This is a genomic window from Terriglobia bacterium, assembly GCA_020073495.1.
Lineage (GTDB): Bacteria > Acidobacteriota > Terriglobia > Terriglobales > Acidobacteriaceae > JAIQFD01.
The window spans coordinates 1-57,154 of sequence record JAIQFD010000008.1 but is presented as its reverse complement, the minus strand read 5'-3'; the positions used below and the strand labels follow the sequence as shown (position 1 = coordinate 57,154).

At 63.2% G+C, this 57,154-nt stretch carries 51 protein-coding genes and 1 tRNA gene (1 of these 52 cut by a window edge); 22 read left to right on the top strand and 30 right to left on the bottom strand.

Features of this window, described 5'->3' with window-relative positions; translation table 11 throughout:
• Positions 1-944 carry the 5' portion of a DNA polymerase IV gene (dinB, locus tag LAN37_16500; GenBank protein ID MBZ5648811.1) on the bottom strand. Its footprint begins 265 nt before the window's first position, so the window shows 944 of its 1,209 coding nt (coding positions 1-944); it begins with the start codon at positions 942-944; the stop codon falls past the left edge of the window.
• A 120-nt stretch (positions 945-1,064) separates the two neighbouring features.
• Here dinB and LAN37_16495 point away from each other — a divergent pair, with 120 nt between their 5' ends.
• The 3 genes from LAN37_16495 to LAN37_16485 all read left to right on the top strand — a co-directional run bounded on the left by LAN37_16495 (position 1,065) and on the right by LAN37_16485 (position 4,038).
• On the top strand, positions 1,065-1,805 hold the full coding sequence (locus tag LAN37_16495) for a tryptophan 2,3-dioxygenase (protein MBZ5648810.1): 741 nt from the start codon (positions 1,065-1,067) through the stop codon (positions 1,803-1,805).
• Between the two features lie 168 nt (positions 1,806-1,973).
• Complete coding sequence (locus tag LAN37_16490) at positions 1,974-2,828, top strand: fumarylacetoacetate hydrolase family protein (protein MBZ5648809.1); 855 nt, start codon at positions 1,974-1,976, stop codon at positions 2,826-2,828.
• Position 2,829: 1 nt separating this feature from the next.
• A complete protein-coding gene (locus LAN37_16485) occupies positions 2,830-4,038 on the top strand; it encodes a hypothetical protein (GenBank protein ID MBZ5648808.1) in 1,209 nt (402 codons plus the stop codon).
• Between the two features lie 72 nt (positions 4,039-4,110).
• Here the strand turns inward: LAN37_16485 and LAN37_16480 are convergent, their stop codons facing one another.
• The 10 genes from LAN37_16480 to LAN37_16435 all read right to left on the bottom strand — a co-directional run bounded on the left by LAN37_16480 (position 4,111) and on the right by LAN37_16435 (position 15,244).
• The gene (locus tag LAN37_16480; protein MBZ5648807.1) at positions 4,111-5,211 is read right to left on the bottom strand and encodes an LLM class flavin-dependent oxidoreductase; all 1,101 of its coding nucleotides are present in this window, start codon (positions 5,209-5,211) and stop codon (positions 4,111-4,113) included.
• 72 nt (positions 5,212-5,283) lie between these two features.
• Positions 5,284-6,207: a 2-dehydropantoate 2-reductase gene (locus LAN37_16475; protein ID MBZ5648806.1), complete on the bottom strand. Its 924-nt coding sequence runs from the start codon at positions 6,205-6,207 to the stop codon at positions 5,284-5,286.
• A gap of 55 nt (positions 6,208-6,262) precedes the next feature.
• Entirely contained in the window at positions 6,263-7,429 is a 1,167-nt protein-coding gene (locus tag LAN37_16470; GenBank protein ID MBZ5648805.1) for a M24 family metallopeptidase, read from the bottom strand.
• A gap of 17 nt (positions 7,430-7,446) precedes the next feature.
• The gene (locus tag LAN37_16465; protein MBZ5648804.1) at positions 7,447-8,718 is read right to left on the bottom strand and encodes a M20/M25/M40 family metallo-hydrolase; all 1,272 of its coding nucleotides are present in this window, start codon (positions 8,716-8,718) and stop codon (positions 7,447-7,449) included.
• 8 nt (positions 8,719-8,726) lie between these two features.
• Positions 8,727-9,977, bottom strand: a complete 1,251-nt coding sequence (locus tag LAN37_16460; protein MBZ5648803.1) for a Xaa-Pro peptidase family protein — start codon at positions 9,975-9,977, stop codon at positions 8,727-8,729.
• Positions 9,977-10,957, bottom strand: a complete 981-nt coding sequence (locus tag LAN37_16455) for a 2-dehydropantoate 2-reductase (GenBank protein MBZ5648802.1) — start codon at positions 10,955-10,957, stop codon at positions 9,977-9,979. The genes LAN37_16460 and LAN37_16455 overlap by 1 nt, the downstream gene beginning before the upstream one ends.
• The gene (locus LAN37_16450) at positions 10,958-13,423 is read right to left on the bottom strand and encodes a xanthine dehydrogenase family protein molybdopterin-binding subunit (protein MBZ5648801.1); all 2,466 of its coding nucleotides are present in this window, start codon (positions 13,421-13,423) and stop codon (positions 10,958-10,960) included. It lies immediately after the preceding gene.
• Positions 13,424-13,430: 7 nt separating this feature from the next.
• Positions 13,431-13,871, bottom strand: coding sequence for an SRPBCC family protein (locus tag LAN37_16445; protein ID MBZ5648800.1), 441 nt, complete (start codon positions 13,869-13,871; stop codon positions 13,431-13,433).
• Positions 13,861-14,358: a (2Fe-2S)-binding protein gene (locus LAN37_16440; GenBank protein ID MBZ5648799.1), complete on the bottom strand. Its 498-nt coding sequence runs from the start codon at positions 14,356-14,358 to the stop codon at positions 13,861-13,863. The genes LAN37_16445 and LAN37_16440 overlap by 11 nt, the downstream gene beginning before the upstream one ends.
• Complete coding sequence (locus LAN37_16435; protein MBZ5648798.1) at positions 14,351-15,244, bottom strand: xanthine dehydrogenase family protein subunit M; 894 nt, start codon at positions 15,242-15,244, stop codon at positions 14,351-14,353. Before LAN37_16435 ends, LAN37_16440 begins: the two co-directional genes overlap by 8 nt.
• 130 nt (positions 15,245-15,374) lie before the next feature.
• Here LAN37_16435 and cofG point away from each other — a divergent pair, with 130 nt between their 5' ends.
• The 7 genes from cofG to LAN37_16400 are packed head-to-tail and all read left to right on the top strand — an operon-like array spanning position 15,375 to position 21,273.
• Positions 15,375-16,568: a 7,8-didemethyl-8-hydroxy-5-deazariboflavin synthase CofG gene (gene cofG, locus LAN37_16430; GenBank protein ID MBZ5648797.1), complete on the top strand. Its 1,194-nt coding sequence runs from the start codon at positions 15,375-15,377 to the stop codon at positions 16,566-16,568.
• Positions 16,565-17,530 (top strand): 2-phospho-L-lactate transferase, encoded by a 966-nt coding sequence (cofD, locus tag LAN37_16425; protein ID MBZ5648796.1) that lies wholly within the window; start codon positions 16,565-16,567, stop codon positions 17,528-17,530. Before cofG ends, cofD begins: the two co-directional genes overlap by 4 nt.
• Positions 17,527-18,183, top strand: coding sequence for a 2-phospho-L-lactate guanylyltransferase (gene cofC / locus LAN37_16420; protein MBZ5648795.1), 657 nt, complete (start codon positions 17,527-17,529; stop codon positions 18,181-18,183). Before cofD ends, cofC begins: the two co-directional genes overlap by 4 nt.
• On the top strand, positions 18,167-18,937 hold the full coding sequence (cofE, locus tag LAN37_16415; GenBank protein ID MBZ5648794.1) for a coenzyme F420-0:L-glutamate ligase: 771 nt from the start codon (positions 18,167-18,169) through the stop codon (positions 18,935-18,937). Before cofC ends, cofE begins: the two co-directional genes overlap by 17 nt.
• Positions 18,937-20,157, top strand: a complete 1,221-nt coding sequence (gene cofH, locus LAN37_16410; GenBank protein ID MBZ5648793.1) for a 5-amino-6-(D-ribitylamino)uracil--L-tyrosine 4-hydroxyphenyl transferase CofH — start codon at positions 18,937-18,939, stop codon at positions 20,155-20,157. Before cofE ends, cofH begins: the two co-directional genes overlap by 1 nt.
• Entirely contained in the window at positions 20,154-20,906 is a 753-nt protein-coding gene (gene npdG, locus LAN37_16405) for an NADPH-dependent F420 reductase (protein MBZ5648792.1), read from the top strand. Before cofH ends, npdG begins: the two co-directional genes overlap by 4 nt.
• A complete protein-coding gene (locus LAN37_16400) occupies positions 20,875-21,273 on the top strand; it encodes a PPOX class F420-dependent oxidoreductase (GenBank protein ID MBZ5648791.1) in 399 nt (132 codons plus the stop codon). The genes npdG and LAN37_16400 overlap by 32 nt, the downstream gene beginning before the upstream one ends.
• On the opposite strand, the gene LAN37_16395 is transcribed toward LAN37_16400, so the two are convergent.
• From LAN37_16395 to hisI, 8 genes are read right to left on the bottom strand one after another with little or no spacing between them, the layout of a single operon-like run.
• Positions 21,270-21,944, bottom strand: coding sequence for a 1-(5-phosphoribosyl)-5-[(5-phosphoribosylamino)methylideneamino] imidazole-4-carboxamide isomerase (locus tag LAN37_16395; protein ID MBZ5648790.1), 675 nt, complete (start codon positions 21,942-21,944; stop codon positions 21,270-21,272). The two genes, LAN37_16400 and LAN37_16395, sit on opposite strands and share 4 nt — an antisense overlap.
• Positions 21,938-22,717 carry an imidazole glycerol phosphate synthase subunit HisF gene (gene hisF, locus LAN37_16390; GenBank protein ID MBZ5648789.1) on the bottom strand — a complete coding sequence of 260 codons (780 nt, stop codon included), beginning with the start codon at positions 22,715-22,717 and terminating at the stop codon, positions 21,938-21,940. Before hisF ends, LAN37_16395 begins: the two co-directional genes overlap by 7 nt.
• Positions 22,711-23,295 carry an imidazole glycerol phosphate synthase subunit HisH gene (hisH, locus tag LAN37_16385; GenBank protein MBZ5648788.1) on the bottom strand — a complete coding sequence of 195 codons (585 nt, stop codon included), beginning with the start codon at positions 23,293-23,295 and terminating at the stop codon, positions 22,711-22,713. Before hisH ends, hisF begins: the two co-directional genes overlap by 7 nt.
• On the bottom strand, positions 23,292-23,879 hold the full coding sequence (gene hisB / locus LAN37_16380) for an imidazoleglycerol-phosphate dehydratase HisB (GenBank protein ID MBZ5648787.1): 588 nt from the start codon (positions 23,877-23,879) through the stop codon (positions 23,292-23,294). The genes hisH and hisB overlap by 4 nt, the downstream gene beginning before the upstream one ends.
• A complete protein-coding gene (hisC, locus tag LAN37_16375; GenBank protein ID MBZ5648786.1) occupies positions 23,876-24,949 on the bottom strand; it encodes a histidinol-phosphate transaminase in 1,074 nt (357 codons plus the stop codon). Before hisC ends, hisB begins: the two co-directional genes overlap by 4 nt.
• Positions 24,942-26,183, bottom strand: coding sequence for a histidinol dehydrogenase (hisD, locus tag LAN37_16370; GenBank protein ID MBZ5648785.1), 1,242 nt, complete (start codon positions 26,181-26,183; stop codon positions 24,942-24,944). Before hisD ends, hisC begins: the two co-directional genes overlap by 8 nt.
• Positions 26,184-26,185: 2 nt before the next feature.
• Positions 26,186-27,055, bottom strand: a complete 870-nt coding sequence (hisG, locus tag LAN37_16365) for an ATP phosphoribosyltransferase (protein MBZ5648784.1) — start codon at positions 27,053-27,055, stop codon at positions 26,186-26,188.
• Positions 27,052-27,390, bottom strand: coding sequence for a phosphoribosyl-AMP cyclohydrolase (hisI, locus tag LAN37_16360; GenBank protein MBZ5648783.1), 339 nt, complete (start codon positions 27,388-27,390; stop codon positions 27,052-27,054). The genes hisG and hisI overlap by 4 nt, the downstream gene beginning before the upstream one ends.
• 347 nt (positions 27,391-27,737) lie before the next feature.
• Between hisI and LAN37_16355 the strand changes: the two genes are divergently transcribed.
• On the top strand, positions 27,738-28,946 hold the full coding sequence (locus LAN37_16355; GenBank protein MBZ5648782.1) for a thiolase family protein: 1,209 nt from the start codon (positions 27,738-27,740) through the stop codon (positions 28,944-28,946).
• A 58-nt stretch (positions 28,947-29,004) separates the two neighbouring features.
• Positions 29,005-29,523: a hypothetical protein gene (locus tag LAN37_16350; protein MBZ5648781.1), complete on the top strand. Its 519-nt coding sequence runs from the start codon at positions 29,005-29,007 to the stop codon at positions 29,521-29,523.
• A gap of 3 nt (positions 29,524-29,526) precedes the next feature.
• On the opposite strand, the gene LAN37_16345 is transcribed toward LAN37_16350, so the two are convergent.
• Entirely contained in the window at positions 29,527-30,273 is a 747-nt protein-coding gene (locus LAN37_16345; GenBank protein MBZ5648780.1) for an ATP-binding protein, read from the bottom strand.
• A 136-nt stretch (positions 30,274-30,409) separates the two neighbouring features.
• Here LAN37_16345 and gap point away from each other — a divergent pair, with 136 nt between their 5' ends.
• The 7 genes from gap (at position 30,410) to LAN37_16310 (ending at position 35,443) form a co-directional block, all read left to right on the top strand.
• Complete coding sequence (gene gap, locus LAN37_16340) at positions 30,410-31,420, top strand: type I glyceraldehyde-3-phosphate dehydrogenase (GenBank protein ID MBZ5648779.1); 1,011 nt, start codon at positions 30,410-30,412, stop codon at positions 31,418-31,420.
• 79 nt (positions 31,421-31,499) lie between these two features.
• Positions 31,500-32,711, top strand: a complete 1,212-nt coding sequence (locus LAN37_16335; protein MBZ5648778.1) for a phosphoglycerate kinase — start codon at positions 31,500-31,502, stop codon at positions 32,709-32,711.
• A gap of 75 nt (positions 32,712-32,786) precedes the next feature.
• Complete coding sequence (locus tag LAN37_16330; protein ID MBZ5648777.1) at positions 32,787-33,344, top strand: O-acetyl-ADP-ribose deacetylase; 558 nt, start codon at positions 32,787-32,789, stop codon at positions 33,342-33,344.
• 8 nt (positions 33,345-33,352) lie between these two features.
• On the top strand, positions 33,353-34,105 hold the full coding sequence (tpiA, locus tag LAN37_16325) for a triose-phosphate isomerase (protein MBZ5648776.1): 753 nt from the start codon (positions 33,353-33,355) through the stop codon (positions 34,103-34,105).
• A gap of 67 nt (positions 34,106-34,172) precedes the next feature.
• Positions 34,173-34,257: transfer RNA gene (locus LAN37_16320), tRNA-Leu, on the top strand.
• A gap of 76 nt (positions 34,258-34,333) precedes the next feature.
• Positions 34,334-34,708 (top strand): preprotein translocase subunit SecG, encoded by a 375-nt coding sequence (gene secG / locus LAN37_16315; GenBank protein ID MBZ5648775.1) that lies wholly within the window; start codon positions 34,334-34,336, stop codon positions 34,706-34,708.
• A gap of 99 nt (positions 34,709-34,807) precedes the next feature.
• Positions 34,808-35,443, top strand: coding sequence for an MBL fold metallo-hydrolase (locus LAN37_16310; protein MBZ5648774.1), 636 nt, complete (start codon positions 34,808-34,810; stop codon positions 35,441-35,443).
• Between the two features lie 68 nt (positions 35,444-35,511).
• Here LAN37_16310 and LAN37_16305 read toward each other — a convergent pair whose 3' ends face one another.
• The 5 genes from LAN37_16305 to LAN37_16285 form a co-directional block, all read right to left on the bottom strand.
• Positions 35,512-37,080, bottom strand: coding sequence for a hypothetical protein (locus LAN37_16305; protein MBZ5648773.1), 1,569 nt, complete (start codon positions 37,078-37,080; stop codon positions 35,512-35,514).
• Positions 37,052-40,261, bottom strand: coding sequence for a protein kinase (locus tag LAN37_16300; protein MBZ5648772.1), 3,210 nt, complete (start codon positions 40,259-40,261; stop codon positions 37,052-37,054). Before LAN37_16300 ends, LAN37_16305 begins: the two co-directional genes overlap by 29 nt.
• Before the next feature lie 6 nt (positions 40,262-40,267).
• A complete protein-coding gene (locus tag LAN37_16295; protein MBZ5648771.1) occupies positions 40,268-41,566 on the bottom strand; it encodes an FHA domain-containing protein in 1,299 nt (432 codons plus the stop codon).
• A 379-nt stretch (positions 41,567-41,945) separates the two neighbouring features.
• Positions 41,946-43,100: a pyridoxal phosphate-dependent aminotransferase gene (locus LAN37_16290; protein ID MBZ5648770.1), complete on the bottom strand. Its 1,155-nt coding sequence runs from the start codon at positions 43,098-43,100 to the stop codon at positions 41,946-41,948.
• Between the two features lie 152 nt (positions 43,101-43,252).
• Positions 43,253-44,140 carry a zinc ribbon domain-containing protein gene (locus LAN37_16285; protein MBZ5648769.1) on the bottom strand — a complete coding sequence of 296 codons (888 nt, stop codon included), beginning with the start codon at positions 44,138-44,140 and terminating at the stop codon, positions 43,253-43,255.
• 191 nt (positions 44,141-44,331) lie between these two features.
• Here LAN37_16285 and LAN37_16280 point away from each other — a divergent pair, with 191 nt between their 5' ends.
• Positions 44,332-45,405: an SGNH/GDSL hydrolase family protein gene (locus LAN37_16280; GenBank protein MBZ5648768.1), complete on the top strand. Its 1,074-nt coding sequence runs from the start codon at positions 44,332-44,334 to the stop codon at positions 45,403-45,405.
• 1,023 nt (positions 45,406-46,428) lie between these two features.
• Here LAN37_16280 and aceA read toward each other — a convergent pair.
• The 5 genes from aceA to LAN37_16255 form a co-directional block, all read right to left on the bottom strand.
• On the bottom strand, positions 46,429-48,708 hold the full coding sequence (aceA, locus tag LAN37_16275) for an isocitrate lyase ICL2 (protein MBZ5648767.1): 2,280 nt from the start codon (positions 48,706-48,708) through the stop codon (positions 46,429-46,431).
• A gap of 260 nt (positions 48,709-48,968) precedes the next feature.
• Complete coding sequence (locus LAN37_16270) at positions 48,969-49,343, bottom strand: energy transducer TonB (protein ID MBZ5648766.1); 375 nt, start codon at positions 49,341-49,343, stop codon at positions 48,969-48,971.
• Entirely contained in the window at positions 49,330-49,638 is a 309-nt protein-coding gene (locus tag LAN37_16265) for a PilZ domain-containing protein (protein MBZ5648765.1), read from the bottom strand. Before LAN37_16265 ends, LAN37_16270 begins: the two co-directional genes overlap by 14 nt.
• A 597-nt stretch (positions 49,639-50,235) precedes the next feature.
• Positions 50,236-50,910, bottom strand: coding sequence for a VTT domain-containing protein (locus LAN37_16260; GenBank protein MBZ5648764.1), 675 nt, complete (start codon positions 50,908-50,910; stop codon positions 50,236-50,238).
• A gap of 507 nt (positions 50,911-51,417) precedes the next feature.
• A complete protein-coding gene (locus tag LAN37_16255; protein MBZ5648763.1) occupies positions 51,418-53,145 on the bottom strand; it encodes a tetratricopeptide repeat protein in 1,728 nt (575 codons plus the stop codon).
• Positions 53,146-53,764: 619 nt separating this feature from the next.
• Between LAN37_16255 and LAN37_16250 the strand changes: the two genes are divergently transcribed.
• Both LAN37_16250 and LAN37_16245 read left to right on the top strand, forming a co-directional pair.
• Positions 53,765-53,950: a hypothetical protein gene (locus tag LAN37_16250; protein MBZ5648762.1), complete on the top strand. Its 186-nt coding sequence runs from the start codon at positions 53,765-53,767 to the stop codon at positions 53,948-53,950.
• A 572-nt stretch (positions 53,951-54,522) separates the two neighbouring features.
• Positions 54,523-56,607: a hypothetical protein gene (locus LAN37_16245; protein ID MBZ5648761.1), complete on the top strand. Its 2,085-nt coding sequence runs from the start codon at positions 54,523-54,525 to the stop codon at positions 56,605-56,607.
• Positions 56,608-57,154 lie beyond the last annotated feature (547 nt).

Sequence of the window (57,154 nt, the reverse complement as noted above, 5' to 3'; positions counted from 1 at the left end):
GTGCGCACGTGCTCGAAGAGCTCGGTATCGAGCTGGGTGGCGGTGTCGACGGAATGGGCGCGGGTGATGGTCGAAAAATCCGCGTGGCGCAGCTTGAGCTGGATGGTGCGAGCGAACAGCTTGTGCTCGCGCAGGCGCCGGCCGACCAGCTCGCAGAGGTGCGCGAGGGTGGTTTCGAGCTGCTGCTGGTCGGCGGTGTCGTGGCTGAAGGTGTGCTCGTGGCTGATGGACTTGGGGCCCTCGCCCTCGCCGACTTCGGAGTCGAACCAACCGCCCGCATCCTCTCCGCGCGCCTTCCCTGCCAGCGCCATACCCCACTTGCCAAAGCGCTCTTCGAGAAAATCTTCCTCCAGCCTGGCCAGGTCGCCGACCTTGTGGATGCCGAGGTCGTGCAGGTGCTTCTCGGTGACCTTGCCGACACCGGGGACCTTGCGGACATCCAGAGGCGCCAGGAAACGCGCCTCCAGCCCGGGCAGGACCCAGAGCACGCCGTTCGGTTTGGCCTGGTCGGAGGAAACCTTGGCCACCAGCCGCGAGGCTGCGATGCCGATCGAGCAATTGAGCTGAGTGTCACTCTTGATGGCCTGGTGAAGCGCGTGCGCGGCGCGCAAGGGCGGGCCGTGCAGGCGCTCGGTGCCGGTCATGTCGAGGTAGGCTTCGTCGATGGAGGCCATCTCGACCTTGGGCGAGAAGCGACCGAGCACGTCGTACACCTTTTCCGAGTACTCGCGGTAGCGGTCGGGATGACCGTCCACGAAGACGGCGTGGGGACAATGCTTGTAGGCGGTCCGCAAAGGCATGGCGGAGTGTACGCCAAACTTGCGCGCCTCGTAGGAGGCGGCCGAAACCACGCCGCGCTCGTTGGGGCGTCCGCCGACCACCACTGCCTTCCCCTTCAGCGAAGGGTCGAACAATTCCTCGACTGAAACGAAGAAGGCGTCCATGTCCACGTGAAAGATCGTGCGCGGGGCAGGCACGAGCTGATTGTAAGCCGTCGTGCAATGGGAATCGCCGGTCTGTTCAGCTCTTTCCGCCAGCGTGTACCATAGTGCGATCGATCGGGGGTGCTATTGCACGAACAGGACCAGACCAAGCCCATTTTGCCCGGCAAGGGCGCATCGGATTATGAACGCTACCTGAGGACCGACGACCTGCTGGCGCTGCAAAAGCCGCCGGAGGAGATGCTTCATCCCGACGAACTGACATTCCAGGTCACCCACCAGAGTTCCGAGCTGTTGATGAAGGCGGCGGCGTGGGAGCTGGATCGGGCGCGCGAGTATGTCGAACAGGGCGATTACGCGAACGCAGGGCGGCTGATCCGGCGCGCCGATTTCGAGCTCGACTTCACTATCAACATGCTGCACATCCTGGAGACGATCACGCCCTACGACTACCACGTGATCCGTGCCGGCCTGGGGCACGGCAGCGGCCTGGATTCGCCGGGGTTTGTCGCCCTGCTGCACGTGGGGCCGCGCCTGGGGGAAGCTTTCTTCACGCAATTGGAAAAGGCCGGGCTGACTCCGGACGAGCTTTATCGGCGCCACGCGGAATTCTTCGGACTGCACGACGCGGCCGAGCAGATGCTCGAGTTCGATTCCCGCATGCAGCTGTTCCGCTACAAGCATCTGAAGTTGGCGCAGCGCATCATCGGCGGGCAGGTAGTCGGAACGATGGGAACGCCCGTCGAGATCCTCAAGCAGCGCATGGAACACGGTGTCCTGTACAAGCCACTGTGGGACGTGCGCAACGAGATCACCGCCAAGATGAATGCCGCGCTGGAAAAGCAAACCCAAGGACACAGCTAAACGATGAAACTCGTCACCTTCGAAGACCCGTCGAAACGCCGACGTATCGGAGCCCGCACGCCATCGGGCGAGATCGTGGACCTGACCGCCGCCTATGCGCTGTATCTCAAGGATGTCGAGGAGCAGAAAGACGAGCAGCGCGCGGCCGAGCGGCACGTCCCGCCGAACATGCGCAAGTTGTTCATGGAGGGCGCGGTCGAGGATGCCCGCAAGGCATTCGATTACGCCCTGAAGCGCGGCCCGCAGGCACAGAGCCCCGCGGGCGAACGCATCCTCTATGGCGCGAAGGAAGTGAAGATCAAAGCGCCCATCATCCCGCGAAAGTTCTTCCACACCGCGGGGAATTTCCGCGAGCACGACGAAGAGGCGCAGAAGGCAGGCTTCTCGCATCCCGTGCTGCCCTGGATCGTCTTTTTCCAGAACATCGACGCCATCATCGGCCCCGACGAGCCGGTGGTGTACCCGTCCCACCTGACCCAGGAACTGGATTACGAGCTCGAATTGGCGGTGGTGATCAAGAAGGCGGGCAAGCACTTCACGGAGAAGGAAGCGGCGGACTACATCGGTGGGTACGTGATCTTCAACGATGTGACCGCACGCGACATCCAGCGCCAGGAGATGAAGTCGGGGGTGTTCAGCTTCTGCAAGGGCATCGATACCTTCTGCCCGCTGGGGCCGCACATCGTGACGCCAGACGAGATCCCCGACCCGCACAACCTGGCCATGGAACTTCGTGTGAACGGCGAAGTGCGGCAGCGCTCGCACTCCAACAAGATGGCAGTGAAGATCCCGCAGATCCTGGCGCATTACTCGGCCATGGGCTACAGCGCCGGTGACGTGCTCTCGACCGGCACTGTCTCCGGTGTGGCCGCTTTCAGCAGCGATCCCAAGGCTTGGTACCTGAAACCGGGCGACGTGATGGAGTGCGAGATCGAGAAGATCGGCGTGCTGCGCAATCCCGTGATCTCCTGGGAGCAGGCACACGGCGGGCCTCCGCCGAAGGCCGCCAGGGCGGGCTCGTAACATGGCCAACGTGGGAGACAAGATCTGGACCAGCGAACTGAACCGCCGACCCGGCATCCGACCGGAGTTCGCCTACGGCGGCCCGGTGCGCTTCTACGACACCACGTTGCGCGATGGCGAGCAGACTGTTGGCGTTGTGCTCACACCGCAGCAGAAGCTGGAGATCGCGCGCAAGCTGGACGAACTGGGGGTCGGCCGCATCGAGGCCGGCTTCCCGCGCGTGTCGGCGGACGATGCCGAGGCCATCAAGCTGGTGTCGCACGCCGGCCTGAAGGCCGAGGTATGGGGCTTTGCGCGCGCCGTCGCCGCCGACATCGAGGAACTCATCAAGCTCGGGGTAAAGGCAACGGTGATCGAGGTCCCGACCAGCGACCTCAAGTTGAACGCATACGGGATCGGCCGCGAACAGGCCCTGCAGCGGCTGACCAACGCCATCAAGTTCGCCACGGAACACGGGATCCGGGTGGCCTTTTTCCCCGTGGATGGCACACGCGCCGATCTCGAATTCCTGCGCAAGGCGTATCTCACAGCGATCGAAGCCGGAGCGGCCGAGATCGTGGTGGTGGACACCATCGGTGTCTGCGGGCCGGAGGCGGTGTTCTACCTGGTCAGCCAGGTGCGGTCGTGGGTGGGGCCGGAGATGCCCATCCACTTCCACGGCCACAACGACTTCGGCATGGCGACGGCGAGCGCGGTGGCCGCGGTGCGCGCGGGCGCGTCCTGGATCCAGGGAACGATCAACGGCATGGGCGAGCGCGCCGGGAATGCGGACATTGCGGAGGTCGCGCTGGCCCTGAAGTGCGTGTACGGCGTGCCGGTGGCGCTGAACCTGGCCAAGGCGCGCGAGGTTTCGGAGACGGTGCGCAAGCTCTCCGGATACCAGCTCGAGCCGTGGAAGCCCGTGGTCGGCGAAACGCTGTTCATGCGCGAGAGCGGCGCGGTGGCCACGCAGTTCCACATCCCCGAGGCCATCGAGCCCTATTCGTCCGAGCTGGTGCAGGCCCGGCGCGAGCTGGTCCTGGGCAAGAAGAGCGGAATCGATTCGATCGACATCAAAGCCAAGGAACTGGACCTGCAGGTCCCGCAGGAACAACGGATGGCTGTGCTCGCCGCCGTCAAGCAACGCGGCATCGAGAAGCGCGGGCTGGTGACCGACGACGAATTTCGCGAGATCGTTCGCCGAACTTCCGCCAAGTCTGCAACGAAATGATCACCGCAGAGTCACAGAGGAAGTCATTCCATGATCTCGCTGTGTTCTGTGTATCTCTGTGGCGAGATTTTTTTATCTTCCCTGCCCAACGCCGTACCTGCGGAAGTGGGGCAGAACGGCCTCGCCGAACAGGCGCGCCTGCTGCTCGCGGTTGTCGCCCCAGATCTCGAGCATGATGTTGGTGCATCCGGCGGCGCGGTACTCCTCGATACGCTGGATGCACTCATCGGGCGTTCCCGCGATGGCGCAGGCCTTGGCCAGGATGGAATCGGTCACTGCCTGAGCGGCAGCTTTGCGCCCGCCGCGTTCCATGGCATCTGCGATCGGTTGCAGCTCCTCGAACGTGAGATTCGCGCTCTGCAGCAGCACGTCAGCCGAGCCCTTGATGTTCTGCACCTTGTTGGCCAGGTACATAGCCGCCATCTCGCGCGCGCCTTCCTTGCCTTTCTTCGAATCGCGGTCTACGCTGCCAACGATCACTGAACCAAGGTCGAGCGAACCAGGGTCGCGCCCGGCTTTCTTCGCGCCTTCGTCCAAGTTCTGCTTGGAGTAGCGGACGAATGCGGGAGTGGTGATGCTGGCGGTGAGCAGGCCGTCGGAAGCCGGGTGCGAGCCCGCCAGTTTCTGCAGGACAGGGCCGGTGCCTGCGATGTACATGGGGATGCGCTCGCGACGCACGTGCGCATCGGAGTGGAGCGGTGGCGCATAGGCCTGGAAGGCCTTGCCTTCGTACTTCACCTCCCCGCCGTCGAGCACGGCTTTCACGATATCGAGGCTCTCGCGCATGACGGTGGCGGGGCCGACTTCCTTGCCCTTCTCGCCCTCGCCGATCTCCTTCATGAAGATCTTCGACGCCCCGAGTCCGAGGATGAAGCGGTCCGGGCCGGCGGCGTCCTGGAGCACGCGCGCTTCCATGGCGATCTGCACGGGGTGGCGAGTGTAGGGCGAGATGATGCCCCAGCCGATGGCGAGTCTTTTGGTCTCATGCGCGATCACAGCGGTCATGGCGGTGGAGGAGCGCGCCTCCATGCCGTGCTTGCGCCACCAGGGATAGGCTTCGGCCAGCCAGAAGATGTCGAAGCCGGCTGCGTCGCAGGCCTTCGCCATGCGGACCGTCTGGTCCAGCGGCTCCATGCTCAGTTGCAGTACACCGATGCGGAATGGGACCGACATTGTTCCCTCAGGGGCTAAAGCCCCATTTTTGTGCTTGCCACTACGGCGCAGCTGAAGCTGCGCCCCTTCAAATCACGGGTTTGTGAACGAGCGCTCCAGGCCTTTCACCAGCTGCCAAACCATCTTATTCAACGGCGTCGGGACGCCGAACTTCTCTCCCCACTTCACGATGGCGCCGTTCATGAAATCCACTTCCGTCTGCCGTCCGGCTTCGACGTCCTGAAGCATGCTGGCCTTGTGCTCGCCCGGGGCCTGCGCGCCCTTCCGAACCATCTCGCGCGGATCTCCGTGCAGAGTGATGCCCTGCGCTTTCGCGACCGCCTCGCCTTCGCGGATCAGGGCCTCGAACAGATCGCCGGTCGGGCCGAAGCGCGTGGCCGCGCTGTGATGCAGGCGCGTAAGCGCGCCAACGGGATTTGTTGCGGCGTTGAAGATCAATTTTGTCCACTGCGCGCCGCGGGCGTCGGACAGCACGATGGTGTTCATGCCGGAGCGCGTCATCACCGCGCCGAGTTGCTCGACCATGTCCATGGGCGTGTTGGCGGGCTCGAAGGGGCCGATCCAGGTATCGCCCTTGATGTCGTAGCCGACGTGACCCGGCTCGACCAGGTGCCCGGCGGGGAATGTGGTGCCGCGGATGACGTACTTCACGTGCTCCGCGATGAGCTCCTCGTTACCCACGCCGTTCTGGACGGAACAGATCGCGCTCTTGTCGTCGAATACGCGGGCCGCCTGCCTTATGGCGCCGGCAGTGTGTATGGCCTTAGTGGCCACGATACCGAAGTCGCAACGGGGAATCTGTGCAGCGTCGTTAGAGGCGCGCAGCTTGGCGGTGAAGTCCTCCGCGCCGCTCAAACGCAGGCCGGCGCGGTTGATGGCGTCCACATGCGGCTTGCTGACGTCGTAAGCCCAGACTTCGACTCCCTCCAGCCGCGCCAGATGCGCGGCGAAGAGACTGCCTACGGCTCCGCAACCGATTACACAGATGCGTGTCATTTCCGCTCTCAAAACTGAAGTACTCAGTACTCGGTACTCGGTACTCGGTACTCAGTTAACTGCGCCTAGCGCGAGCAGCTGCCTTTTTCTGAGGGGCCTTCTCGCTCCCGTCGTAAAACTTCCACTCGATCTCCGAAAGATTTTCACCGACCTTTTTGCCGATGCGGAAGGTGTCCTGGGTGTAGAGGCAAACGGCGCCATCCTGGTCCACGACTTGTGGATGCAGCGAAAAGATCATGTTTTCCTTGAGCTCGATGTCGCTCTTGGCACCGACCGCCGGGTGCTCCAGCATGGTAAGGCCGATGGAATGCCCGGAGAGGTGCCCGAGGGAAAAACCGTGCCGGGCAAAGGTATCCGCCACCGCCTTGTGCACGGTGCTGGCAAGTTCTCCTTCGCGCATGAGCAAACGCGCAGCCTCCGTCGCTTCGGGGTATGCCGCCTTCATCTCCAGCGTGCGCTTGCTGGGCTTGCCTTGGATGAGCGCGCGAGAGAACTCGACCCAGTAGCCTTCTGAGCCGGTGATCTCCAGCGAGTAGAGCATGAGGTCGTCGCGCCCGACCACGCGGTGGCCGGGGACTTTGAACGCAGCTTCGGCCTCGCCGTTCGTGCCCGAGAGCAGTATGTTCATCATGCGCGATCCGGCGCCGCGGGCGAAGAAACGCTCGACCGCGGGGGCCATGATCTCGGCCTCGGTGCGGCCGAGCTTGTAGGCGGCGACCAGCGCCCAGAAACCGTCCTCGATGATGTCCATGGCGTCGCGTACCTGGACGAGTTCTTCGTCGCTCTTGACCGCGCGGGCCATGTCGAAATGGAAATCGAAACCCACCCACTCCGTACTTGCCTGCACCATCTCGCGAAAGTCACGCACCGTAAGGATGTGGTCGAGACCATACACGCCGACGCGCTTCCACTTCTTCTCTTCGGCTTTTTCGCGCAGCCAGCGGCCGGGGAGGTCGGGCCAAACCTGGTCGCGCACCCAGGGCTTCTTCTTGTCGCCGATCCAGCGGGCCTCGCGCGGGAAGATCAGCGTCGGCTCGCCTTCGAGGGGCAGCAGGACGTACGCGTAGCGGTGAACGATCTCGAACCCGGAAACGTAGCGCACCGCTCCTTCGAACCCGGCGTACTGGTTGCCGCAGACGAGCAGCGCGTCCACCTTCTGCGCCTGCATGGTCGCGCGCAGGTTCTTGTAGCGGCGGCCGATCTCAGCTTGCGATGGGAACATTCGGTTCGTTCAGGGCCTCAGGATGAATGCACTCCGCAGATCTCGGCCGCGGTGAGCGCGTAGACCTTGGTGATGTCCACCAGCGTTTTGATCGCGACCTTCTCCCCCTGGTGGTCGCGCGGGCCGCTCGATGGGCCGTAGTTCACCGTCGGGATGCCGAAGCGCGACATGACGGACGCGTCCGAGCACCACAGCACGGTGTCGCGCCCGGGCAGCTTGCCCAGCACGCGCTTGTGGCTGGCCTCGATGGCTTTCACCATCTCGTGGTCTTCGCTGATGGTCGCGCCGGGAACTGAGACGTAGGTCTCGAACTCGATGCCATAGTCGGAAAACTTCTTCTGCAACCCGCGGACAAGGTCCCGCACCTGGTGGCGCGCCTCCGTCATCGCCATGTGCGGCGGAACACGAACGTCAAGAAACAGGTCGGCGGACGAAGGGGTGCGGCTGGCGCGCCAGGGATCGCCAGCGCGCAGGCAGCCCAGGTTGATGATGCCCTTGTGGCCGCCGAATGCGGTCTTCTTCGCCCACTCCTGCGCGAACTTCTTGACGTCGCCCAGGACATCGTACATGCGGTTCAGCGCGTTCTGCTGCTCACGTCCCTCGGCGAAGGCGGTGTGGACGTAGATGCCCTTGGTCGAAATGCGCGCCCACATGGAGCCGCTGTGCTCCAGCACCAGCTTCATGTCCGTCGGCTCGCCCAGGATGCACATGTCCGGCAGGATGCCGTGGTTAACGAGATAATGCGTGCCGGCGCCGTAGCCGCGATATTGCCGGCCGGTGTATTCGCCCCATTGCGTCTTCTCGATCTCGCCGGCGACACAGCCGATGATGACATCGCCTGCGAGCTTCACGCCCGCCTTCATCAGCGCCTTCACCGCGTGGGTGTAGCAGACGAGCGCGCCCTTCATGTTGTAGATGCCGAGGCCGTAGATGAATCCGTCGCGCACGATGGCGTGCGGCTTGTATCCGATGCCCGTCAGGAAGGGCTCCTTGCCGGTGTTCGACGTGTCCATGTGGCCGTTGAACATCAGGTTCTTGCCGCGACCGTGGCCTTCCCAGCGAGCGACGACGTTGGCACGGCCCTCCTCCACTTCCTGCCAGGTGACGTTCAGGCCGAGATCGTTAAAGGTGCGGCGCATATACTCCGCCATCGCTAGCTCTTCGCCGGTTGGGCTGGGAATGTCCACAACATCGGACGACATTTGCACGATCTCGCTCTCGTCGATCTGGGCGAGGATGCGCGCCACCAGCGCAGGAGAGAGTGATCTTTGTTGTGCGGCCTTCTTCATTGAGTTTTTCACTTGCTCGGTTTCCTGCGCGGCTTCTGCGCGCTGCGCGCCCGAGGGGGCCGCGCCGCGCTGTACACCCGGAAATCGTCGGGATAGCGGCAAAGCTTCTCGTTGCCCTCTTTTTGGATCAGGAAATTGTCCTCCAGGCGCAGCCCGCCGCCGCCCGGCCAGTAGATGCCCGGCTCAATGGCGAGCACCATGCCCTTGCGGATGGTCCCCTTTCCCGCCTGGTGCGCGTACGGCGGTTCGTGCGCTCGCGCCCCGACCCCATGGCAGACCGGATGCGACGGCTGGCCGGGGTATCCACCTTCGGCGATGCGCGAGCGAATCATGCGGTCGAGCTCGGGGAAATCCGCGCCGTCCTTGGCGTAGGCGATGGCCTCGTGAAAGACCTTCAGCAGCAGATCGAGGAGCTGGTTGTACTCCTTCGTCAGCTCGCCAATGCAGACATTCTTGGTCAGATCGTTCCAGTAGCCGTCCACGCACACCCAGATCTCGAACAGCGTGGGTTCGTGCTCGACCACCGGGCGGTCGCGCGTCGCGGTAAAGGTCGCAATCCCCGGCCCCGACCACACCAGCGTGAACGCGCGCGCCATCTCCACCTTGCCCTTGTAACCGACGCCGACGCCGTGGACGTAGCCCTCGAACAGAGCGGCGACCTCGCTATCCTTCATGCCCGGCTTCATGCGCTCGCGGGTGTAATCCATCGCCTCGGCGGCCAGCTCGTTGGCCAGGCGCATGCGCTCGATCTCCTGGTCGGTCTTGATGGCGCGGGCTTCGATCAGCAGGGGCGTGGCGTCGGCGATCTGCCCCATCTTGGCGCGGAAGGTGTCGAAATAAGTCTGCGAGAAGACGGTCGGCTCGCCGACCATCCGGTCGGCGGCTTGTGTCCCCTGCGTCAACTCGATCCCGACCTTGTCGATCCACCCGTTCTTGCGCAGCACTTCGACGCACAGGTCCACGCAGCGGAAGTTGGGTGGACGCGGGTCCTTCTCGTCGTACCCCTTGAAGAGCTGGATGTTCTTGGTCCAGGCGGTGCGCTCGGCGTCGGCGAGCTGAGGCTCGATGACACACAGCACGGGATCGCCCTCGGCGGGAAATACGACAGCGTCATATCCCTTCATGCACCAATAGTTCGTCAGGTAGAGGATGTTGTCGGGCGCGCGGCAGACCAGCGCCGACAGGTCCTGCTGCTTCATCAACGAGTGGACGCGCTGGAGCTTGATGCGGTCGATGGGCCATCCGGCGGTGGTCGGCATCACTTGGCTATCCTGTACGATTCGAGTGCGTGTTTGGCCGTCGTCTTGCGCGTGTCCCCCTCCCAATCCCACGAGAGTTCCCGGCCCTTGATCAGCCGGTAGAGGGCCGTATTCAGCGGCGCGGGCACGTTGAGACGCTCGGCTTCACGAGCAATCGCGCCGCACAGAAAATCCACCTCGGTCGGCTGCCGATGGCGGACATCGTAGAGCATCGAGGTCGGATGGTCGGTCTGGCAGCCGATCTTGTTCATCTCCCAGGGGTCGTCGTGAAGCTGCACGCCGGCAGCCGCGGCGATCCGCTTCCCTTCCTCGATCAAGGCGCGCATCAGATGGCCGAGTGACGCAAGGTCCTTCTCGTCGCCGAACTCGCGGCAGTGCGGCAGATCGGTGAGCGCGGAGACCGCATTGACGGAGGCGTTGAAGATCAGCTTCGACCACTGCGCCGGCTTGCAGTCTTCGAGGGCCTCGGCCTTCAGACCACCGGCGATGATCAGCTCCGCCGCCTCCTTCACCATGGAGAACGGCGTCCCGGTCGGCTCGAATGGTCCGAGCCAGGTGGCGGTATCGAGCTCGTACTGCACGTGCGTGTCGCTGTGGCGGGTTCCGCTCATGAACGTGGTGCCGCGGATCACTTTGCCACTGGTGTGGGCGGCGATGATCTCTTCGCTGCCCAGCCCGTTCTGTGCTGAGATCACCGCGCCTTTGTCGAACAAGTGACCGACCGGATGAAACGCCTCGTCCGTCTGTGTCGCTTTGGTCGCCACGATGCCCAGGTCGAACTGGGGTAGGCGCTCCGGACGTGTCTCCGCCTTCACTTTCGCGGAAAATTCGTGTGTGCCGGAGACGCGCAATCCGCGCTCATTGAGCGCACGGGCATGATCCTCGCGGCGGACCAGGCACCACACCTCGGCCACACGCGCCAGGTGCGCGGCGTACAAGCTGCCGATGGCGCCCGCCCCGATGATGCATATCCTCTTCATTTATGCGGTCGCTCGTCTCGCGATCTTGACGTTTTGCGACTTTTGCCCTGCCCGCGCGCGCTGAAGCGCGTGATAGATGCTGGTGCCGGTGTTGTGCGAGTCGTCGACGATCACGCCGTGCTCGAACAGCGCGTCCTGGAGCGCGGCCGATAGGGCGTGGATCGGCGCCGCGCCGCCCTCGCCCATGCCTTTGGCGCCACTGTAGGTGTGCGGTGACGGCGTTTCGATGGAGCCGAACTTGATCGCCGGCATGTTCATCGCGGTGATGGGGGTGTAGTCGCTGAACGTCCCGGTCAGCAGGTTGCCGGACTCGTCGTACACGCAGGACTCCATCAGCGCGGCGCCGATGCCATGCGCCGTCGCTCCGTGCACCTGCCCCTCGACGATCAGCGGATTGATCATCTTGCCGCAGTCGTCGATGGCGACGTAGTCGAGGATCTTCTGCACGTACGTGTCGCGATCCACCTCGACGACAGCGATGTGCAGTTGCGCCGAATAGGTGAGCGTCAGGTTGCCGTACTTTTTCGCGATGTCGGGCAGCTTGAAGGGCGCGCGCCAGGTGTAGCGGCAGTTGAGCGTGAGTTCGTACAGCTCCTCGGGCAGGACCGCCGAATTCGTGTTCACGATGTTCGCCAGCCCGATGTACGGGATCATCTTCTCGGTGCCGCGCACGCGCACGAGGCCGCCCTGCTCGTTGTGACCGAGTTCCAGATCTTCTTCTTTCGCCTGCAGCGCGAACGCGGCCAACCTGAGTATCTCCTTCTTGACCTTCTGTGCTGCGCCGTGCACCGCCGAAAGTCCGGAAACAGCGAACTGGCTGGCGTAGGTGCCGGTAAAGCCGGTGTGAACATTGCGGTCGGTGTCGAAGCCCGCCCGGACGGTGACCTGGTTGGGATGAACGTTGAGCACGTCGGCGACGACTTGCGACGCGACCGTCTCATGGCCCTGGCCTTGCGGCACGGAGCCGACCGCGACCACCACCTCGCCAAACATGTCGAGCTTGACGTTCGCCGCCTGCGAGTTGCCGCTGAAGGGCGCGTCGGGATTGACGATGCGCGCCTGTCCGAAATTATTGGTGCCGGAATCGAGCGTGGTGCCGATCCCGATGCCGATCATCCGGCCTTCCCTGCGCGCCTCGGCCTGCTTCTTGCGCCAGCCGTCGTAGTCGATCAGCTTCTTCGCCAGCGCCAGCATCCCCGGATAATTCCCCGAGTCGTACACACAGCCATTGGGCGTGGTGTAGGGCATTTCGTTGGGCTGGATGTAATTGCGCAGGCGCATCTCGTCGGCGGGGATGCCGAGCTCATGCGCGCAGAGATCCACGCAGCGCTCCAGGAACCACAGGTGCTGCATGCGCGAGTAGCCGCGGTTCGGTCCCACCGGCGTCTTGTTCGTGACCACCTGGGTGAACTCGATGCGCGCGCTCTTGAAGCGGTAGGTCGCGGGAAACACCTGCGACCAGATCACCGCTCCCAGCGGCTCGTAGCGCGGGAAAGCGCCGCAATCGTCGAGATGGTTCGAAACCACGGCGGTGATCACGCCGTCCTTATCGAGGGCGATCTTGGTGTCGCGGAAAGTGCGCTCGTTGCCGTGCGCGCTCGAATTCATGTGCTCGGAGCGTGTCTCGGTCCACTTGATCCAGCGTCCGCCGGCCTTGCGCGAGGCCAGCGCCGCCACGGCCATCTGCGGGTAATTGTTGATCTTGATGCCGAAGCTGCCGCCGATGTCGAAGGTTTCTACCCGGATCTGGTCGATGTGCACGCCCAGCGAGGGCGCCAGAAGCTGAATACCGATCGTGGGAAAGGAGTTGTTGCACTGGAAGTAGATGCGGTCTTCCTTCAGGTCCCACTTGGCGATGATGACGTTGTTCTCCAGCGGCGTGGAGGAGAAGCGATGGAAGTGCATTCGGTCGATCTCGACCACGTGCGCCGCCTCGCGGAAGGCTTTCTCGACGTCGCCGAACTCCCACGTGCCATTCCAGATGACGTTCGAGCCTGCGCCTTCGTGGACGATGCTTTTATCGGTCGCGGCGAACTCAGCGTCGATGACCGGCTCGAGCGGCGTGTACTCCACCTGCACCAGTTCGGCCGCGTCTTCGGCGATGTAGCGCGACTCCGCGACGATGGCCGCGACCGGCTCGCCCTGGTAGCGGACCTTTTCGTGCGCCATGGGAAGGTCCTTGATCTTGCCGCAGACACCGGGACCAATCTCCATGAAAGGTGCGCACAGCCCCGCGAGCTGCTCACCGGTAAGCGTGCACACGACCCCAGGCAGCGTTGTGGCCGCCGAGACATCCACGCGATCGATGGTGGCGTGGGCGTAGGGCGAGCGCACCAGCCGCATGGAGAGACAGCGCTCCGGCTTCAGGTCGTCGATGAACTTCCCCCGGCCGCGCACCAGCCGCGCCTCTTCCTTGCGCTTGATGGGCTTGCCCACCCAGTTCCCGTTCTTTTTCTCGTCTGGCATGTGCTCCCTAGCTCAGCGCCGATTGCAGGCCGTCGATCAACTTTTGGACGTTCTTCTTCGCCAGCGGCTCCAGCAGTCCGCCGGCTAGCGAGGTCAAGCGGCCAAAGATCTGCGCCTCGCCAGCCCACGCCACTTTTGTGCCTTCCGGCGCCCCCGCCAGGTCGAAGCCCGCGACCAGAGTGGCGCCGCCGCCCGCGACATCGCCCTTGCCCTCGTATTTCGCGCGGCGCGGGCGCTCCGCCTCGGCCAGGTGCATCTTCACGTCGGCGGTGCCACGGATGTACGACACTCCGACGTTCACCTTGATCGTGAAGTGCTGCGGGTCCTGCACGCTCAGGCCCTGGAACTCGGGCATCAGCGGCCCAAACCGGTTTGGATCGGTGAGGAAGTCGTAGACCTCGTCGGGCGTTTTCTTGACCGTGAACTCCCCGCCAAACTTAATCGCCATGCGTGCTCGACCTCATGCGCTCGGCAGCGTCGCTGATCGCCTTGAAGATGTTCTGGTATCCGGTGCAACGGCAGGTGTTGCCGGCGATGCCCTTGCGGATCTCCTTCTCCGTCGGCTGCTGGTTCCTGGAAAGCAGGTACGCGCCGGAAACGAGCATGCCGGGCGTGCAGTATCCGCACTGCAGGCCGTGGTCGTCCACGAAGGTCTGCTGCAGCGGATGCAGTTCGCCGTTCTTGGCCAGACCTTCGACGGTCACGATCTCCGCCCCGTCGGCCTGCACCGCGAACATCGTGCAGGATTTGACGGTCGCGCCGTTGAATAAGACCGTGCACGCCCCGCAGTAGGTGGTATCGCAGCCCACGTGCGTGCCCGTCAGGTCGAGCTCGTCGCGTAACAACTCGACCAGCAGCAGCCGCGGCTCGACCTTCGCCGAGTATTCCTTGCCGTTGACCTTCAGCTTGATGGCGATGCGCTGCGCGTCAGGCATAGATGTGGCCTCCTTCGACGCGCTCGCCACGGCTGCGGCGCTCGGCGATCTGGATGGCGCGCCGGGTCAGTGCAGCCACGAGCTGGCGCTTGTATTCGGCCGTCCCGCGCATGTCCGGCTGAGGATCGGCGGCGGCGCGCGCGGCTTCGGCAGCGGCTTCGATGCTCTTCGCATTGACCGACTGGCCGCGCAGCGCGTTCTCCGCCTCGCGTGCGCGGATGGCGGTCAGCCCGACGGCGCTGAGCATGATGGCCGCGTCTTTACAGACGCCGTCTTCCAGCGCGAGCTGCACACCGACTGCGGCGCTGGGGTACACGGGTGCTGCTCGCTTGAACGCCAGGTAGCACCCGCCGCTGTTCTTCGTGGGGACCTTCACCACGATCTCGCTCACCACCTCATCCTTCGCCAGCACCGTGGTGTAGGCGTCGGTGATGAACTCCGCCAGGGGCACAGTGCGCTCGCCGCGAGGACTGACGCAGCGCACCTCGGTCGGCAGGGTCAGCAGGCATGCCGCCCAGTCACCGCTGGGATCGGCTTCAGCGATCGAGCCGCCGATGGTCCCGCGGTTCCGTACCTGCACGTCAGCGATGCCGGCGGCGCAGTCCTGAATGATGGGAACCACGGCCGCGACCGGAGAATCCTCGATCTCCGCGTGGCGCGTCATGGCCCCGAAGTGGAGGGCGCCGTTCTGCTGCTTGATGAAAGATGTGCCAGGAATGAAGTTCAGATCGATCAGGTGCGCGGGATTGGCGAACCGGAGCTTCATCAGCGGGATGAGGCTTTGCCCGCCGGCCAGCAGCTTGGCGTCTTCCCCCAGGCCGGCCAGCAAGCCGGCCGCTTCCGTCAGCGAAGCCGCACGGTGGTACTGGAATGTGCGTGGATACATGGTCCCCTTTTGGTACCGCCATCCTCTCCCAGTGGGCGAACATTCTAATTCAGAGGGAGGTCATCAGCACTCCGACCAATAATTAACACGCCGTGTAGAATGAACGTCCCCAACAACGAAAACAGGACAGATGAAATCAGCACCAGAGCGGACGCCGGCGCAGCTTGGGTCGTACCTGGATGAGGTGCGCCATGGCGTGCCCGTGAGCACAGAAATGGCCTGCCGCCTCATAGCTTGCAGCGACGAGGAGCTTCCCCTCCTGCTCAAGGCAGCCACCGCTCTGAAAGAACAGTTCCGGCCGGGGATCATCACTTATTCGCGGAAGGTCTTCCTCCCGCTGACCAACCTCTGCCGCGACTACTGCCGCTACTGCACTTTTCGCAAGGATCCTGGTCAGCCGGGAGCACATACGATGATCCCAGACGAAGTGCTGGAGGTAGCGCGCGCGGGCGAGAAGCTGGGCTGCCGCGAAGCGCTGTTCAGCCTTGGCGACAAGCCGGAGCTGCTCTTTCCCGAGATGCGAGGCTCCCTGAAGCGGCTCGGCTACAAGTCCACCCTGCACTACCTGGAAGCGATGTGCGAACTGGTCCTGCGCGAGACCGGACTTCTGCCCCACGCAAACCCCGGGCTGATGAGCGGCGAATGGATCGAGCGTCTCGCGCGGTATTGCCCCAGCCTCGGGCTGATGGTGGAGACGACCACCGACGCGTTGCTTCGTCCCGAAGCGGCACATGACAATGCGCCCGACAAGATCCCTGCCAAACGCTTCCAGGTCGCGGAGGAGGCCGGCAAGCGTGGCGTTCCCTTCACTACCGGACTGCTTATCGGCATCGGCGAGACGCTCGACGATCGAGTGGAAACGTTGTTCGCGATCCGCCGATTGCACGAGCGTCACGGTCACATCCAGGAAGTCATCGTGCAGAACTTTCGCAGCAAGCCGGACATTCCGATGGCCGCGTCGCCGGAACCCGGCCGCGGCGAGATGCTGCGCACCATTGCCGTGGCGCGCCTGGTGCTGCGCGACATGAATCTGCAGGCACCACCGAACCTCTCCTCGCCGGATTACTCCGATCTGCTGCGCGCCGGCATCAACGATTGGGGTGGCATCTCCCCGCTGACCCCGGACTACATCAATCCCGAGGCGCCCTGGCCGCACCTGAAAGACCTACAGGCCCGGACCGCAGCCGCCGGCTTCACGCTGCGTCACCGCCTGACCGTGTATCCTGAGTTTCTTTCCCGGGTTCTGTCCCGCGGCGGGATGCTCGCCGAACGCGTTTCCGCGGCGACGGACAGCGAGGGCTACGCGCAGGGGGCTGCTGCATGATCGTCGTCATTACCGGAGGCACGGGCGGCGCCAAATTCGTGCAGGGTATGCAGGCGTGCGTGCCCGCGGAAAACCTGGTCTGCATCGTCAACACCGGCGACGATCTCGAGTGGTGGGGGCTGCACGTGTCTCCCGATCTCGACTCCATCACCTACGCCCTTGCCGGGCTGCTCAGCCAGGAACGCGGCTGGGGCGTGGAGGGCGACACCTTCGAGTGCCTGGAGGTCATGAAGCGGCTGGGCGCCCCGTCCTGGTTCCAGCTCGGCGACCGCGATCTTGCGCTACACATCACGCGCACCGAGATGCTCGGCGAAGGCAAGACCCTTACCGAAGCCACGGCCGCCATCGCGTCGTCGTTCGGCATTCGCTCCCGCATCCTGCCCATGAGTGATGCGCATGTGGAGACGCGCATCGCCACCGACCACCGCGAGTTGAGCTTCCAGGAATATTTCGTGCGCGAGCGCTACCAGGTGCCGGCGCACGCGGTGCGCTTCGACGGCGCCGCAACCGCCAAGGCAGCGCCCGGCGTTGTGGATGCCATCCTGTCCGCGGATGCCGTCTTGTTCGCGCCCAGCAATCCCATAACCAGCATCGGCCCGATCCTTGCTGTCCCGGCCATCAAGCAAGCACTGCTGGCCACGGCAGCGCCGGTGGGCGCAGTGAGCCCCATTGTCGGCGGAGCGCCAGTATCCGGCCCGGCGGGCGATCTTATGGCCATCCGCGGGCTCGAAGTCTCACCCCTGGGGATTGTCCAGGCGTATCGAGACTTCCTTGACGTGTTAGTCATGGATGAGCGCGACGCCGCGCTTGCGCCCGACGTTCAGAAGCTGGGCGTGCGCGCGCTGTGCACGAACACGATCATGAAGAGCGCGGCAGACAAGGCGGCGCTCGCCTCTGCCACGCTCCAGGCGACCCTTGCAGCCAGCCACAAGCAAGAACCAGTGGGAGCGGAGCGGCGATGATCCTGGTCCCGGTAAAAGACCTGCGCGGCGCCAAGCAGCGCCTGGCCGACATCCTGCCTCAGGAACAGCGGACGCAGCTCGCCGAAACCATGCTCGACGACGTGCTGGCGGCGGTGGCCGGTTGGCGCGGGCATCCGCCGGTTGCGCTGGTGACCAGCTACCCCCGCGCCGTCGAACTGGCGCGGCGGCACCACTTCGAAGTCATCGAGGACCGTGACAATCCCGGCGAAACCGGGGCGATCGCCATGGGCACGCGGACCGCCGTGCAGCGCGGCGCCACCGAAACCCTCGTCATCCCCGGAGACATGCCGCTGGTAACGAGCGAGGAATTGAGCGCCGTCTATGCCGCCGCGCCGCGGGAAGGCATCGTGCTCGTGCCTTCCGCCGATGGCCGCGGCTCCAACGCCGTCCTGCGCCGGCCCGCAAGCCTCATGCCCCTGCGCTTCGGCAACGACAGCTTTGTTCCCCATCGCGACGCAGCGCTTGCCACCGGCAAGCCGGTGGTCGTCCTCGAACTTCCGGGCATCGGCCTGGACATCGACACGCCTTCCGACCTGGCCGCGCTCATGGCCGCTCCTGCGCGCTCGCGGACGCAGGCACTGCTGGCCCAGTGGGACATCGCGGACCGTCTGGCAGATGCGCAACGTGCCTGAACCTAGCGAAGTGCGCGCCATCCCCGTGCGGGGGATCCCGGAGATCCATCCGGACGTTCCCCTGCTCGACGAGATCCTCCTCGCGTGCGCCCGCCAGGGCACTCCGCTCGTGGGCAGCGACATTCTCGTGGTCACTCACAAGGTGGTCTCCAAGGCGGAAGGGAGATTGGTCGAACTGGCGAAAGTCAGGCCGTCTTCGCGTGCCCGTGCATGGGCCCGGCGCTATCCCGTGGACGCGCGCGTGGTCGAGCTCGCGCTCAAGGAAGCGCGCCGCGTGGTGCGCATGAAGAACGGAGTCCTGATCACCGAGACCGCGCACGGCCTGGTCTGCGCCAATAGCGGCGTGGACCTGTCCAATGTCGACGGCGGCGCACACGCCGTGTTGTTGCCCAAGGATTCGGACGGCAGCGCGCTGCGCCTGCATCGCGGAATCCGGAAAAGACTCGGCCTGTCCGTTCCCGTGATCATCACCGACACCTTCGGCCGCCCCTGGCGCGACGGCCTCACCGAGGTGGCGATCGGCGTGGCCGGGATGAAGGCGTATCGCGACTTCCGAAAGCAGCGCGATCCGCACGGCTACCTGCTGCGGGTGAGCCTGGAAGCGGTTGCCGATTCGCTGGCAGCATTTGCCGGAGTCGTCTGTGGGAAACTTTCCCGCTGCCCCGCGTGTATCATTCGGGGGTTCGCTTACGAGCCGGGACGCGGACACGCCCGCGACCTGGTCCGTCCCGCCAAGCGGGACCTGTTCCGATAATGATGAACGGATCGGCACAACTGGAGCGGTTCTACGAGGTCGCCTGGGAGCAGGCTGCGGCACGCGCTTCGGCGCCAGTGCGCTCCGTGCTGGAGACAGTCCTGGCGGCTGGGGATGGCGGCGCGCTCACCCGCGACGAATGCCTGCGCCTGGCGTCCTCCAGCGGCGATGATCTCGTCGCGCTGCTCGCGACCGCCGATCGCTTGCGGCACCGGATCGTCGGCGACGTCATCACCTACGTCGTCAACCGCAACATCAATTTCACCAACGTCTGTTTCGTGGGGTGCAAGTTCTGCGCCTTCAGCCGCGGACCTCGCTCCGAAGACGCTTACTTCCTCTCGCTTGACCATGTCGCGGTGAGAGCAGTGGAAGCATGGGAGCAAGGCGCGACCGAAGTTTGCATCCAGGGCGGGCTGCCGCGCGATCTCCCACCCTTCTACTACCGCGACATCCTGCGTGCGGTGAAACGCGCGGTGCCCGAGATGCACATCCACGCCTTCTCTCCCATGGAGATCGTCTACGGCGTGGAACTCACGGGCATGCCGCTGCGCGACTATCTCGCCATGCTGCGCGATAACGGGCTGGACACGCTGCCCGGCACTGCCGCCGAGATCCTCGACGACCAGGTCCGCCAGGTGCTGTCGGCGAACAAGCTCTCCACGGCGCAATGGCGCGAGGTCATCACCACGGCGCACCAACTCGGCATCCGCAGCACCTCGACCCTGATGTACGGGCACCGCGAGACGCCTGAGCACTGGGTGGACCAGCTTCGAATGATCCGCGGCATCCAGCGCGAGACCGGCGGCTTCACCGAGTTCGTGCCGCTGGGATTCATCCACCAGAACACGCTGCTTTTCCACCAGGATCTTTCGCGCCCCGGCCCGACGTTCGAGGAGCACCTGAAGATCCACGCGTTGGGCCGCGTGCTGCTGGCCGGCGCCATTCCCAATGTGCAGGTCTCGTGGGTGAAGCTCAGCCGGACGGTCGCGCAGCTTTGCCTGCGGGCGGGCGCCAACGACTACAGCGGAACGCTGATGGAAGAGAACATCTCGCGGCTTGCGGGCGCCACCTCCGGCCAATGTCTGAGCGTGGCGGAGATGCAGGAACGCATCCTGGAGCTGGGGCGCGTCCCCGCCGAACGCAATACAACGTATACGGAGATCCGGCGGATGGCAGGACCTGCGTCCGAGCCCCCGCCGGAGAGAGAACGCACCGCATGAAGGGACCGATCGCCATCGTCGGAGGCACCGGACCGGAGGGACGCGGGCTTGCGCTGCGCTGGGCGCGCGCCGGCAAGCACGTCATCATCGGCTCGCGCGACGCCGAACGCGCGCGCACCGTCGCCCAGGAGATCTCCACTCTCGCCGGCGACAAGGCGCACGTCGAGGGCATGGACAATGCCTCGGCGGTGAAGGCCGCCCGCATCGTGGTCCTGACCATCCCCTTCGTCGCCCACGCGGACACGCTGAAGCATTTGAGGGACTGCTTCGCGCCCGGCACCGTGGTGCTGGACACAACCGTCCCGCTAGCCGCGGGGATCGGCGGCAAGCCGACGCGGACGCTCGGCGTCTGGCAAGGCTCCGCGGTCCAGGCCACAGCGGAGTTGCTTCCGGAAGGGACCAAGCTCGCCGCCGCGTTCCAGAACATCGGCGCCAAGGCGCTGCTCTCCGATACGCCGGTCGAGTGCGACGTCATCGTGTGCAGCGACGATGCGCCCGCCAAAGAGGTGGCTTTCGAACTGGCGCGCTGCATCCCGGGCGTCCGCGCGGTGGATGGCGGCAAGCTGGAGAACTCCCGCACCGTCGAGCAGCTCACTGCCCTGCTCATCCAAATCAACATGCGTTACAAAAGCCATTCCGCAGGCCTGCGGATCACCGGGCTAGGCATTCCCGAGCCCTCGGTGGACCGCCCTGCGTCACACGCGAAAGGAATGTCCCATGGCGGCAAAGATCCCGCAAAAGTATCTTGACCTGTTCGACAAAAAGGCATTCGGCAGCCTGGGAACCTTGATGCCCGACGGCAGCCCGCAGGTCACGCCCGTCTGGGTGGACCGCGACGGAGACACCGTGATGGTGAACACCGCCCGCGGCCGCCAGAAGGACAAGAACATCAAGCGCGACCCGCGCGTGTCTATCACCCTTATCGATCCCGAAAATCCGTACCGGTACCTCGAGATCCGCGGCCGCGTGGTGGAGACGACGGAGCAGGGCGCGAAAAACCACATCGATAAGATGGCCAAGAAATATCTCGGCGTCGACAAGTACCCCTATGCGCAGCCCGGAGAGGTGCGCATGCTGCTGCGCATCCAGCCGGAGCACGTCAGCAGCATGGGCTAGACGTCGATCCGGCCGGTGTAGATGGCCATGCCCACGACCGCATCCACTCCCATGCGGTCGAGTTCCGAGACCTGGTCCAGGCTGTTGATGCCGCCGGCCGCCATCAGCTTTTTCTTGGTCGCCAGGCGCAGCTTTTTGATCATGTCGAGTGGGATGCCCTCCATCAGCCCTTCCGTGTCTACGTGCGTATAAAGGAAGGCGCTGCACCATGGATCGAGCTCCCGCATCATCTCCTCGGCGGTGAGCTCGGTCGCCCGGCGCCATCCGTGGGTGGCGACGTGCCCGCGCTTTGAGTCCACCGCGAAGACCAGCCGGTCGGCGCTGGCCTCACGGGCGAGCTGTTCGGCAAAGCCCGTGTTCACTGCCCCATCCTTCACCAGCGCCGATCCGATGATCACGGCGCGCACGCCCAGCTCGAGGATCCGCCGCGCCGTGGCAACGTCGCGGATACCGCCACCCACCTGGCAAGTCAGCCGGCGCGTGAACCGCTCCAGCAGCGCGCGGTTGCTGCCCGTACCGATGGCCGCGTCCAGGTCGATCAGTTGGACCAGCGGACACTTCTTGAAGCGCTCGATCCACGGGTCGAAATCGTCGAATTCGAGCGCCTTCTTTTCGCCCTGCACCAGCTGGACGATGCGCCCTCCCATCAGGTCGATCGAGGGGATCAGCATGGCAACCTCACCGGCACGCCTGCGGCGCGCAGTGCTTCTTTCAAGTCCGTGATGCGGTTCAACCCGAAGTGGAAGATGCTGGCGGCGAGCGCCGCGTCGGCCCTTCCCTGCCGGAACACTTCGACGAAGTGCTGCGGCCCGCCCGCGCCCCCGGAGGCGATGACGGGAATATTGACGGCCGCGGCGACGGCGGCGGTCAGCTCACAGTCAAAGCCCGCACCCGTGCCGTCGCGGTCCATCGAGGTCAGCAGGATCTCGCCTGCGCCACGAGCTTCCGCTTCCCTCGCCCACTCCACCGCCTTGCGTCCGGTCGGCTTGCGTCCGCCGCTGACGTAGACCTCGAAATCAGCGGCCGCCGAGGGCGGCTGTGGCGCACGTTTTGCGTCCACCGCCACGATCACCGCCTGCGATCCGAAGCGCTCGGCGATCCGCGTGATCAGCGCCGGCCCGGCCACGGCGGCGGAGTTGATCGAGATCTTGTCGGCGCCCGCTTCGATGATCGCCGCCGCATCCTCCAGCGAACGGATGCCGCCGCCCACGGTGAACGGGATGAACAACTCGCGCGCCGCGCGGCGCACCGCGTCGAGCAGCGTCTTGCGCCCCTCGTGGGTGGCCGAGATGTCGAGCAGCACGACCTCGTCGGCGCCCGCGTGGCTGTGCGCCGCCGCCAGCTCCGCCGGGTCGCCGGCATCGCGCAGCTCCTGGAATTGCACGCCCTTGACCACGCGGCCGCGGTCCACGTCCAGGCAGGCGATGATGCGCTTGCTCAGCATGTGACGAAGTTCCTCAGGATCTCCAGGCCCACGTCGCCCGATTTCTCCGGGTGGAATTGCACTCCGAAAAGATTCTCGCGCTCGATCGCCGCGGCGAACCTCCCGCCGTACTCGCACTCGGCGGAGGTTCCGGCGCACACCGGCGCGCGGTAGTTGTGCGTGAAGTACACGAAAGGGTCCGCAGCGACCCCGCGCAGCAATCGCGAGCCGTCGCCGATGGCGAGCTGGTTCCAGCCCACGTGCGGTGACTTCACGTTTCCGGGAAAGCGCGTCACCTCGCCGGGAAACAGGCCCAGGCCGGCGACGCCCGGCGCCTCCGTGCTGCTCTCGAACATCCACTGCATGCCCACGCAGATGCCCAGGAAGGGCGTGCCGCGCCCGATCGTTTCGGCGATCGTGTCGCGCAGTGGATCGAGCGCCCGGGTGGCGGCGAAGTGTCCCACGCCCGGCAACACGATGCGCCCGGCGCGCGCGATCGCCCGCGCGTCCGATGTGATGACCGACTCGCAGCCCAGGCGGTCCAACGCTTTCTTCACCGAGGCGATGTTGCCCGCGCGGTAATCGACGATCGCGATCACAGCAATCCTTTTGTGCTGGGCAGTACCTGGCGCATGCGGCGGTCCTGCCAGCAGGCCCCGCGCAACGCCCGCGCGAAGGCTTTGAACAGCGCTTCGATCTTGTGGTGGCTGGAGCGCCCGTACTGTACGCGCGCATGGACGTTGGCGCGAGCGCCGCGGGCGAAGCCGTCGAAGAAATCGTGCACCAGTTCCGCCTGGAGGTCTCCCACCAGCCGGCTGCGGACTTTTGTCTCCACCACCGCGGTGGCGCGCCCGCCGAAATCCACTGCCGCCAAACTCAGCGTTTCGTCCATCGGCATCAGGAAGTAGCCGGCGCGCAGGATACCCTTCTTTTGCCCGAGGGCGCGGTCGAAGGCTTCGCCCAGCGCGATGCCCACATCCTCGACCGTGTGGTGCTGGTCCACGTCGAGATCGCCGTCGGCCTTCAGCGTGAGATCGAACCCGCCGTGTCGCGCGAACAGCTCCAGCATGTGATCGAAGAAGCGAATGCCGGTCGAGACATCGTAACGGCCCCGGCCATCCACGTTCAGCGCGATGCTGACGTCGGTCTCATTCGTCTTGCGGCGCAGCGACGCTTTCCTCATGCCGACACCCCCGGGTTCTTGAGCTCGCCGACCACCGCGCGCAGCACCTCGATGAGCCGCTCCGTCTGTTCAGTCGAGCCAAGCGTCATGCGCACGCAGCCCTGGCATCCCGGGTCGGTAGAGCGGTCGCGCACCAGGATGCCGCGCTCCCGCATGGCGCGCACGAAGCGGCCGCTCTCCGCGCCGATGCGCGCCAGCACGAAATTCGCCAGGCTGGGCCAGTACCTCAAGTTCAGGGCTGCCAACTCTTTCTCCAGGCTCTCGCGCCCGCGGCGTACCTCGGCCACGTAACTCTGGACGTACTGCGCGTCGGCGAGCGCCGCGGGCAGGCAGGCCAGCGCCACGCCGTTCACGTTATAAGGCGAGCTGACGCGCCGCACCATCTTCATCTGGTCACCGGCGCCGACCAGCACACCGGTCCGCAGCCCTGCCAGCCCATACGCCTTGGAGAAGGTCCGCGCCACGAAGAGGTTCGGTGCGGTACGGACCGCGTCCAGCACCGTCTGGCCGTAGAACTCGAAGTACGCCTCGTCCACCAGCAGGGCCGCATCCGGCGCAGCCGCGGCGATCTTCAGCAGGTCTTCCCGGCTCGCCACCGTGCCGGTGGGATTGTTCGGGTTGGCGACCGCGATCAACCGCGTGCGCTCGCTGATCCGCGACAGCACGTCAGTCGTGGGAAAACTGAAATCGTCCTTGGCCTGCACGGCGACCACGCGCGCCCCGGTCGCCGCGGCGTAGATCTCATACAGGGAGAAGGTCGGAACGACGACGAGCACTTCTTCGCCCGCTTCCAGGTACGTTTCGCACAACAGGTGGATGCCTTCGTCCACTCCGTTTGTGAGCAGAACTTCCGATGCATCGCGGCTGAGAAAGCTCGCGACCGCGCGCTCCACCGGCTCACGTTCGGGATATCGTGCGAGCTGTTCGTAGTCTATCTTTCGCAGCGCGTCGAGCACTCGCGGCGAGCAGCCGACCGTGTTCTCGTTGAAGTCCAGCCGCAGGCCGGCGCGGCCGCCCAACGGCGGGTGATATTCCTTGAGATTGCGCACAGCCGCGCGGGCGCTAAGCATTGGCGCACCTCACGCGAATGGATTCCGCATGCGCCCGCAGGCCTTCCGCCTCGGCTAGCGGCACCACCACGGGCGCGATCCGGCGCATTCCTTGCGCCGTCAGTTCCTGGAAGGTGATCAGCTTCACGAAGTCGAAGACGCTAAGGCCCCCGCGATAGCGCGCCGCTCCGGCTGTCGGCAGCACGTGGTTCGGGCCGGATGCGTAGTCGCCGGCAGCTTGTGGCGAATAGTCCCCCACGAAGATCGAACCAGCACTCGTCACGTACGGCACATTCTCGCGGCTGACCGTGATGTGCTCCGGCGCCAGCCGATTCGCCCACTCCATCGCCTGCTGCCGTGAAGACGCAAGCAGCACGGCGCCATTGGCGCGCAGCGACACCTGCGCCGTCGCGTTTCCAGCCGCAGCTTTCTCCACTTTTTCGCGGACCTCCTTGGCCAGCGCGCGGCTGCTGGTGATGAACACCGCGATCGCCTCGGGATCGTGCTCGGCCTGCGCTACCAGGTCGGCGGCGATGAACCGCGCCTCGCCGGTGTCGCTGACTATTGCCACCTCGGTCGGTCCCGCCAGCATGTCGATTGCGCAATCGAATGCGACCCTCTTCTTGGCCGCGGTCACATACAGGTTCCCCGGCCCGACGATCTTGTCCACGCGCGGCACGCTCCTGGTGCCGTAAGCCAGCGCCGCGACCGCCTGCGCACCGCCGATGCGGTAGAACTCCTTCACCCCGAGCATGGCCGCGGCTGCTAAGGTCTCCGGTCGCGGCTGCGGCGAGGCCACCTTGATGTTGCGCACGCCCGCGACCTGCGCGGGAATCACGGTCATCAGCACGGTCGACGGCAGCGGGTAGCGTCCGCCCGGCACATAGCAGCCGACCGAATCCAGCGGCCGGACGAGCTGGCCCACGGCGACACCGTCCGCCTCGCGCCGCCATTCCTGCGGCTTCTGCCACTCGCAGAAGCGCCGGATCCTGGCCGCAGCCTTCTCCAGCGCGCTGCGGAATTCCTGCGACACCGCGTCTTGCGCTGCCTGCATCTCCTTCTCCGCGACGCGCAGCGCCTGCTTCGGCTTCAGGCCGTCCCAGCGCTCGGCGTAGCGCCGTAGCGCGCGGTCGCCGTTCTTGCGCACATCTTCGACGATCCGCCTCACCGCGGGCTCCACTTGGTCCAGCCTGCTGCCTCGGCGGGCCAGTGCCGCCACGCGCTTTTCAGCTGCGCCGCCGGCGACGATGCGCATCATCACAGCACCACCTTGTTCAGCGGATACTCGACTATCCCCGTCGCGTTCGCCGCCTTCAGCCGGGGGATCAGCTCCCACGCCAGCGACTCCTCGATGATGGTGTTCACCGCCACCCATTCGGGATCGCTGAGGGTCGCGATGGTCGGACTGTTCAGCGCCGGCAGGACGGCGATCACGCCCGGCAGATCGGCCTTGCGCACGTTCAGCATCAGGCCGACGCGCCCTTGTGCGTCGATCGCCCCACGCAGCATCAGCGCCAGGTTCTCGATCTTCTGCCGTTTGCCCGGCTCCGCCCATGCCTTCCGGTTGGCGATGATCTGCGTGTTGGATTCCAGCACGGTGTCGATGATGCGCAGGCGGTTGGCTTTCAGGGATGATCCGGTCTCCGTGACCTCGACGATGGCGTCCGCCAGCACCGGCGGCTTGACCTCGGTGGCGCCCCAACTGAATTCCACCTCCACCGGCACCTTCTTCTTGGCGAAGTAGTCCTTCGTGACGCTCACCAGCTCGGTGGCGATGATGCATCCCTTGAGATCCTCCGCGCGTTTGAACGGCGAATCCTCCGGGACGGCCAGAACCCAGCGCACTTTGCCCCGGCTCTGCTTGGCATAGATGAGGTCGGCGACCGGCACCACTTCCAGTCCGCTCTCCTGCACCCAGTCGAAGCCGGTCAGTCCGGCATCGAGCGCGCCGTGCTCCACGTAGCGTGCCATCTCTTGCGCCCGGATCAGCATGCACTCGACCTCCGGATCGTCGGTGGTCGCCGAGTACGACCGCCCGTTCGTGTAAACCTTTAAACCTGCTGCTGCAAATAGCTGTAGTGTGGCCTCTTGCAGACTTCCTTTCGGGATGCCGAGGCGCAGCTTCATCGCCCACCTCCGGCCAGCGGAAGCGGCTTGGTGAAGCAGGACCGCGTGCCCTCGTGGCAGACCACTCCTTTGCCTTCCACGCGCACGCGCAGCAGCACCGTATCGCGGTCGCAGTCGGTCGTGGCCGAGGTCACCAGCAGGCGGTTGCCGCTGGTCTCGCCCTTGGTCCAGAGCCCGTTGCGGGTGCGGCTGAAGAATGTCGCGTAGCCGGTGCGCAGCGTCCGCTCGTAAGCCTCGCGGTTCATGAAGCCGAGCATGAGCACCTCGCCCGTCGCCTCATCCTGCACGATGGCCGGCGCCAGACCCTGCATTTTTTCGAAGTCGATGTTGGACATCACCGGTTCCTTTCCGCAAAAACACAAAACCCGCTGCGCTTTTCGCGTCAGCGGGTTCGTTTTATGAGTGCTCTTTACTCTACGAACGTACCTCCGCTGACACATTGGCCACGTGGTGATGGTGGTGGTGGCGATGGGTCAGCGTTCTCATTTCCCGTAAAGCGTAGCCGCGGGGGCGGCGCATGTCAAAGGGAATTTGTCACTTACCCCTGTGACGAAAATCACGTCAGGGTGAAGCCCACGGCGCCGCGCCCGGCCCGGCCTCGGAGTGACTTCCCCACCTGATGTTCTACAATACAGGGTTACATCGGCCCCGCCCAAGATTGCACTCTGAGAAGGAGATACTTATGGCCAAGCGCATTTATATCGCCGCCTACGATCAATCCAAGTTCGGCAAGCTGATGGCGCTCACCGTTCCTCAGATCCTGCGCAACGCCGTCGAAAGCGTCTGCCGCAAGATCAACGTCCAACCTTCCGCCATCGACGTCGGGTCCGTTGGCGCCGCCTGCGGCTTCACCCTCAACGAGCAGGGCCTGCTTTCCGGCCTGATGGCCATGGTCCCCGGCCTCGAAGGCAAGCCCATCGAGGCGGTGGAGAACGCTTGCGCTTCCGGCGGACAGGCCATCCTCTCCACCATCTACAAGATGCAGTTCGGCCTGGGCGACGTGGGCCTCGCTGTCGGCTACGAGAAGATGCGCGACAACGAAGGCAAGATGGACGGCAAGCTGGTCGGTAAGGTGCTCGGCTACTTCTCCCACCCGGACGAGCGCGAAGGCAAGGTCTTCGTTTTCCCTCACCTCTTCGCCGAGGTCATGCGTGACTACATGGCCAAGTGGGGAGCGACCGAAGCCGATCTGGCGCAGATCGCGGTCACCGAGTACGGGAACGCCAAGTACAACTCCTGCGCCCAGATGAGCAAGGTACAGATCACGCTCGACCAGGCGCTGAAGATCGAGGGCATCAACCGCTACTTGGTGGACGGCCTGCCGCTCAAGACCTATGACTGCTCCCAGATCACAGACGGTTACGCCGCCATGATCCTGGCCACCGAGGAAGGCCTCAGGAAGCTCGGCGTCCCCAAGGCCGAGTGTGTCGAGGTCGCCGGCTACGCCCAGGCCACCGATCCGCTGAAGAAAGAAGGACGCGACGTCCTGCACGCCGCTGGCGCTTACCGCGCCATGAACAAGGCCTACGAGATGGCCGGCGCCAAGCCCGCCGACGTGAATGTGGCTGAGGTCCATGACTGCTTTACCGTCATGGGCGCGATCGGGACCGAGGTCATCGGCAAGGCGCAACCCGGCAAGGGCGCGAAATACTGGGTGGAAGGCAAGGCCAATGTCGGCGGCGAGTGCGCCATCAACACCTCCGGCGGGCTGATCGCCAAGGGACATCCGGTGGGCGCCACCGGCGTCGCCATGGTCGGCTGGGCCGCGCAGCAGTTGCTGGGCCGCGCTCCCCAGGAACTGCAGCAGAAGAACCCGAAGCTGGCCGCGACGTTCAACATCGGCGGCCCGATCTGCGCCTCGGTGTGCACGGTGCTGCGCCGCGCGTCGTAATCGCTAAGAGAAGAAATGCGCCGCATTCCGCGGCGTATCTTTCTATGAAGGTGTACGTATGCGACTTGCTCTCCACATCAACGGAGTATCTCGCGTGGTCGCGGCGGTGTGCGGCCCCGGCTACCTCAGCACACATTTGAACCTAGCTGAGAGGCCGAAGGACGACGACTACTCAAAGTCCGTAAGAGTCTCCGGGATTGAGACGCTGGAAACTGAGACGGTGTACCTCGAATGGCCGAAGTTCGACTTAGAGGTCGGTGACAGAGTGGAGATCCGGGTGCTGAACGAGGGGGAAAGCGATGTTCCCAGCGCTGTACGAAAGTCGTCCGAATCGCCCCAGAACCTGTTCTCACATCCTGAGATGGCAAGAGAGTTGACCGAACTGGTTTCGGATTTCGAGTCACGTCTGCTGCGATTGATCGACACATCGAAAGAGCGCGAACCCGTGGACGAGCACAAGAAATTCACAACCGCTGTGGGTCATGTGCTCACCGAAATCGGGGACCACTTCCTGTACCCGATTTATCGAAGACACAAAGAGCTCGTACCCAACAAACTCAGAGGCGAACTTCTGTAGCTCTTACTGCGCCTCTTCGCCCTTCTGTTTCACCCGCACCACTACGATCTTGGAGAATCCTTCCGAAAAGCTAGGCGGGCGCAGCTTCGCCGCCATGCGGCGCATGACGTCTTCCGGGACCACGCGCTCGCGCTTGCGGTTGCGCTCCATGCACAGCTCCACCGGGACGTCGAAGAACACCGCTTGCACCTCGTAGCCAAAGCTGCGGGCCATGCCGATCCACTGCTTGCGTTCCTTGGGAGAAAGGTTGGTGGCGTCCACGTAATTCCACGGCATGCGGGCCACCAGGCGCGCGCGCAGCAGCGAGCGGAGGGTGGAGAACACCAGCCCCTGGTACCGCTGTTCTTCGATGTCGTCGAACAGCATGGTGCGTAGCAGGTCGCTGGAGAGCGGGGTCACGCCCCGCCGCTTGAACCAGGTGGTCTTGCCCGATCCGGGCAGCCCGATGGCCAGGATGACCACTCCCTGGGGCTTTTTCTTCGGCTGCGCGCCCATGGCGTCGGCGGGCGCTGCCGGCGGCACCGCCGGAGTCTCCGGCTGGGTTTCGACTTCGAATTTCTGCTCGCCCTGGCTGGTCGCGGCCGCGCGCCGCTCCTTCTCAAAGGCATCCAGGTACGACGGCTGAATCGGAGCCGGCTGTCCTGCTTCGGGCGCCTGCTTCTCCTGTCCCACCTTGCCGGTGGACTCTGATTCCGGGGACACGCCTTTGCGTTTCCGCCGGCGCAGGCGATCTTTCATCCACTTGCGCATGTTGCGCTTGTAACACAAGGGCGCATGACACGGCAATGAGGGAGTAGCTTCATTTGCGCCTGCCTTACCCCGGTGTTAGCATTTTGAGTTTCGACATCGGCCCATTATCCCGCTCTTACATTCCGCCGGAGGCAAAATGGCAATCAAAGTTGGCATCAATGGATTTGGCCGTATCGGGCGCAACATTCTGCGCACCGCCCTCAACGATAAGAACCTCGACTTCGTCGCGGTCAACGATCTGACCGACGCCAAAACGCTGGCCCACCTGCTGAAGTACGATTCCGTGCTCGGCAACCTGACCAACAAGGTCACGCACGGCGCGGACTACATCGAGGTCGACGGCAAGCGCATCCGCGTATTTGCCGAGAAGGACCCCGCCAAGCTGGACTGGAAGTCCGTGGGCGCCCAGGTCGTCGTCGAATCCACCGGGCGTTTCACGGAAGCGGACAAGGCCAAGGCCCACCTGCACGACACGGTCAAGAAGGTCATCATCTCTGCCCCGGCGAAAGGCGAGGATCTCACCATCGTGCTGGGCGTCAACGAAGACAAGTACGACCCGGCCAAGCACCACATCATCTCCAACGCCTCCTGTACGACGAACTGCCTGGCGCCGATCGCCAAGGTGATGAACGACAACTTCACTATCCAGTCGGGCACGATGACCACCATTCACTCTTATACGAATGACCAGGTCATCCTCGACTTCCCCCACAAGGACCTGCGTCGTGCCCGCGCTGCCGCACTTTCCATGATCCCGACCTCCACCGGCGCTGCCAAGGCCGTGCACCTCGTCATCCCCGAGCTGAAGGGCAAGCTCGACGGTTTTGCCATGCGCGTACCCACGCCAAACGTTTCGGTCGTCGACCTGGTGGTATTCGTGGAGAAGAAGACCACGGTCGAAGAGGTCAATGCGGCCATGAAGAAGGCCAGCGAGTCCGGCCGCCTCGCCAAGTACCTGGGCTACGAGGAGCAGGAGCTGGTCTCTATGGATTTCCGCCACGATTCCCGCTCGTCCATCGTGGACGCTCCGCTCACGCGTGTCGTGGCCGGCAACTGTGTGAAGGTCATCTCCTGGTACGACAACGAGTGGGGATACTCGTGCCGCGTGCGTGACCTCATCATTTTCCTGGGCAGTAAGGGCCTGTAGCTCATCACAAGGAGGGGAGACGCGGCGCACATCGTCCCGCGTCTCCCGCCATCCACAATCCTTCACGGATGGAGTCCTTATGGCGAAACTTTCGATCAAAGATCTCGACCTGAGCGGCAAGCGCGTCTTCATGCGCGTCGATTTCAATGTCCCGCTGGATGAATACGGCAACGTCACCGACGACACCCGCATCCGCGAGACCCTGCCTTCCATCGAGTATGCACTGAAGCACGGGTCGAGACTCATCCTGGCGTCGCACCTGGGCCGTCCCAAGGGCAAACCCAATCCCAAGATGAGCCTGAAGCCCGCCGGCGAGCGCCTGCGCATCCTCCTCGACGAGAAGCTGGGCCGGGGCTTCAACGTCGGCTTCTCTCCGGACTGTGTCGGCGAGCAGGCCAAGGAGCTGGCTTCGCGTCTCGAGAAGCACCAGACGCTTTTGCTGGAAAACCTTCGCTTCCATGCCGAAGAGGAAGCCAACGACGAGAACTTCTCCAAGCAGCTCGCCGAGCTCTGCGACCTCTACGTCAACGATGCATTCGGCTCGGCCCACCGCGCCCACGCCTCGACCGCCGGCATCACCAAGTTCGTCAAGAAATGCGCCGCCGGCCTGCTGATGGAGAAGGAGCTCACCTATCTGGGCAAGGCGCTGCATAATCCGGCGCAGCCCTTCGTCGCCATCCTCGGCGGCGCCAAGGTCAGCGACAAGATCGCCGTCATCCAGAACCTCCTGGGCAAGGTCAACACCCTGCTCATCGGCGGCGGCATGGCCTACACCTTCCTGAAGTCGCACGGGGCCAAGGTGGGCAAATCGCTGGTCGAGGATGACAAGCTCGACCTGGCCAAGCGCCTGCTCTCCGACGCCAAGGCCCGCGGGGTCAAGTTCCTGCTGCCGGTGGACCACGTCGTCGCCACCAGCATGTCCGCCGACGCCCATACCAAGATCGTTCCCGCGGACCACGCGCTCGCCGACGACCAGATGGCCCTCGACATCGGTCCCAAGACCGTGGCGCTTTTCGCGGCCGAGATCGACCGCGCCCGCACCATCGTGTGGAACGGCCCCATGGGCGTATTCGAGATGGCGCCCTTTGCCCAGGGCACGGTGAAGATCGCTCAGGCGGTGGCCGCGAACCGCGCTGCCACTTCCATCATCGGCGGCGGCGACTCGGTGGCTGCCGTGCAGCAGGCCGGCGTCGCCGACAAGATCACGCACATCTCCACCGGCGGCGGCGCCTCGCTGGAGTTCCTGGAAGGCAAGAAACTGCCGGGAGTGGAAGCATTGACCGACAAGTGAGTGATTCGCGATTGGTGATTCGTGACGGTCACCATCAGTTCCGTCTTTAATCACAAATCGCAAATTGTAAGTTGGATGAAGATTTCCCTGACCCCAACCCGTAGCATCGAATTCACCCAGGGCGACATCTCACGCGAGACCGTGGATGCGATCGTCAACGCGGCCAACTCCGAGCTTTTGCCCGGCGGCGGGGTCTGCGGCGCCATCCATCGCGCCGGGGGACCGTCGATCGCCGAAGAGTGCGGCACCCTGCGCCGCGAGCGCGGTCCGGTCCGGACCGGAGGCGCTGTCGCCACCACCGCCGGCAAACTTGCCGCGCGGCACGTCATTCACGCCGTGGGACCGATCTGGGAAGGAGGCCGCCGCGGCGAGCGTGATTCCCTGGCCAGTTGCTACCGCGAATCACTCCACGTCGCCGACGGCCTGCAGCTCAAGAGCATCGCCTTCCCCGCCATCTCCACCGGCATCTTCGGCTATCCCGTAGCCGAGGCTGCCGCGGTCGCTCTGAAGACCGTCGCCGAGATCCTGCCCAAGCTCCAGCACGTGGAGACTGTGCGCTTCGTCCTCTTCGACCAATCCACCTTCGACGCTTTTACTGATGCAGCGCGCCACGTCGTTCGCGCCGCCTCCTAGGAACACTCATGCCAAGAAAAAAACTCATCGCCGCTAACTGGAAGATGTACAAGACTCCCGACCAGGCCCGCGAGTTCGTGCGCGCCTTTCTCCCCATGGTCGCCGGCCACGACCGCGACGAGATCGTCGTCTGCCCGCCCTTCGTGGACATCGCCGCCGTGGTCGAAACCGCCAAGGGCTCCAACGTTGCCGTGGGCGCGCAAAACGTCGCCTGGGAAAAGGAAGGCGCCTTCACCGGCGAGATCTCTGCGGACATGCTGCTGGCCATCGGCTGCACCCACGCCATCATCGGCCACTCCGAGCGCCGCCAGTATTTCGCCGAGACCGACGACACGGTCAACGCCCGCCTCAAAACCGCCCTCGAAGCCGGCCTTACACCCATCGTCTGCGTCGGCGAGGTGCTGGAGGAGCGCGAGTCGGGCATGACCGAGGAAGTTCTGCGCCGCCAGTGTGCCCGCGCCTTCCGCAAGATCTCCGGCAAGAAGGCTGCCAGGCTGGTGGTCGCTTACGAGCCCGTTTGGGCCATCGGCACCGGCAAGACCGCGACCCCGCAGATGGCCGCCGAAGCCCACGCCCTCATCCGCGCCGAGGTCGCCAAGGCCATGGGACAGGAACTCGCCGACAACCTGCGCATCCTCTACGGCGGCAGCGTCAAGCCGGAGAACGCCAAGGCATTGATGTCGGAAGAGGAGATCGATGGCGCCCTGGTCGGCGGCGCCAGCCTCAAGCCCGACAGCTTCACCGCCATCGTCAAATACTGAGCGGGCCGAGGCAATAAGCTCTTCTGCTATAATTTGTTGGCCCTCTAGCAAGTGTCCGTCTGCGTGTGCGGAAGTGGTGGAATTGGCAGACACACCATCTTGAGGGGGTGGCGCCGAAAGGCATGCGGGTTCAAGTCCCGCCTTCCGCACCATCCGTCCCCTTACAACGGGCAAAGAAAGAGTTTTCAGAAAGGTCGAGGCGCGTTTGCGCCCGGGTTTGTACACAGCATGGTTGTCCTGCTCACCATTCTCCACGTCGTCGTCTGTTTCTTCCTGATCGTCGTCGTACTGCTGCAAAGCGGCAAGAGCGCCGACATCGCCGCCGCCTTCGGCGGCATGGGCAGCCAGACCGCCTTCGGCCCCCGCGGCGCAGCCACCGTGCTTACCAAGGCGACCACCTGGGCCACGGTGATCTTCATGATCACCTCCCTCTCGCTGGCCATCATCGCCTCCAAGAGGAAGGCCAGTTCCGTTCTCGGCGGCGCCAAGCCCGCGCAAACCCAGGGCCAGACGCAACCCTCCTCCCAGCCGCCGGCGCAAAACCCGGTGCAGGGACAGCCGCAGCAGAACCAGCCGGCCGCCCCTCCGCCGCCGTCGAAGTAAGTTCCAGCTTGAATCGTCGAAGGGCCTCGTTTTCACGCGGCCCTTTTCATTTATCCTGTCTTTGCTGGGTACTTAGTACCGAGTACTGGGTACTTCTTTATGATCCACGAGATCCTGGCCGTCGGCCCTCTCCAGTGCAACTGCTCCGTCATCGGGGACGAGGGCACACGCGAGGCCATCGTCATCGACCCCGGCGATGACGTAGACGACGTCATGGAGTTGGTGCGCCGCCACCGCCTCACCGTCAAGCAGATCGTCATCACCCACGCCCACATCGACCACGTGGGCGGGGCGATGAAGCTCAAGCGCCTGACCGGCGCGCCCATTTTGCTCAACCAGAACGACTATGCCCTTCTGAAGATGTTGGACGTGCAGGCCGCCTGGACGGGCATGCGCCCTCCCGGGCCGGTCGCCATCGACCAGCCCATCGCCGATGCCGATCCGGTCCGCGCCGGCATGCTCTCCGGCACGTTTCTGCACACGCCGGGGCACACCGAGGGCAGCGTCTGCCTCTATTTCCCCGCCGAGAAGATGCTCTTCGCCGGCGACACCCTGTTCGCCGGCAGCATCGGCCGCACCGACCTGCCCGGCGGCTCCTTCGACAAGATCATGGCCTCGCTGCACGGTCCCGTGCTGTCGCTGCCCGACGACACCATCGTCGTCCCGGGACACGGTCCGCTCACCACCATCGGTAATGAGCGCGAGACCAACCCCTTCCTCCTCCGCCGCCCCTGAGCGCAAACAAAAACCCCGGTCCGCCGTGCGGCTGGACCGGGGCATCGTTCTCCTGAGGCTGCTCCGGATCACATGCCGGCGTTGTTATACATGTCGAGGATCTTCGGCGAAATGTACTTCGTGGGAGGCTTGAAGTTAGGGGTCTTCTTGGCGACGCGGAATGCATTCGTCGCTGCGTCCAGCAAACTAGATTCGGTGGCGCCGCCCAGGTGGTACTGTGTCGCCTTCAATGCTCCCATGTAGAAGTTGGCGAGGCCGACTTTCTCGCCCTTGAACTTGAGGTAGTCCTTGAGGTCGCTGTAGGCGTCATCGAAATTCCCCGTGTAATACTCGGTGATGCCTTTGGCAAGCAACTGGTCAGAATCCGAGATCACGCCCGGCGTCTGCGGTTCCGGCGTCGGCTGGGCAGGAGTGGTTGCGGCCTGTTTGGAGAGTTCGTCCAGCGCCGCGATCGCCTCGGCGTTGGTCTTGTCCGCGGTCAGGACCTTCATGTACTTGCCGCGGGCCAAGCTGATGTTACCCTTGGCCTTTGCCGCCCTGGCTTCAGCAAGGGTTTGGGCGACGTCCACCTCGGGCGCGATCTGCTTGACTGCCGCTTCGATCACCCGCACCGTCTGGATCTGCGACACCTTGTTCCCGGCCTCATCCGTGACCCACGCCACCACGTCGTACGTGCCCGCGTTCTTGTACACGTGCGAACCAGTGGCATCGTTCGTGACCGATCCGTCTCCCCACTGGATCAGAGTGCCGATGAGCTTCGTACCGCCCTCGGTCGGGTTCGCCTTGGCATTGACCGTGAGCGCGGCCTGGCCGCTGTTCGGACTGACCTGCAATGCGAGCGTCGGCTTCTTGGCCCGGCGCTCGGCTTCCTTCCTTGTTTCCTCTTCCTTCCGCTTCTGTTCGTCCACTAGGGCGATCGAGACCTTTTCTGCATCCACCGCCTTCTGGATCTTGCCGGTCGGATCTCCGGGACCGTCGGCCTTCAGTTTCGCGGCTTCCTGATAACTATTTCGGGCAGCACCGTAATTCTTGCCGTTCAGGAGCCTGTCACCCTCGGCCATTGCCTGCTCGTACTGCTTGATCTTGTTCAGCAGATCCTGTGCTTCTCCGGCTTTGGAGCTCGATCCGGGAATCTGACTCAATGCAGCCTTCGCTCCCGTGAAGTCGTTCTTGGCGTAACCCTGCTTGGCTTCCTGTAGTTTTTGCGCCGCCAGTTTGTCCCGATCCCCTTCCGTCTTCATCTGGGGGATCTTCACTTTCACGTACTGTTGGGCTTCGTCGTATCGTTTGCAACCGGCTTTGACGTTCCTCAGCTTCTGCTCGGCATCATCGAACTTGCTCTGATTGATGTCCTGCATCGCATCGCTGAATCGACTCTCGCAGCGCGCCTGTTCCTTGTCCGCCTCCTTCGTCATGACGGAACACATCATCTTCGCCTGCGGGTAGTTCGGATCCAGATCGGCTAGCTCGCAGTAGGCGTTTTTCGCCTCGAAGACATTTCCCGCCGCGGCCGCGGCTTTCCCTTTCTGGTCTAGTTCGGATTTTTTGTCCGCATAGGCCGCCAGCGGCGCCATGGCCACCAGGACCAGCAGCATCCAGATTCGCCCTTTACTTCGCATTGACGATCTTCTCCACATCGAGTTGCTCGAACACTGGCGTGACCGATCCCGTCGACGTCTCCGAAATCTTGGTCTTCTCCATCTTCTCCTGACCGCCAGGACCCAAAACGACGATCTCGTACTCGCCCGGCGGGAGCCTTAACAGAATGGGGGTTTGGTTATTCGGTTCCTTTTCGTACGACTTCACGTATCCCGGTTTGCAGGCGCCGGGCGCCGCCTGGCTTGTACAGCGGGCTAACTTGACGGCACCCCAAGGAATGGCGTTGACTTTCACCGAAGCCGTACTGGGAGGGGGAGGCGCAATCCTGTCCCTGAGAAGATAGGCAAGCACCCCAATAACAGCCAGAACGACCACGCCAATGACGATCATCATCACCGGCGACTTCTTTGGCGGCGGCGGCACGACCACTGGCGCGCGATGGGGTGCCGCGGCGCCGCGCGCCGCTGCCGGGGCCGTTGCAGCATCGACCGACCCCGCCACCATGGTCTGCGACATGTCTACAGAGCCGGCGACCATGGTCTTGCCCATCAGTTCCTGTTCCTTCTGCAGGCGCGAGGCGCCCTTCTCCGCGTCCGCCTTCAGGGCGTTGTACTGCTGTTGCAGGTCGGCCGGCGCCGCCGGCACCAGCGGCCCGGCGGCATGCAGCGATCTCAGTGCCGCCCCGTATTGCCTCGAGAGCAGCAGGGTGCGCGCATCGCGCACCGCCTTGTCCACGACCTGCCGCGCCATGGAGACCTTTTTGCTTTCGATGTCGGCCAGCGCAGCCTTGATGTCGGGCGTCTCCCCGTAGGTCTTCTTGCAGGCGTCGATGATGTCGATGGCCCGGGCGAAGTCGCCCTTCTCGATCGCCCCTTTCGCCTGCTTCACCGCGCCGCCCACCGCGCGCACCATGTCCTGCTCGCTGCGCGCCTTCTCCAGCAGGTTGGTGAACTCAGGCGAGCGTGCGTAGGACTTCGGCAGCCCCTCCATGAAGGCAACCGCATCGTCCACCTTGCGCGTTTCCAGCAGCTTCTGCGCCTTGGCGATCGCTGTATGGATCTTCTTGCTGGATTCCTCCATGTGCCGCTTGGCGTCCGCCAGCAGCACCTTCAGCTCGTCGACCGGGGCCTCCTTGAGCGCCGCTTCCAGCACCACGACCGCCCGGTCGTACTCCTCCTCCGCCATCAGCCGTTGCGCTTCCGTCGTCGCCGTTTCTACCTTCCGGTTGCGCGCCTGCTGCACCGCTTCGTCCCGGGCGTACTGCAGCAGGTCGTTGATCTCGGCCGAGCCTTCGATCTGCGCCTGCGCCATCTCCAGCACCATCACGGCCCCGTCGTAATCCTTCTTGCGCAGGCACTCCTTGGCTTTGGCGATGAATTCGTCCTTGGTGCGATCGCTCTTCTCGCGCTCGGCGCTCTCGCGCACGATCGCCAGCAGCGACTGCAGCCGCGAGTCGCCCGCCGCTCTTTGCGCAGCGCCTTCCAGCAGCGACAGCGCCTCCGCCGCTTTCCCCGAATCCAACAGCTTGCGCGCCTTGACGATCTGTTCCTCGACGAACTTCTTCTTTTCGCTCGTTTCGCGCTGTTTGTCGGCGAGCGATTTCAGCTTCAGCAGGCCGGGATCGCTGGGGAAGCGCTGCAACGCTTCGTCCGCCTTGGCGCAGGCCAGGACGTGGTCATCCCGGTTGAGCGCGTCTTCGATCTCCGCGGCCGCCTTTTCCAGCTCCCGGCGGCGACTCTCCTGGTCCCGCCCCGAGGACGCCAGGCTCATCAGCGTGTGCAGCTCCGGGCTCGCCGGATCGATCTCTTCCGCTTGCTTCAGCACTTCGAACGCGGCCGTGTATTTGCGCGACGTGATGTCGCGGCGCGCCCCGTCCAACAGGCCCTGTAACTGCCTCTGCTTCGAGTGCTCGGCCAGTTCGCGTGTGATCGCCGCCTGCAGCGCCTTGGCCTGGGTGTTGTCGGGATCGACCGCGATGGCCTCTTCCACCGCCTTAATCGCCATTTCCAGGTCTCCGGCCTGCTGCGCCGCTTCCGCCTTGCGCAGCCCCGCCACCGCCTTGTCCCTCTTGTCCTTGGCGGACTTGACCAGCTCGCGCAGGTTGATCAGCTCGGTGTTGGTCTTGTCCAGCGAGAGCGCCTGTTCGACGTACGCCAGCGCGTCGTCGTACATTTTCTGCGCAAACGCGTCTTCCGCATTCGACCGGAGCTGCCGGATCTGCTCGCCGCGCACCTGCTTCTGCATGCGCTGCTGCACTTCGTGCATCAGCTCCTTGGCCACGGTGTGCTGCGTGTCCACGCGCAACACCTGTTGCAGCAGTTCCTTGGCCTTCTGCAGGTCCTGCCGCTCCATCATGTTGCGCGCCCGGTCCACGTACTCGCTCACCACCTGTTTCTTGAGCTGTTCCTGGACCCGGCCCAGGTCGAAAGCGAAGTCCTCCGCCGTCGCGTACCGCTCTTCGCGATCTTTGGCCAGCGCTCTCTGGATGACCTCGTCGAGGTCCGGCGGGTAGTTGGTGAGGAACTTGTTCAGCGAGGGCGGCTGCTCGTGGATGATCTTCAGCAGCGTCGACGCCATGTCGTTGCCTTCGAACGGCAGCGTGTAGGTCAGCAGTTCGAACAGCATCACTCCGGTCGACCAGATGTCCGTCCGCCCGTCCACCACCTGCGCGTTGATCTGCTCCGGAGACATGTAGTGGATCGTGCCCACCACCTGCCCGGTGCGCGTCAGGCTGGTGTCGCCCAGCCGGGCAATGCCGAAGTCCACCAGTTTGCAGGTGCCGTCCTTCAGCACCATCAGGTTCGCCGGCTTGATGTCGCGGTGCACCAGGCCGCGCTGGTGCGCGTAGTTCAGTCCGTTGCAGGCCTGGATGATGTATCCCAGCTTCTCCACCATGGAGAGTTCGCGCCGCTGCTGGATCATCTTGTCCAGCGGCTCGCCTTCCAGGTATTGCATCACCATGTACGGGTTGCCGTCCTGGTCGCCCAACTCGTACACGATCACGATGTTGGGGTGCTCCAGCATGCCCGTGGCCTGGGCCTCGCGGTAGAACCGTTTCAGCAGGTCGGGGTTATCGGCGAAGCCCCCCGTCATCATCTTGATGGCGACCAGGCGGCCGATGCGGTTGTCCATCGCCTTATAGACGACGCCCATGCCGCCCTTGCCCAGGACTTCGATGACGTCATACTTACCGATTTTGGTGACTGTTGGACCTGCCATGACTGCCTATTGGGCCACCTTCAGAAGTTGTCCCCCAACCAGAACCGTCGCTCCCGTAGGCACTGGGGCCTTGCCCCTCACCTTGATGAACGTTCCGTTCCGGCTTCCCACGTCCTCGAGAAAGAAATTCTCCCCCCGCTGGTACACCTTGGCGTGCGCCCGGCTCATGAATCCGTCCTCCGGGAAGATGTACGTCCCCCGGTTGCGCCCCCAGGTGATTTCCTGGTCCAGCAGCGGAAAACGGCTATTTTCGTCCACGCCTTGCGGTGTCACCGCCACGAACTCCGCCACCGGCTCCTTGATGATCGACGAGATCTCTGTGATGGCGGTGCCGGTCGCCGTCGCCGCGGCCAACGCTTCGGTCTTTTCGCGGAACTGGAATACCTGCCGGCCCATCATGATCACGTCGCTGTTCTGCATCATGTAGGTGGCGATCAGCCGCACGAAGATGCCCTTGCCCCCGCTCATATCCTCGACGTAGAGCTGTCCGCGCTCCACGAAAAACTTGGCGTGCGCCTCCGACATCTGCGGGTCCCCGGCAAACTTCAGGTCGCCTTCCACCCTTCCGATGGTCAGCTTGCCGTTCTTCAGATCGTGCTCCGAGCCCACCGAGCCGTCCTTGCGGATGTGCTGCAGCTTGAACTGCGGCATCACGACTTTGAACTTCGCGTCGCTGGTGACGACCGTGTGCGCCGACGCCGGCCGCGCCTTCCGCTTCTCGTCCCAGATGACCTCGAACAGGTCGCGGTCGCCTTCCTTGCCCTTCAGCGCGTAACGTCCCAGGTAGGCGATCTTGAACAGGTTCAGGGGGGCGACCTGCACGTTCAGTGTGTCGGAGATGACGATCTGTTCCGGCGATGCCACGCTTTCCACGCGCGACGCCACGTTCACCACGTCGCCGAACACATCGTTGGACTTCACCAACCCCGTCCCGTGATTGAGCCCGATCCGGATGAATACGTGGTCTTGTTCCGGCTTGGGCGCGTTGAACCCGATCAGCGACTTCTGCATCTCGATCGAGGCCCGCACCGATTCCGTGCAGTCGTCGAAGATCGCCATGATGGCGTCCCCGATCTCCTTGACTACGCGTCCCCCATGCTTCTCCACGATCTGGCGCAGATTGTCGTTGCACTGGTGCACCATCATCAGGCCGGCCACGTCACCGTATTTCTCGAAGTACGCCGTCGATCCCTTGATGTCGGTGAACATCACCACCACCGTGCGGCGGAACTTCTCCAGTTGCGCCTGCATCTCGGCTTGCGCCTTCGACGACTGGATGATCTGGGTGACGCTTTCCTGTGGCATGGTTCCGCTTCTACGCCCGGGGGACGGCGCTGTCGCTTGAATCACTACCTCGTTGAGCCCAAACACTTGTGCGCCGCGATGCTCCGGCATCGTGGGGACCCGCAGACTTCTCCCGCTGACCCCCGTGAATGCACAGCCGGAGGAGCGTCACGGCACTCACTTGTGTGGCCTAAAATACCATGGAAATATAGCACTTAAAAGCAATATTGCGCCCTTTCACCAGCCCTCGGACTTTCGTAACCATCCGGGTATCTCTCTTGTCTCCAACTGGTTACCCCGGGGAGCATGGGCCCCGCACAAGCCTTGGCAGCCCCCTCTCTTACACCCGGAATCGCCCTTGAGAGTTGTGTCTCGAAGCGTAACCCTCGGCCCCGGTTACTTAGAGATGAATCAACACTCTTCGCACTCCTTCCGCAAACAGCTCCACCCGCGGGATAAGGCTCAGAACAATGTATCCCTCAGAGGGAAAATCGTAGAAATGGCCAGGGTGCACCACCACGCCCTCCCGCTCCAGGATCTGGATCGCCAACTCCTCATCGGGACGAGTGGCTGGTACCCGCACCACGGCGTACCAGCCCGCCTCCATCTCCAGCCGCCGACACGCTTTTTGCCCTGCCAGTTGGCGATCCAACTCCGCCAGGTTGGTCCGCACGCGATCACCGATCTGTCCTTGCGCCTGCCGCCGATCTCGCAGCAGCTCGGGGAGAGCCAATTGCACCGCCGTGCTCACCGACAGGTAGGTATCCGCGATCACCTCCAGCCGTTGTAAAGCCTCGTCCCGTGCGGCTTTTGGGCCGCTTACCACGATCCATGATAGCTTGACCTGCGGCAGCGCTGCGACCTTCGACAACCCGCTCATGGTGAACGTGAGGGCGCCCAGGTTGGCCGCAAACGTGAAGGGGGCAGCGCCGGCGATGGCGTAATCCAGGAACACCTCGTCGGCAACCAGTGCTAACCCGCGCTCCGCGCTGATGTTGCTGAGACGGTCGCGCTCTGCCGGCTGCACGTACGAACCGGTCGGATTGTTCGGGTGCACCAGCATCAGCGCTCGCGTCCGCGTCCCCAGCCCTTGCTCCAGCGAATGGAAGTCGAGCTGCCAGCCGTGGTCATACAGCAGGGGATACAGAACCAGCCTCACATCCTGAATGGAGGCCAAATAGTCGAACAGCGGGTAGCTGGGCACTCCGACCAGCACTTCGTCGCCCGGATTGCAGAGCAGGCGGAAGAGAAACGAGTAGGCCTCGCTGGTGCTGGAAGTCAGAACGATCGTGTGTGGCGGGACGTTGGCGCCCATCTCGCCGTAGTACCCCGCCACCGCTTCCCGCGCCGCCGCCAGGCCCAGCGCCTCCGGCCGGTACTCCAGGCCGCGGGGGTCCGCCAGGCTCTGCAGTAGACCCCCCGGATACCGCAGCCCAACCCGCGTCGGGTTCGATTCGGTCAGATCGAGCAGCTCGCGTCCGGCGTTCCGCGCTCGCTCCAGCGCGGCGCTGAAGCGGTTGGGCGCGAGCTCCCATCCCGTGCGGTCGGCGAACATGGCGCAACCCGCACTGTACTCGTCAAGCGGCTCCCCCGGCAACCCTGGCCCAGGCTGCCGCGCCCCTCAACATCGTGCCGTTCTGTCGTTGTGTGTTGGGTCCGGCGATCGCCGGTGGCGATGACGAGCGACTCAGCGCCCGCCATCCGCGCTCACTGCTGGGGAGCGGGCGTGCTGGTCGAAGCAGGAGGCTGCGGGGGATTGTTGGGCGGAGGAACCAGGCTGGGCAGGAGATCGCTTGCGATCTTTTTCGCAACCGCTTCCGGCGGCGGTGGCGACTCCGTTTTTTGCGGCGCCCCCGCCGCTCGACGCTCCAGCGCCGCTGGCCGCGCCGCCGGCTTCGCCGCTCTCACGCCCGGACTCGCCGCTGCTTTTGCCGGGGCTGGCTGGGACGCATCCGAGACCGGCTTTGCCTCATTCACCGCCGGACTATGTGCCGGCTGCGCGCCCGGCTGCACCAGCGGTTGCGTGAAACGCGGGAGTGCTGTCGGCGCCGTCATTGCCCACTGATATTCTCGCCACTGCTGCCACGCGATCACTCCCAGCAGCAGCAGGATGGCCACCAGAAGGTACGGATTATTCTGGTAATGGTGATGGTGGTAGTGATGGTGGTGGTGCTTTACGTTAGTTTCCGTGGCCGTCATGGTCGCGGGCTGCGGCTCCGGGTCAGTCGAGCGCCGCTGCGGCACCACCGCATCTTCCTTCGCCGCGCCACACATACCGCAGAACTGGTTCTCGGGCGGATTCGTGTGCCCGCACTCGGCACACTCATAGCCCTCGCCAGCATAGCCCTCGCCAGCCTCCCCTTCCGGCGCTTCCGCACGCAGCACCGGCGTCCTGGGGAACGGCACGACCGCCGTGTCCTTCTCCGGACGGCGTGTCCGGTACATCTCCACCATCTTGTTGAAGGCGCGGTCCAGTTCGGGATTCTGGACGTCATCCTCCCCGCGAACCGTCTTTTCCCGCTGCTCAGGCGGCACGCTGCGGTACGCCGCCGCGATCTTTGAAGCCAGGTCCTTCCCTGGCGGGGGACCCGGCATCGGTTTCTTATCTTCCGCCACCGTCTTCCCTTGTGCCTTTCCTGCCTGCTCGATGTACCTTGTGGGAACGGGTTCTCCTGCCCACGCTGTGGATGCAGCAGGCCTATCGGTTGATACTGCGCCCCTCCACCAGGGGTGTCAACATTACCGGTACGCGAAAAGTAACCATCCTACCCCTATAATCGCTGGGGATGCGCTCCTCCACCTCGATCGAGCATGGCCCCCCAGCGGCTGCCTCTGTCCCGGGCCATGATGTGCCCTGGCGCGCGTTTGTTCGCCGCTTCCTGGGGACGCTGGCCGCAGCCCTGCTGTTTACCGCCGGTCTCAATTACCTGGTCAATCCGGAGTCCAACTACTCCATCGAGATTCTCCCACCGCTCACCTGGAACACCCGTCCCGCCAAGGCGCGCATGATGGAGCAGGCGCAGCCGCGCTCGCAGGCGCTGATCCTGGGATCGTCGCGCATCATGAAGATCGAGCCCGCCATGGTCGAGCGCCTCACCGGCCTGCCCGCCTTCAATGTCGGCGTCAACACCGCCATGACGGAGGACTACTACATCCTTTTGCGCTACGCCGTCGAGCGCGCCCACCTCCCGTTGAAGCTGGTGATCATCGGTGTGGATGTGGACGCCTTCCACAATCGCGAACCCCTCGACAACTACCTCCTCCAGCCCAATCCTCTCGCCAGCTACTTGCAGAAGGGTGAGGCCCGCCACGCCCAGTGGAAGCGTTTCACCACGCTGTTCAATGGCTATCAGACCAAGCTGTCTTTCGTTTCCCTGTGGGACTCGCTTATCCACAAGCGCAAGGCGGCCTACCACTTCGAGGCCGACGGATACCTGCATTTCGACCAGTACGAAGCCGAGCGGGCCACCGGCCATTACGATCTCGAGGGTAAGATCTCGGCCAACGTGGAGCAGTATCTCCGCCGTTACGAGGGCTTCGACAAGCTCTCGCCCGAGCGTCTCGACTACTTCGACCGGACGCTCCGCTACGGTCGCGATCACGGTTTCCGCATGATCGTCTTCCTCACCCCCACGCACCCGCGCCTCATCGCCGCCCTCCAGGCCCGCGACTATGCTCACCGCCAGGAGGAGGTCCTCGCCGCTGTCAAGAGTCGGTGCGCCCAGTACGGCGTGCCCTTCCACGACTTGAGCACGCTCGACACGTTCGGTGGACTTCCCCAGGACTTCTTCGACGGCATCCACCCCAATGAGGTCAACTCGGCCAAGATCACGAATGTCCTGCTCGCGCCGGGATCCTGAGCAACGCCCAAGGGCGTACAAGGAATCCCGAATCTTGAGCCACCATTCGGGGACCCAATCGTCCGCTCAAGCGAGTCAGCCTCTCCGAAGACGGTTGTATATCCGGATATGCGTAACCGGTGAGAAGGGCTGTTCTCAACAGTTATCGCACAATGGGCATCCTTTGGCGGATAATACGGTTGGAATGCCGTTCCGTCAGATGAAGCCCGCGACACTGGGGTCGCGTTATGCCGCGATGCTGCTGGTCGTTACGGCTGCGGTCATTGTCGGCTATCCAGCAGTCTTGCCATCAGCGCAAGAACGCGAAAACGTACCCACAGTGGACGTGAGCTACCCCGACTTTACATATCCGTCCGAGCCCTGCACGTTTACTCTCCGGCATTTCCGCAACATGCGTACTTACATATGGTACGGGCATCGAGTGAGAGATTCTGGGACTCTGCGGCACGGCAAGTATGAGCGCAAATGGACTCCTGCACGTGGCTACAGTGGTGCTGAGTTGGTATGGCTTCGCGTGCCAAGAAGCTCAAGACCGGATAGTGAACTTGCCGTTGTGTTGTACAGTTGGGACTGGGTAGGCGGCAGTTCGAGCCAATCGGATGTCGTTCAGGTGTTCGGATGTAGAGATGACCACCTAGTAGTCCTCCAGCAAATCTCAAACGACGCGCACGGCCTGCAGGGAGGTGTGAACTACGACGTACGTATTGGCGTTCTCACAATTAAGTCGGTGCGCTACGGCTCCGGGGCGCACTGCTGTCCGGAGAAGCTCGACATCGTCAGTTTCAGGTGGACTGGCGCCAAATTTCATCGCGTCGCATGGAAAACGGTGCCTATGCCCAAGTAGCACCCGTTGCGGTTTGGATACCAGAAAGAACGGTTCCCGCATTCGAAACTGTCGATAAATCCTCTTATCACCAGTTACGGGGCGAGACACGGGGTTGCCGGCCAAACCGGTGAGAAGGGCTGTTCTCAACAGTTATCAGCAAAATCGCGAAAGCTCTGTGCTCACTTTTCTCGTCGTATCTAAGCCTGGATTTGCAATGCTGGCGACGTCTTACGGATCATCTCTAGGAGAAGTACCCGGTCAGGCTTGAGCAGTTCGGCGACGCGTTCCTTGCTGACCTGCGCGACGATGATTTGTCCGATCTCGGTATGCACATCCGAGAAGATCCCCAAGCTCTTCATCTTTTGTGTCTGAAACTCGTTGTCCTCGGTCGGGGTGACGTAGTGCACCGCGCTGGCATTGTAGCGGTGGATCAGGAACAGTTGGACGACCGTCATCAGACGCTTTTTTCGGAGCGGCGGGAGCGTATTCTGGTCGCGGATCGAGAGCATTCTGCGGCCGCGACGATCTTGGAGGTGTGCGAAGATGATATTGGCGAGCCTCTCCCCGCTGGGCTCGTTCAGCACACTCAGCTCCAACAGCTCCAAACCGGCTGTGTGCGGACGTAGCTGGACGCGAATTCTTGCCGGATAGTCCCAGTGCTTGCTCCACTCCGCGAGCCACTCCTCCAGCAGCCTGGTCGGGACTTCGGTCTGAACCAGGTGCTGAAACTGCGTCGACCCCTTGCCCATCGCCTTCGTCGCCGCGGTGCGGCCCGACGAGGCCATCAACGCGGCGTCCAGCCGTGGTCCTCCGACTAGGGTCTGCGGCGTCCGATACGGTGACTCCAGCAGTCTGAACGTGCGCTGCAAGCGCGCCATCGCCAGCATCCCGTCCTGCTTCAATGCGGCCGCGAACTCCTCGGCAGCCAAGCCGTCGATCTGGTGGCCACCGTAGGTGATGAAGTTGAAGACGAAGCCGAGTTTCCCGAGTTCCTCGGGGAACCGCTTCATCTCCTCGTCGGTCATACCCGTGGTGTCCCAGTTGAACGACGGCGACAGGTTGTACGCCAGCATCTTGTCCGGGTACTCCGCGTGGATGGCGTGTGCGAACTTCGTGGCGTCCTCGAGATTCGCCGTCTTGGTCTCCATCCACAGCACGTCGGCGAAGGGCGCCACAGCCAGCGACTTGGCGATGGCGTAATCGATCCCGGCTTGAATCTGATAGAAGCCTTCGGGAGTCGTAGGCAGCTCGCAATCCCAGATCACCTGGATGCCCATCGACTTCGCTCGCTCGTGTACCTCGTAGAAAGAAGCCCGTTTCGAGAACGCCAGCCATTCCTCGACGGTCATGTCGAAACGCTCGCCCTCGTCCGTGCGGGACTCCATTACCTCGGCGACCGCCAGCCCATAGGTCTTCAGCCCGGCTTCCGCCTGCCAGAGCTCCACATAGCGCGTGTCTATCCTGTCCAGTGCTGCGTCGAATTCGGTCGCCGACCCAGTCCTGAGGACCTGGACACTCTCCGCGATCATCCCCATGAGCCCAACCCGCTCGAGCCAGGCAAAGGCCGCCAAGTATTCGGCCTCGGACACGGCAAACAGCAGGTGTCCGCGGGCCTCCTCGACCCCCAGTTCGAACAGCTTCCTCAAGATGGCTAGATAGCCGGCCTTGTAGCTGGGCAGCTCGACGTTGGTGGCGCCGAGGATGAAGGGCTGATCTCGCTCGTCGCTCCGATTCTCGAGGAACGTCGCTGATTCGGCATCCGTTCGGGCCACAAGGATGCCCGGGACCCGCATGATGTCAAGCTGCAGGCGGGCAGCGTTGAGGCGCTTGATCTGCTCGTCCTCGGCCACAAGCACCTTCCCGCCCTGGTGGCCGCACTTCTTCGCTCCAGGCTTCTGGTCTTCGAGGTGGTAGGCCGGCACCCCGACTTCGACCAGGCGGCGGATCAGATTGCGTACATGCGCGTCCCCGCCGTGACCGGTGTCGGCGTCGGCGAGTATGAAAGGCCGATAGTCGATGACCGGGGTCGCCTTGCGCTGTTCTTCGGTCATCCGCATGCGCGCGAAGTGTTGGTTCTTGTCGGCGGCAAGAAGTGCTCGCACCAGTCCGGCGGCCTCGTCCGGCACCTGGCTGAGCGGATAGCTGGCCAGGTCCGGACCCGGATCCTCTGACAACGATCCCCTGGCCGACGTCGCCCAGCCGCCCAGGTAAATGCCTTCCATCCCAATCCGCTTCATCATCACCGCCTGGCCAGGCGAATAGGGACCGAAAGTAGTGATCTGCCCGCGCTGTTCGAAGAGTTCGCGCAACCGCGCGTAGAACCCCTCGGCTGCCCGTCGCGCTACGGTGTAGTCGCCGGAAATCGTGCCCTGCTGCTCGGCCACCTGGCGCGGGGAGTAGAGACGGACGATGCCGGCGAACCGGGGGCTCGAGAACCATACCTTCGCAGCCGCGACCTGCTGGTCGAACATCGTCATAGTCGTTTCCTGGCTCTCGGTGCTGGTGACCGAGATTCGCTTCTTGACCTCGAAAACGGCAAAGATTGTACACCCAGTCCGCTCTCCTGCACGCTGGTCCCGACCAACCACCCAAATGAACGCGCGCCACGCATCCGAGGGGGACAGTCTCTGGTCGGGCTGAAAAGGGCTGTTCTCGACAGTCATCCGGCAGGAAAAGCCTTTGCCGCGCGGCGGGTTGCGACAGAGTGCAACACTTCTGCTCTACGACCACAGTGGGGTCACTTGAATACGAAGATTACGGAATTGATCGTTCCGGTTGAGGCGGGTTCATACTTCCAGGCCTTCACCGATTCCACGACTGCCTGAACCAGCAAGGGATGTCCGCGAGCGTCGATTCTCTTGATCGTCCCATTCGGTGCTATGAAGAGGTCAGCCTTGACTGTGCCGGTGATTTTCAGTTTCTTCGCCAGCGCGGGATAGGCTGGTCCCGTACCCGCCGTGAGCTTGCGATCTCTTGTTCCTCCCCAGCTCCATCCCGGGGACAAGACGATTACAACTAAAGTTGAAGCAAGCGCGAAATGAAGCCAGCGACGGACTGCAGGTCTCTCCCGAGTGCGCCGTCGGAGTTGATTCGCGATGCTACAAGCGTTCAATCTCACTCCTCTGTTCGGTTGTCAAGGTTGCGAACGCGAGACCGTACCTGTAGCTGTGCCGATTCCGCACGATGGCTTCCAGTTTAAGTTGCCGCCCCGATAGCAGTACGAACTCTATGACTACACGCTCGCCGACATTCAGATCTGTCGCGACAAAAATAGCCATTCCTCCGATGCTGATGTCTTCTCCCCGGCCAAAAATCACCGACCTCTTCTCGTCTGGAAGGGTGATCCGTACCCGGATATCGATTGGTTGTCGAACCGACGAACGCTTTTCGGCAATCATTTCAGCCATGGGCATTCCGATCAGCAGGGACTATGTTGAGGTCGCTGCATCTGTAAGCTGCAAGGGCCAACACAGCAGTCCCGTGCCACAGCCGCCGACGTTCACTGCTCTGGTCAATGTTCCCCACAGCCAAGATTGTCATATGGATGTGACCTCAGGGCAATGTACGAAGGTAACGAGAAACCCGGATCCTGCGACTTAGATTCGCGGGGATCTAAGTGCATGAATTCAGGAGGGTTGCGCTGCGTCGTCAGTGTCGGCCTATTTGGTTGGAGCAGCACAGATCGCCGTCATCTGAATCATGGTCAGCGTGGCCGAATGGCGCGCACGACGACTGACCCGAGATTCAGAGGGAACCAGCAGCAGTATGTGGCGAACGTGCAAGGCGTAAGGGGATAACTGTTGATAATGTATGGTCCGCCGCGCGACTGCAAGAAGAAGAAGGCGAAGAACGAAATTCAGTCTGCGCAAATGCATCCGGCCTCTTCGTGGAGATGGTCTCCGGGCCATGATGAGTTCCGCGCGTGCGTAGGGTCATCCGTCACGCAAAGCAGCCACCAGCAGGCGCCGATTCCGTTGTAACCATTGTCATGTGATTCTCAATGGCTACGATCCCGACCGCTGCTCCTCGAGCGGGGCGGCCTCGCGCACCCACCGCCACGTAAACAAGGCTGCGGCCACCATCGCGATGACAAGGCCTCCTATCAGAATCGACCAACCCAGGTAGCGCTCGGGATGGCGGACCAGCAGGACAAAGTGGCGTCCGTAGTGCTCCGCGGCCCAGGCCAGCAGGCTGTAGCGGAGGGCGCGCCCCGCCGCGATCGCGATGAGGTACCGCCGCGGGGGATAGTTCAGAATGCCCGCCGCAGCGAAGACCAGAGTGGCCGGGAACGGTGGGGGAAAAAGGGTGGCGATGATCAGGGTGCCTCCTCCCCACTGGCGGACGAAGTCGAGCAGGCGGCGGACCCCGCCTTGGCCTAAATGGCGCGTAAGGTAAGCCTCACCGGCTTTGCGCGCGATGGAATAGGTGATGAAGGACCCGATCAGCCCTCCGGCGGTGGCGATGAGCGCGTAGTAATACCAGGGCTCGCGGTGCCGCGCGGCCAGGACGACGGTCAGCAGATCGAGACCGCCGAGCGTCGGGACGGGTGAGCCGTCGAGGATGGCCAGCGCGAACAGGCCGAAGCCGCCCAGATGGCGCAGAGCGGCCTGCCAGCCGCTCGCACGCGGCGTGCGCGGTGCGGCCTGCCACAGCAAGCTAGCCAGCTGCCGCCAGGACATTCCCTTCTCCCTAAACCTCGTCGCCGCGTGTTGACGCGGATGAAAGCGGACAGCCCTGAAAACCGCCGGACGCAGAACACGCTAGGGCAAGAAAGTAATGATACTTGGCGTCCCCTGCGGTCGTCAGTAGCACCTGGCTGCACGCAGGAGCCGCCCGGCTGTAGGTGTTGTTCGACAGGGGGTCCAACTTGGAAGATGGGCCATTAGAACTGCCTCGGGGTGCTTGTGTTTATGCATCTCATTTGGGGGAGTCGCGGCTGTTCTGAGCGAACGAACGCCCCTTTTATAGAGTGCCCCAAAACCCATGGCGCAGGGACTTGTAGCAGCGCACGCGGCCGGGATTCTTGTGTTGTCAGCATTGGGCGGCATGAGTACCCCCGATCCCGATAGTGGTCGCTGAGATCGCCACCACAAGATGTGGGGGAGCAGTTCGTAACTGGCGAGAAGGTCTGTTATCTCCGGTTGTGCCGGGTGTAACGCACGCCGACATCTTGCTTGGTCAGGGTCTCATTTCTGGGTGGCTGGGGTAGTGAGCCGCTCGCGGCGGGCCATGAACTCGTCAGCTTCCTTGGGACGGCCGAGATTACGCATGACCTCGGCCAGGGTATACAGTACGCCATTCAACATCGGACTATTCGTCCCGAACCGTTTCTCCCACAACGCAAGGTCTCGACGGTAGTATGGCTCTGCTTTGTCGTACGCTCCCATTTGCGCGTATAGATAACCGAGACTCTCGACCGCCGAAACAATCGAGAAATTGTCGGCCCCTTGCGTTCGCTCCACTAGCTTCAGTGACTCGAGAAACAAGGGCTCAGCTTTCGTGTACTGCTTCCGCGTTAGGTAGAAGCGCCCAAGCGCTGTGAGCGCCCTTGGATAATGGAAATCGGCCTTATTCGGATACGGCTCCCAGATCTTTACGGAGAGTTTCAGCATCGATTCCAGCGCCGGATCGTTGTGGCGAGCGTCGTAGAGGAACGCCATGGCGTCGCAAGCCCGGCCGAATACATTCGGGTCATCGCTGAAGCCGCGCTTTGCTTCGTTGAAGGCTTGCTCTGCGGTACGGAGCGCCTCGTCAGGCCTCTTCATGCGTTCTAGAAAATAGGCCAGGTCCACTTCAGCCAAGACCGCACGGCCATCTCCCGGACCTAGACTGCGGGCGACCTCCACCTCCCGCCTGAGGCTCTTCTCCGCGTCATCGAATCTCCGGTCCTGTTCCGCCCGGAGCGCTTCGTCTCTTAGGACCTCCAGCTGCATCTCAGGGTGCTTCGCGTCCGCGGCGGTGGCGGCCGCCGACGCTTGAAGTTGCTGATCGACAGCGGCGATATCGGCCGTGCGGTTGGCGGCGACCAGCATGTACCTGTACTCACGAAGAACCGCTGTCAGAAGTTCCGCGCTCGTTTCCGGACCTTCGGAAGTCGAGACATGGGTCGCCGCCTGGATCGCTCGTTTGAACAGTGCGTCCGCCTCGTCGAAACGCTTCTCGGACGTGTACACGCCTGCAAGACACATTAGGTAGTAGCCGTAGTGGTAATCGGCATCTTCGCCCGCTTCAGGCGCGAATACCTTGACGGCCGCCTGGTAGACCTCCTCGACTTTGTCCTTCCGGTTCTCGAGCCAGTACACCGAAGCCAGGCTCCAGTACACACCGTGCAACTGACCGCATCCCAGGCTGACGTTCGCGAAGGAGTTCGCTGCCCGGATGAGCAAGCCTTCTGCCTTATCGGCATTCTTCTTCGCCATTTCCATCGTACCGAGATTCTGCAGCGCCAGGCCGTAGTGGCATTCGTCGGGCCCGTCGCGGTCTGTCATTGCCGCGTAACCGGCGATCGCGCGTTCGGTCAAAGGCGCCGCTTCGTCGTACTTCCCTTCCAGGTAAAGGATATTCGCTAGAGCGTCGACCGACTGAAGGACGCGATAATGCGTCGGGGGTAATACCGACTCGCGCGATTTCAACGACTGGCGCAGACGCGGTTCCGCCTCACTGAATTTTTCCATTTTGCGGAGTGCCTCTCCGATCGCCCATTCACTGGCTCCGACCTCCCGCGCACCGAGCTTCTTTCGGTTGGCGATTTCGAGCATTTTCTCGGCGTGAGCGTATGCTCCCTGCGGGTCATCTCCGGTGTAGAAGCGGTTGAACAGATTCATCTCAGCTTCCCAGTCGAGATCGGTAGCGGGCGACGGCTCGTGCTGCGCGAATACGAATGACGAGAACGTTAAGAACAGGATCAGTAGCACTCGATGCATCCAGGCCTCCCGGAAGCTTACAGAATACCTGCGTCTCTGAATTGTGGGCTGTGACTTCCTGCCGCTCCAAGGTAACCAAGGAACTACGACGCTGGGGGTCTCTGTGGGAGTGCTGAAACCCGTTGCTCTGTGCATCCCCACGACACTTGCGGGACAGAACGGTTCCGGGTCGATCTGTGTCGCACCGATTCGCGACGAACCGCCGTCCACCTCAGCTCCCGGATTGTTCTGCAAGTCAGGGAACTTCTCATTCAAGGTTGACTCCCAGAAGCCAGTGTCTTGGCCGAGACAGAAGAGCACCAAGATCGCAGGATTGGACTTGAAGGGTAGCCATCGCGTTCTCATCACATGCGACGGCAAACCGCATCAGTCATTCAGGTTCCGCTCGTCTGAATACAAGGCGGGGAAAGCGTGCCTTTTCCTCAATGACCTATATTGGACGGCGCAGCTATGGGAACCCAAGCAAGCACCATGGTGCAAGTGTGATTAGAAGTCGCTAACTGTTGCGAAATCCCCCTCTCACCAGTAATCGCCTTTCCCGTGGGGCGCTCCAACCCCGCCACAGCTCTCACCTCTGTCACAGTGACGCGCCCGATTACAATGCCGAAAGGTGACCGACTCTTCCGACAAGCCGGGCCGGCACAGCATCGAGGCGGCGCTGGCATCACGCGACACTGGTCTCCTGCGGAAGATCGCGGCAGAGCGGAAGGGACTGACTGACCAGCAGCGGAATGCGCTGTTGCTGGTTGCAGACCTGCTCGACCGGGCGGCTGACAAACGTGGCGGTCAAGCTTGAGAGGGCGCGGCGCTCCCGTTTCGGGATTACTGGTGAGAAGGCCTGTTCTCAACAGTTACCGCCACGGCGCTCGAGTGTAGTCATAAGGTGGGTCTAGAGTGCTGTCATGAAACGCGCGGCCATTTTCATGGTTTACTCACGGGGCTGCTCGTCTCGAATATCAAGAGAAGTGCTTCGAGGAAAACGTGGCTTCCTTGTACTCGGCTTCTGGGGTAGAAAATAGCCGTTTGCCGATGTTCCCCCTGTCGTCCCTCGCCAGCCCCCTCTCTGTCGTTCTCCGTGGGCTGGCGGCCGTCCTCACGGTACTTTAGTAAGTACTAGTACCCTTCACGCATCGTGTTTAATACATGAGTATAAACATGCGCGTCTTAGACGAAGGGGAGTCGCAACCGTAAGAGGTGGAGATACCTACGAGACGGGAAATTGCAGGCAGTCGGCCAACGCCTGGTTGTCACAGGGTTTTTCAACCAACTGCCAGGATATAGGGTAGAGATGAAGCGCGTGACCGGATAAGAACGCCTGGATTCATTCTCGCCAGGGGAGATTTGAAGGAGCAGTCTACGAGCGCCAAGATGAGTTTGGTTTACAAGCTGTCCCTCGCTGCGGTGGTTTTCTGCTTGGTGTTGGTCCCATCGGTTTTGATGGGAGGGCAAGCGCCTTCACCGCACGTTCCGCAGGGAATCGTTTCGGATTGGACGCACCATCATATCCTCTACCCGGATTCGAACGTCCGTTCCGTGATGGCCCGAATCCAAAGAGATCCCCGCTGGGTGCAGCATTGGTATCGCCGCCATCCGGAGGCCAGGTGGCCGGAACGGCAGGGCGGGCGCGGCAAGGCAGGCAAGCGTAGCCGCAGAGACTGGAGCATGCCCCTGTCGGCGACCCCTTCGACCTCTGCGTTCGAGCCGCGGTTCGACTTTACATTCACCATTGGTCCCAACACCGGGTACGGCAGCCTCAGCACAACCGACATTGGCAATGGCCAATACCTCGCCACCGCCGGCACCCTCACCGTGACCGCCGGAGGGGGCGTTGGCGCCTATCCCCTGTATCCAGGTGGGCCCGCCCAAACCACAAGCCCCAGCGGGAGGTTCTTGTACAACGATGTTCTCTACCCCTCCATCAACCCCTCGATCGATAACAACGGGCTTCTCTTCATCGGCAGCGGGTTGGAGACCAACATCTGGAGCAACGGTCCCAATGCTTATGAATTCGATCAGTGGAACGGTACTGGTTATGTCAATGACGCCACGGGAGAACCATTCACCCTGAACGTCGCTCCTGGCGGGGGCCAGACCTTCCCCGCCAAATTTGTGTTTGACGTGACCGCGGCTCCAAGCTGCGCGAGCGACTTCGTGGTGATCGGTATCCCAGCGAACCCCGCGTCGGGCGGTCAAGCCAACATCATCGGAGTGAACAATCTCTATAGCTCGCCCGCCTCAACCGGTTACTGCACCGGGAACGGGCCGACGGTGATGTTCGCCTACGCCTCAGGCACCGGACAGGTGCCGGCTTCCGTGGAGCTCTCACAGAGTGGAACGCAAATTGCTTACGTTGAGAATCTCCCTACGGGCAGCTCCTACTTCCACGTGCTGACCATTGGCACCACGGGAACCAACGGGACCAGCCCGACGGCGGCAGTCGTGCCGGGCGGTGCCGGGGGGAACGACGCCGTGGACCGGAGGGTGCTGCTTTCGCCGGACGGCGGCACCACAAACCAAAGCTCCACAAATGCCGCTTTCGTCGTTTACACACCGAACGATGCCAACGATGTCGCCTACGCCACGACCTATGATTCGGCCGGGAATGGCTCCGGCTACCTATACAAGATCAGCAACGTATTCAACGGCAGTGCAACCCCAACGCTCGTTTGGAGCGTCCCCATCAATGCAGTTCCGTCAACTCCGGTATACGATTCGGTATCGAATAAGATCTTTTTTACGGATGGCAGCGGTCGTATCGATTATGTGACGGACACTGGCACGTCACCGCCGGTTGTTTATAGCGCGGTCCTGGCTAACGGCAGCACGTCCGTGAATCCCGTAACCATCGATAGCACCAATCAGATGGTCTACGCTTCCTTCAATTCCGACGGGACCAACGCCCTGGTCGTGCAAGCCCCCACGAGTATGGCGAGCACCGTCTCCGTACCCGTGGGCACGCAGAGCACGACCTACACAGGGCCGTACTTCCCGGACTTTAACCATGCCTGGTACACCGGATCGGGGACACCGCTCATGTACGTCGCCGGAACCGGCACCGGGACGCTTCCGACCCTCTACAGCGTCGGATTCGACGGCAGTGGCCGGTTGAACCCCAGCGACATTACAACGGCGGCTCTGGCTACCGGCGCGGCGGACTCGTCGCCGGTTACGGAGTTTTACAACGATGCGCTCCAGAAGGACTACATTTTCGTGGGGGTCACGGACCATTGTATAGCTACCACCGGTGGCGGAACCGCAGGCTGCGTCATGAGCCTGGACATCACCGGTGGCTTTCCAACCGTCAATGCCAGCAGCACCGCGCTGGCCGCCGCTGGAGGCACAACCGGCATCATCGTGGATAACGACAGCAGTCTTTCCGAAGCTTCGAGTATTTACTACGCGACCAAGACCGGGGCGACCCTGGTCAAAGCCACGCAGTCCGGGCTGAACTGATGCGAGTGCGCGTTGGCTGCGCGATTCAAACACCACAATCGGCGGCCTGAGGGGCGCTCCATGAGCGTCGCTGGGTCGAAAAATAAAGGTCGGCGGTCTTAGACTGGGCCTGTCCAAATTGTCCGTCGTCAGAACCTGTGAGCCGAGCGTGGGCCCAGGGCCCAAGCTACAGTTCGAGTTCCGGTTCACCCATGGGTTGAGGTTGGCAGCGGCCGAGCTTGTGCGCCAGCCGCCACGCGACTGCAAGAGGAAGAAGTCGAAGAACGAAATTCAGTCTGCGCAAATGTGCCCGGCCTCTTGTGGAGATGGTCTCCGGGCCATGCCTGTCCTGGTAAGAAGCCGAGCGGATCTGGCCTGGCCGCACCCCTCTCGTGGTCCCTGAGATCGGATACACAATCTGTGGAGGAGCATTTTGTAACTGGCGATATGGTCTGTTCTCAACAGTCAGCCGCCGAGCACTCGTTTCTGAGTAGCCCGTTACACGTCCAGTTGACTGCGAGAGCTATCGAGCGGGCCTGAATTGGGAACCGGGTTGCTCGTTTATGCC

Bases quoted from the DNA above. Each gene is read 5' to 3' on its own strand.
- LAN37_16260 (MBZ5648764.1), bottom strand. From the start codon at position 50,910: ATGTCCTGGCGGCAGCTGGCTAGCTTGCTGTGGCAGGCCGCACCGCGC.
- LAN37_16485 (MBZ5648808.1), top strand. From the start codon at position 2,830: ATGGCCAACGTGGGAGACAAGATCTGGACCAGCGAACTGAACCGCCGA.
- LAN37_16295 (MBZ5648771.1), bottom strand. From the start codon at position 41,566: ATGCCACAGGAAAGCGTCACCCAGATCATCCAGTCGTCGAAGGCGCAA.
- cofD (MBZ5648796.1), top strand. From the start codon at position 16,565: ATGATCGTCGTCATTACCGGAGGCACGGGCGGCGCCAAATTCGTGCAG.
- cofC (MBZ5648795.1), top strand. From the start codon at position 17,527: ATGATCCTGGTCCCGGTAAAAGACCTGCGCGGCGCCAAGCAGCGCCTG.
- LAN37_16290 (MBZ5648770.1), bottom strand. From the start codon at position 43,100: ATGTTCGCCGACCGCACGGGATGGGAGCTCGCGCCCAACCGCTTCAGC.
- gap (MBZ5648779.1), top strand. From the start codon at position 30,410: ATGGCAATCAAAGTTGGCATCAATGGATTTGGCCGTATCGGGCGCAAC.
- tpiA (MBZ5648776.1), top strand. From the start codon at position 33,353: ATGCCAAGAAAAAAACTCATCGCCGCTAACTGGAAGATGTACAAGACT.
- LAN37_16355 (MBZ5648782.1), top strand. From the start codon at position 27,738: ATGGCCAAGCGCATTTATATCGCCGCCTACGATCAATCCAAGTTCGGC.
- LAN37_16305 (MBZ5648773.1), bottom strand. From the start codon at position 37,080: ATGTGGAGAAGATCGTCAATGCGAAGTAAAGGGCGAATCTGGATGCTG.
- hisC (MBZ5648786.1), bottom strand. From the start codon at position 24,949: ATGCTTAGCGCCCGCGCGGCTGTGCGCAATCTCAAGGAATATCACCCG.
- LAN37_16450 (MBZ5648801.1), bottom strand. From the start codon at position 13,423: ATGCCAGACGAGAAAAAGAACGGGAACTGGGTGGGCAAGCCCATCAAG.
- LAN37_16245 (MBZ5648761.1), top strand. From the start codon at position 54,523: ATGAGTTTGGTTTACAAGCTGTCCCTCGCTGCGGTGGTTTTCTGCTTG.
- LAN37_16455 (MBZ5648802.1), bottom strand. From the start codon at position 10,957: ATGAAGAGGATATGCATCATCGGGGCGGGCGCCATCGGCAGCTTGTAC.
- LAN37_16345 (MBZ5648780.1), bottom strand. From the start codon at position 30,273: ATGCGCAAGTGGATGAAAGATCGCCTGCGCCGGCGGAAACGCAAAGGC.
- hisB (MBZ5648787.1), bottom strand. From the start codon at position 23,879: ATGAGGAAAGCGTCGCTGCGCCGCAAGACGAATGAGACCGACGTCAGC.
- LAN37_16440 (MBZ5648799.1), bottom strand. From the start codon at position 14,358: ATGCCTGACGCGCAGCGCATCGCCATCAAGCTGAAGGTCAACGGCAAG.
- npdG (MBZ5648792.1), top strand. From the start codon at position 20,154: ATGAAGGGACCGATCGCCATCGTCGGAGGCACCGGACCGGAGGGACGC.
- LAN37_16465 (MBZ5648804.1), bottom strand. From the start codon at position 8,718: ATGAAGAAGGCCGCACAACAAAGATCACTCTCTCCTGCGCTGGTGGCG.
- LAN37_16310 (MBZ5648774.1), top strand. From the start codon at position 34,808: ATGATCCACGAGATCCTGGCCGTCGGCCCTCTCCAGTGCAACTGCTCC.
- LAN37_16335 (MBZ5648778.1), top strand. From the start codon at position 31,500: ATGGCGAAACTTTCGATCAAAGATCTCGACCTGAGCGGCAAGCGCGTC.
- LAN37_16350 (MBZ5648781.1), top strand. From the start codon at position 29,005: ATGCGACTTGCTCTCCACATCAACGGAGTATCTCGCGTGGTCGCGGCG.
- hisF (MBZ5648789.1), bottom strand. From the start codon at position 22,717: ATGCTGAGCAAGCGCATCATCGCCTGCCTGGACGTGGACCGCGGCCGC.
- cofG (MBZ5648797.1), top strand. From the start codon at position 15,375: ATGAAATCAGCACCAGAGCGGACGCCGGCGCAGCTTGGGTCGTACCTG.
- LAN37_16300 (MBZ5648772.1), bottom strand. From the start codon at position 40,261: ATGGCAGGTCCAACAGTCACCAAAATCGGTAAGTATGACGTCATCGAA.
- LAN37_16490 (MBZ5648809.1), top strand. From the start codon at position 1,974: ATGCGCAAGTTGTTCATGGAGGGCGCGGTCGAGGATGCCCGCAAGGCA.
- cofE (MBZ5648794.1), top strand. From the start codon at position 18,167: ATGCGCAACGTGCCTGAACCTAGCGAAGTGCGCGCCATCCCCGTGCGG.
- LAN37_16470 (MBZ5648805.1), bottom strand. From the start codon at position 7,429: ATGTTCCCATCGCAAGCTGAGATCGGCCGCCGCTACAAGAACCTGCGC.
- aceA (MBZ5648767.1), bottom strand. From the start codon at position 48,708: ATGACGATGTTCGACCAGCAGGTCGCGGCTGCGAAGGTATGGTTCTCG.
- LAN37_16265 (MBZ5648765.1), bottom strand. From the start codon at position 49,638: ATGGCTGAAATGATTGCCGAAAAGCGTTCGTCGGTTCGACAACCAATC.
- LAN37_16285 (MBZ5648769.1), bottom strand. From the start codon at position 44,140: ATGCCGGGTCCCCCGCCAGGGAAGGACCTGGCTTCAAAGATCGCGGCG.
- LAN37_16280 (MBZ5648768.1), top strand. From the start codon at position 44,332: ATGCGCTCCTCCACCTCGATCGAGCATGGCCCCCCAGCGGCTGCCTCT.
- cofH (MBZ5648793.1), top strand. From the start codon at position 18,937: ATGATGAACGGATCGGCACAACTGGAGCGGTTCTACGAGGTCGCCTGG.
- LAN37_16480 (MBZ5648807.1), bottom strand. From the start codon at position 5,211: ATGTCGGTCCCATTCCGCATCGGTGTACTGCAACTGAGCATGGAGCCG.
- LAN37_16435 (MBZ5648798.1), bottom strand. From the start codon at position 15,244: ATGTATCCACGCACATTCCAGTACCACCGTGCGGCTTCGCTGACGGAA.
- hisI (MBZ5648783.1), bottom strand. From the start codon at position 27,390: ATGTCCAACATCGACTTCGAAAAAATGCAGGGTCTGGCGCCGGCCATC.
- LAN37_16395 (MBZ5648790.1), bottom strand. From the start codon at position 21,944: ATGCTGATCCCCTCGATCGACCTGATGGGAGGGCGCATCGTCCAGCTG.
- secG (MBZ5648775.1), top strand. From the start codon at position 34,334: ATGGTTGTCCTGCTCACCATTCTCCACGTCGTCGTCTGTTTCTTCCTG.
- LAN37_16445 (MBZ5648800.1), bottom strand. From the start codon at position 13,871: ATGGCGATTAAGTTTGGCGGGGAGTTCACGGTCAAGAAAACGCCCGAC.
- LAN37_16400 (MBZ5648791.1), top strand. From the start codon at position 20,875: ATGGCGGCAAAGATCCCGCAAAAGTATCTTGACCTGTTCGACAAAAAG.
- hisD (MBZ5648785.1), bottom strand. From the start codon at position 26,183: ATGCGCATCGTCGCCGGCGGCGCAGCTGAAAAGCGCGTGGCGGCACTG.
- LAN37_16330 (MBZ5648777.1), top strand. From the start codon at position 32,787: ATGAAGATTTCCCTGACCCCAACCCGTAGCATCGAATTCACCCAGGGC.
- LAN37_16475 (MBZ5648806.1), bottom strand. From the start codon at position 6,207: ATGACACGCATCTGTGTAATCGGTTGCGGAGCCGTAGGCAGTCTCTTC.
- hisG (MBZ5648784.1), bottom strand. From the start codon at position 27,055: ATGAAGCTGCGCCTCGGCATCCCGAAAGGAAGTCTGCAAGAGGCCACA.
- LAN37_16460 (MBZ5648803.1), bottom strand. From the start codon at position 9,977: ATGCCGACCACCGCCGGATGGCCCATCGACCGCATCAAGCTCCAGCGC.